Consider the following 57,671-nt stretch of genomic DNA (forward strand, 5'->3'; position numbering starts at 1 on the left):
GTTGGATTTCATTGCCATCTTCTCGAGCAATCTCGATCGATGGCTGCTGACGGTCTTCACGGAAAGGCATAGCTCGCGGGCGACATCGGTGACGCGTCGGCCCTGCGCGAGTCGCAACATGACCTGCAGTTCCCGATTGGACAGGCTCGCGTGTTTCCGGGGTTGTCCCGAGACGAGGTGCTCCGACAGCAGGGCGGCGATGTCGTTGCCCAGGTAGCGTTGCCCTCGGCATGTCGCCTCGATGGCCGAGCGCAGTTCGCCGATGTCGGCCGTGTGTCGGAGAAAGCTTGTCGCCCCCGCACGCAAGCCACGGACCACGTCGTCCGCATCGACGCTCGCGGCCAGGACCAGCAACGGCACTCGCGGGGCGTATTGCCTGATTTCGCCGATGCGCTCGGGCCCAGCCCCGAATTTGCCGTTCGCGATCTGGACGATCAATCGCGTGGCGGCCACGTCGAAGTCCCGGAACCTGAAGCCCGGCGCCACTTCACCGACGGTGGGGCCCTGCATGCCGCCGGTCAGCAGCGCACGGATGCCGAAGCGGACGATCGGATCACCGTCGACGACGATGAACTCGAATGAACTCATGAATTCCTGTCCACAAGATCGCGGTGGTGAACGAAGCAGGTTGGCAATTGGCACCTTCCGTTCAGACTATTTTCCACATTCATTCGCATCACTAATTCATGCATCGGGACCAGTCGCCGCAGGGGCGAGGTCATGAGCGAGCACCCAACGCACCCAACGCACCAAACGACCAAACGCAGTACGATAGCGAGCCGCCGTCGCTGCCGAGCCGAGCGCTCGCCTGCACCGCGCGAGGCCGGCAGGGCGGATCCCGCCTATCTCGGCGCGCCTGCGTTCGGCGGGTACCGGTGCTGTTTCGTCGGTGCGGGCTCGTGTGCAGCCGTTGCGGTGACGATACCCCAATACCGAATTGGGAAGTATCAAATTTGCCACTTTCTGAGCGGCAAACGTTTTCCTTTGGCCCGATTTTGACCGCGTGTTGCTAAATTTCGACGCAAGCGGCTACTATCCTTTCAAATTTCCCAATTTTGAGGTCGTGCATGAGCATGTCAGAGGAGGATCGTGTCCTGACGTCGAGGGATGTGGCCGATCGGCTCGGGGTGTCCATCAAGACCGCGCAGAGCTGGATCGAAGCCAACGTACCGCAGTCGTGGAAAACTCCCGGAGGTCATCGCCGTGCCCACGAACGTGACGTGCTTGCCGCGCAGGCGCGCGAGGCCGTGCCGCTGGACCTCGCGCTCGCCCCGGTCCCCGTCGCCTTCCTGACCACCGAGCCGACCTGGCATGGCTTTCGCGAACGATTGGCCGGGCTGGGCGCCAGGCTCGAGCATGTGGCCGATGCCCTCACCGCCCTGTCCACCTTCGGCCGCATCCAGCCGGCCGTGGTGGTGATCGAGATATCGGCGACGGACTGGGATCGCGCCCTGGTGGTCAATCACATCCTGTCGGACCCGCACCTGGCCCACGTCGCCGTGATCGCCTTGTGCGAGGAGCGCGGCCGCGGCCATCTGGCGGCGCCGGCCTCGGCACGTCTGACCGTGCTGGCGCGCGAGGACGAGATGGCCGCCGTCCAGGCCATCCGCGCCGCGTTGGCGCCTTTCCTCGACGGTGGGCCCGGCGACGCCGAGGCGGAGCCCGCCTTGCCCTACCCGGTGGCGCGCAACGAGGCCAGGCGCCTGCTCGCCTTGCAACGCTCAGGCTTGGTGGACAGTCCCTACGAAGCCATATTCGACGATACGGCGAGATTGGCGGCTCGCGTGTTTTCGGCGCCCATTGCGCTGGTCAGTCTCGTGACCAAGGATCGTCAATGGTTCAAGTCGCACCACGGGCTGGATGTGCGGGAGACGCCGCGGGTCTGGGCGTTTTGCAACTACACCATTCTCGGCGAGCCCTTCGTGGTGGAGGACTCCTTGCAGGATTCGCGCTTCAAGGACAACCCGCTGGTCACGGGGGCGCCGCAGATCAGGTTTTACGCAGGCGCGCCCTTGCGCGACAACGACGGCTACGCACTGGGATCGCTATGCGTCATCGACCGCGTTCCCCGCCAGGCCGGCGACACCGAGATGGGCTCGCTTCGGCTGCTGGCGGACCTGATCTCGGCTCGTGTCAATCTGGCGACCCAGACCCGCCGGGCTCACTGGCGCGCTGCCGACGCTTGAGGCCAACGGGCGCGGCGCCCGTTCACCCGATGAGCTTCAAGCCCGCCGGCAGCGCCTCGCCGAACACGCGCCCGGTATCGGCGCTATCCAGCGTCACCACGTCCCGCACCATCGCCACCCAGCTCGGCGAGGCATGCGCGGCCTCCAGCCGGCGCAGCACCGTCTCGCGCACGGCATCGGGCAGGTCGCGCGAGCGGTCGCCCGTCATGCGCGCGATCTGCGCGGCCGCGAACATGGCCGGCTCCACCTTCTTCCAGTCGAGCGCGAGGATCGCCGCCAGCCAGCGCGTGGCGACCTCGGCCGGCACCACCTCGTGCGCGCTGCCGTGGAACGGCAGCCGCGCGCCGAGCCGGCCGATCGCCCACCAGTCCTGGCGGTTGCCCGGCGCGCGCTCCAGCTTCGCCAGCAGCGCCTCGGCGATGGCGATCTTGCGCTCGGCGGGAATCTGCTCGAGCGAGGCATACAGGCGCGTCATGTCGGCCTGGCCGAGCTTCGAGGGATCGAAGGGCAGGCCGTGGTGCTTCTGCGAGGCGGCCTGCTCCAGCCAGCTCAGCGCCTCGAGCACCTGCTGCTGCGCCTCGGCCGGCAGGCCGCCCGCCGCGCGGCGCCACAGCGTCCACCATTCCGACCAGACCTGCGCGTCGTTGAGGTGCTGGATGCCGTCGTCGAACAGCGTCCAGAGCTGCTCGACGCGCCAGCCGTCGAGCGGATGACCGAAGCCGGGGCGGATGCACCAGCCGGCCAGGTTGAGCCAGAGCCGTTCGTGGTCGGCCGAGCGGCGGCGCTTGCCGGCGCGTTCCCACAGCGCGCCGAACAGCTCGCGCAGCAGGGCCAGGTCCCAGTCCTGGCGAGGCCCGAGCATCTGCTCCAGTTGCGCGCGCAGACGCTTCACGGCCTTCGGGTCGACGCGCGCTGACGGCGCGCCGAACACCGCCTCGATCGACTCGATCGCCTCGTCCAGGCGCGGATGACGCGTTTCGTCGAGCGCCTCGCCGCCGTCCTCGCGCGCGTCCTGCCTGAGCTTGAATTCGAGCTGCCAGCGCTGCGCCTCGTCGTCGGTGGCCACGCAGTGCATCTCCAGCGTGCCGAGCTCGGTCAGCGCCGTCGTCAGGCGCACCTTGCGCTCGCGCTGGCGTTCGCCGCCCTGCCGGCGCACCACGGTCGCCACCGGCGGCAGCCAGACGAAATCGGCGCCCGATAGCTCGGCGATCTCGCCGGGCCGCCAGGGCGTTTCGGCCACCGTCGAGACCAGGTGGAACTGCACGGGATGGCCGAGCCGCAGCGCGAAGGTGCGATTGTCGAGCCGCACGTCCTGCGCCTCGGGCGTGCCGCGCGGCAGCACGCAGACGCCGCGCGGCGCGGGGGCGGCAACAGTGGCAGCGGCCGCCGAGTTGCCTGCCTCGTCGGCTTGGGCCGTCTGGCCGCCCTTGCCGGCGCCGCGCGTATCGCCGTTCTCGTCGAGCACCAGGAAGTAGCTGCGCGGCGCGCCACCGCCGATCCTCGGCCCGCGGCCCGCGCGCGCCAGCCCATAGGCCACCGCGCCGCGCGCCACGGCGATATCGGGCTGGTCGTTGCTGAGCAGCTTGAGCGGCGCGCCGCGCCAGGCGCCGAGCGTGTCGGCGAGCCGCTTGGCCAGCGCCTGGGCACGGAACACGCCGCCGTTGAGCAGCAGCGTGTCGGGCATCGCGAGCGGCGCGGCCGACGCATTGCTTGCGGGCGCCGCGGTTTCGTCCGAGGACGCGGCGAAGCGTGCCAGGAAGGCCGCCACGTGGCGCGTGACGGCCGGATCGGCCGCGTAGGGCAGGCCGAACTCGACGATCGCCGCGCGCGAGCGGCGCGGCAGCTCGTCGGCGCGGCCGGCCGGGAAGAAGCCGTCCACCACGATCCGCTCGACCTCCTCGCGGCCGAGCTGGATGCTGCGCGCCCCGCCGATCAGCTTCGAGCCGGCGCCGAGCAGGGTGATCGGCACCGAATCGGGCGCGGCCTCGCCGAGCAGTTGCTCCTTGGCGACGCGGCAGCGCTCGACCAGTTGCGACAGGCTCGCCGCCGACAGGCGCGCGCTGCCGCCTTCCTTGCCCGCGAGCCGGCTCTCGGCCAGGTGCGCGAGCGCGAGATCCATGTTGTCGCCGCCGAGCATCAGGTGATTGCCGACGCCGATCCGGGTCAGGCGCGGAGCGTGGACTTCGCCTGCCTCGTCGGTCTCGACGCGGATCAGGGTGAGATCGGTGGTGCCGCCGCCGACGTCGCAGACCAGCGCCAGCCGCGAGCCGGCCAGCTCGGCGTCGAGCCCGTCGCGATGCTGGTAGAGCCAGTCGTAGAAGGCCGCCTGCGGCTCCTCCAGCAGGCGCGGCGTGGGCAGCCCGGCGGCGCGCGCGGCCTCCAGCGTGAGCGCGCGCGCGCCATCGTCGAACGAGGCGGGCACGGTCAGCACCAGGTCCTGGCGTTCCAGCGGCGCTTCGGGGAAACGATGGTTCCAGGCGGCGCGCACATGCGCGAGATAGGAGGCGCTGGCGGCCACCGGCGAGACCTTCTCCACCTCGTCGGGCGCGCCCCAGGGGAGGATCGGCGCGAGCCGGTCGACCGAGGCGTTCGACAGCCAGCTCTTGGCACTGCTGACCAGGCGCCCCGGCACCTGCGCGCCGAGCTGGCGAGCCAGGCGGCCGATTACAGGGGACGGCGCGGGGGACGGCGCGGCAGGCGGCGCGCTGCCGCCGGCGGCCTGCCCGGCGGCGCGAGCCGTTGCGCGATTCGCCGATTCCCCGGCGGGCCAGGGCAGCGCCAGCGCCTCGGCGGCCAGCTCGCCCGGCGCCGGGTGATAGCGCGAGGACGGCAGCAGCGGCGCCGCGCCGATCTCGCCGGGCCCCACCAACTGCTCGATCTCGAACACGCGGATCGCCGCCGCGTTCGCGCCACCCGCCTCGACATAGGCCACCACCGTGTTGCTGGTGCCGAGGTCGATCCCGACGTGGTATCGCGCCATCAGGCGTCCACGCCGCCGCGCACGTCGAATTCCACCTTCCAGCGCGCCTCGCTGCCGCGCGGCAGGGCCTCGAGTTCGAGCGTGCCGGCCTCGGTCACGCGCGCATGCAGGCGCACGGCCACCACCTCGCCCGGCGTGCGGCCGTCGGCGGGCAGGGTGGCCTGGATCGCCTCCAGCTCCTGCAGTTCCTCCGGCGACCAGTAGTCGAGCATGTCGCCCACCTGGTCCTGGCGCCGCACCGAGGAGCCGAAGAAGCGGAACTGCACCGGCTCGCCCACCACCAGCCCGAATTCCTGCTCGGGCAGGGCCGCGTCGCTGCCTTCCTCCATGCCGAAGGGCGCCACGCAGAGGGCGGAGATCGGCGGCTCCATGCCGGGGATCGCCGGCATCGCCGATTCGATCGCCACGTAGTAGGCGCGCGCCGTGCCGCCGCGGATCCGCACGCCGCGGCCGCGCTTGACGTAGCCGTAGTAGGCCGCGCCGCGCGCCACCGCGAGGTCGAGATCGGCGCCGCCGAGCAGGCGCGCGGGCGCCGCGCCGTCGGCGGCCAGCCAGCCGTTCAGGATCGCGAGGATGCGCTCGGTCAGCAGCTCGGACTTGAACACGCCGCCGTTGAACAGCACGGCGCTCGGGTGCAGGAAGCTCGCGCCGGGGTGGTGCGCGGCGGCCGGCAGCCCGTCGAGTTCGGCCAGCGCGCCCACCTGCTTGCCGAGGAAGGCGGCCAGGTGGCGCGTGATGCCGGCGTCCTGCGCATAGGGCAGGCCCAGCTGCGTGAGGCCGGCGCGCGTGCGCACGGCCGGGCGCGCGCTCGCCTCGACCTGCGGGAAGAAGCCTTCGAGCAGGATCTGCGTGAGTTCGGCGCGCGTCAGCTCGGTGCGGATCGAGCCGCCGATCAGCTTGGCGCCGCGGCTGGGCACCACCAGCGGCACGGTCTCGACGCTGCGATCGGACAGCAGCGCCTCCTTGGCGCCGCGGCAGGCGTAGGTCAGCGCGCGCAACTGCCACGGATCGGCCTGGGTCCCCTGCGCGGCCAGCTTGCGGGCCACCACGTGGGCCAAGGCCAGGTCCATGTTGTCGCCGCCGAGCAGGATGTGCTCGCCCACCGCCACGCGATGCAGCTCGAGATTGCCCTCGCGCTCCACCACCGCGATCAGCGAGAGATCGGTGGTGCCGCCGCCGACGTCCACCACCAGGATGATGTCGCCGACCTTGACGTCCTTGCGCCAGCCGCCGCCGCTCTTCTGGATCCAGCTGTAGAGCGCGGCCTGCGGCTCTTCCAGCAGGGTCATGCGGGTGTAGCCGGCGGCCTGCGCGGCCTCGGCCGTCAGCTCGCGCGCGGCCGGGTCGAACGAGGCGGGGATCGTCACCGTCACGTCCTGCGCGGCGAAGGGCGCATCGGGATGCGCGTGGTCCCAGGCCTCGCGCAGGTGGTTCAGGTAGCGCACCGAGGCTTCCAGCGGCGAGACGCGCGCCACCTCGGGCGGCGCGTCGTTGGGCAGGATCGCCGCGCGGCGGTCCACGCCGGGGTGGCAGAGCCAGCTCTTCGCGCTCGACACCAGCCGGATCGGCGTGCCGGCGCCGCGGCTGCGCGCCATCTCGCCGACCGCGTAGTCGCGGCTCGCGGTCCAGGGCAGGCTCAGGTCGCCCGCGGCCAGCTCGCCTTCGTGCGGCAGGTAGAGGAAGGAGGGCAGCAGCTCGGGCGAGGCCACCGCGCCCGGCGAGCTGAGCTGCGCGATCGGCAGCACCTGCTGCGCGGCCGCGTCGCCGTCGCTGGCGGCCAGGTCCACGTAGGACAGCGCGCAGTGGGTGGTGCCGAGGTCGATGCCGATCGAATAACGTGCCTCGCTCACAGCTCCACCTCCGCCGGCGCGATCACCGTGAGGTCGTGCGTGGCCACCAGCTTCGGCAGCTTCACCTCGTCGGCGCGCCAGCCGCGATGGCTCAGCGTGCCGGTGAAGGGCGCGGCGCCCACCACGTTGCCGGTCACGCGGTTGGCGGTGGCGTCGAAGCCGGCGGGCAGCGTCACGCGCGCGCCCTCGGCCTCGCCGCGCACCGGGCGGATCGTGAAGTGCTCGCGCAGCGTGGCGCGGCAGCCTTCGTGGACCAGCCGCGCGGCCGCGCCGATCTCGGCGTCGGCATAGGCGGCGATGTCTTCCTCGACGAAATCGACGAAGCGCGCGTTCTTCTGCAGCAGGCCGAGCAATTGCAGTGCCGCGTCGGGGCTCGCGGCGGCGATCACGGGCGCCGGTGCCGGCTGCGCCGCGACGGGGGCCGGGGCCTGCGGCTTGGCCGGGGCCGGTTGCGGCGCGGCAGGGGCCACGGGCGCTGCCGCGGGCGTGACGCCATTGCGCAGGTCGCGCACTTCGGCGGCCAGCTTGCCGTTGCCGAGGATGGCGAAGAACGAGCCGATAGCCACCGACAGGCGGCCCAGCAAGGACAGATTCGATTCAGGCATGTCAAACAACTCCGGTGGGCTCGCGGCGAGGCGCGAGCTGCCCTGCCGGCACGGCGGCGCGCGCTCGGGGCGCGCCGGCTCAGGGGCGCGGCAGGAAAGGAAGGAGCCCGGCACGGGCTCGAAAAACCCGTATTTTGCCCTGTTGTGGTCCGGCCCCGCTCAAAAATGCTCGGCGCGTCGCCGTCGCGCCGTCACGGTGGAACCGGCACAATGTCGGTCCGCCCGGTCGCCGGGCCCCTGGGAGAACGACGCATGAAACTCGCCCTGATCGGCGCTTCCGGCCTGCTGGGCCGCGCGGTGGCCGCCGCGCTGGTGCCGCGCCGCGACTGGCAGCTGCTGGCCACCGTGCGCGACCCCGGCAGCGCCCACGCGCTGGCCGCCGCGCGCATCGCCGGCCTCGACCCCGCCGCGCTGACGCCGCTCGACGTGCTCGATGCCGGCGCGCTCGATCGCTTCTTCGCCACGCAGCGCCCCGACGCGGTGATCGTCTGCGCGGCCGAGCGGCGCCCCGACGTCTGCGAGCGCGACCCCGCCGCGGCGCGCGCGCTCAACGTCGACGCGCCGGCCGCGATCGCCGCGCGCGCCGAGGCAATCGGCGCCTGGACGCTGGCCATGTCGACCGACTACGTGTTCGACGGCAGCGCGCCGCCCTATCGCGAAACCGATGCGCCGTCGCCGCTCAACGCCTATGGCCGCGGCAAGGCCGACGGCGAGGCCGCGCTGCTGGCCGCGTCCTCGCGCGCCTGCGCGCTGCGCCTGCCGCTGCTCTACGGGCCGGTGATCGACTGGGCCGATTCGGCCGTCACCAGCCTGGTGCCGGCCATCGTCGCCTCGTCGCGCGACGGCGCCGCGCCCGTCGAGATGGATGCCTGGGCCACCCGCTATCCCACCTGGACGCCCGACGTCGCCGAGGTGATCGTGCAGCTCGCCGAGCGCCATGCCGCGGGCGCCGCCGTGACGGGCCTCTGCCAATGGTCGGGCGACGAGCCGATGAACAAGCACGAGATCGCCACGCGCATCGCCGCCGCGCTCGGCATCGTGCCGCGCCTGATCGCCGTGGCCGAGCCGAAGGACGCCACGCCGCGCCCGCGCGACTGCCATCTCGACTCGTCGCGGCTGGAAGCGCTCGGCATCGGCCGGCGCACGCGTTTCGACGAGGCGATCCGCGCCGTGCTGCGCGACGGCCCCGCCCGCTGACGCCCCCGCGCCCCGGAGAACGCATGAAATCCGTCTATCGCGGCATGACGCGCGCCCAGCTCGACGTGGCCTACGACAACCCCGGCGCCGTCGACGACTTCCCCGCCGTCTACGCCACCATGCGCGCGCGCAGCGCGGCGCTCTACGCGCGGCTGGCCGGGCAGGGCGCCAGCGAGCGCGACCTGCATTACGGCCCCGCGCCGCGGCAGCGCTACGACTATCTCGCCTGCGGCCACCAGGGCGCGCCGCTGTTCGTGTTCATCCACGGCGGCTACTGGCAGAAATGCGACAAGGAGGATTTCGCCTATGTCGCGGCCGGCCCGCTCGCGCATGGCTTCGACGTGGTGCTGGCCGAGTACACGCTCGCGCCCGAGGCCGGCATGGCGCGCATCGTCGGCGAGATCGGCGCGCTGCTCGACCACCTCGCCGCCGAGCCGGCCACGCGCGAGCGCGCGCTGTGCCTGAGCGGGCATTCGGCCGGCGGCCACCTGACGGCGGTGCATCGCGCGCATCCCTCGGTGCAGCATGCGATGCCGATCAGCGCGCTGGTCGAGCTCGAGCCGATCCGCCTCGGCCGTCTCAACGAGCGGCTGCAGTTGAGCGAGGCCGAGGTCGACAGCTACAGCCCGTTGCGCCGGATCGGCGCGGGTGCGCCGCTGACGGTGGCGGTCGGCGCGGCCGAGCTGCCCGAGCTGGTCCGGCATTCGCGCGAATATGCCGAGGCCTGCCGCGCGGCGGGCCAGCCGGTGGCCTACCTGCCGGTGGCGGGGGCCACGCACTTCTCGGTGCTCGACGACCTGGCCGAGCCCGGCGGCGCGCAGATGACGGCCCTGATGGCGCGTTTCGACAGCGTGTAGCGCGAAGCGGCCACGGGTCCAGCCGCCGCGCCCGGCGGCGATGCCCGCCCGCGGCCCGCTCATGCGCCCGCGCTTCGCATTCCGGACACGGGATTCCGATCCGATACACGCGTCTGCCGGCGCGCGCGGACAATCGGCGGGCTGCATGGCGATGCCTTCGTGCGTCGCCGCGTCCTGTCCTGCTGCGTTCGTCCGCTTTCGATCCATGCCCAAGCCTCTCGCTGGTCCCGCCCAGCCGCCCAGCTTCGCCAATCCCTTTTCCGCCGCGCACGAGACGCTGCCGGCGCCGGGCCCGTCCGCCGGCCAGCCGACGCGCCAGAGCAGCCTCGGCGACGGCACGCTGAACGCGCGGCGACGCGCCTCCGCGCAGGGCGCGGGCGACAAGCGCGACTCGACCGGCTCGCTGCGGCGCGCGTCGCAGCCGCAGGTGGCCGCGCTGTCCGAGCCGATGAAGAAGCAGATCGAGCAGAGCGCCCGAATCGCGAGCGAGCAGCCGCTCACGTCGCTCGAGGCGGAGATCGCCGCCAGCTACGTGCGCCCCGAGCACCTGAAGGCGCTCGGCGTGGCGACGCGCCTGACCGGCACCGCCGTCAGCTTTCGTCCCGCTGGCGCCGAGACCCTGAAGCGGCTCGGGCAGGGCGCGCTGCCCAAGCCGCACGACCTGCTGCACAAGTCGATCAAGCCCGGCACCTTCGCGGCCATCGGGGGCGAGGACGTGGAGGCGCGCATGAGCGTGATGCGCGAGCACGACCTGGACGGTTTCGTCGGGCACTACACGAACGGCCGTCTCGATGGCGTCTACGTCGATCGCAACCATCCCGGCATGGCCGAGCTGCCGCTGGTGGCCGACGAGCAGGGCAAGCACCATTACTTGCCGATCAATGCCGACAATCCGGGCCCGGACCTGGTGGCCCTGCACCAGGTGCCCGATTACGTGAAAGGCATGTATACCGGCGACTACGACACGCTGCACACCATCAACCTGGCCGGCAATCGCGGGCCGCAGGCGCAGGGCGAGGAGCTGCGCACGGTGGCCGCGCTCAATTGCGCGGTCGGCGCCGTCGACGAGGGGCGGCCGTTCGGCGACGCGCGGCAGGCGGTGGTCCAGCACGGCTCGCAGTACAACTACGTCGCGCATATGCGCAACCACGAGCCGGACAAGCCGATCGACCCGCGCGTGGCGGCCGCGTCGCTGCCGGTGGCGGCCTGCGTGCGCGGCGAGTGGCGCCTGATCCGCACGCCGGCCGAGCTGAACGCCTTCAACAAGGAAATGGGCTACGCGGCCAAGCCGGGCTGGGAGGGCGAGGAAGGCACGCGGCGCCCGTCGATACCCGGTTCGGGCAGCGGCCCGTCCACGCCGATGGGTTCGCGGCGCGCCTCGGCGGTCGAGGGCCACGGCCTGCGGCCCGAGCAGATGGCGGGGCAACTCGGCGGGCGGCGGCACTCGCAGCCCCACGTGGCGCCCTTGCCGCCGCTGCCTGCGCCGCCGGGACGGCGCGGCGCGATCGGCGGCGCCGCCGCCTTGCCCGGCCTGGCGCCGGGCGGAACCCGGCCGGCGCCGGTAGCGCACGACGCGCCCGGCACCGATCTGCCGTTCGAGGCGCCGCCTCCGTCCTTCGGTAACTGGGGCGGTTTCTCGCCGGGCTCGGGCGCGCTGCCCGCGCCGGCCCGGCGGCCCTCGATGCAACGCGTGGAGGAAGAGGGCCCGCGCGGCGAGGCGCCTCGGCCGCTCGATGCCGACTCGCTGCATCCGCTGCTGGCGATGCCGCCGCGGCACTCGCCGCTGCCCGAGGGCGACGACGCGCCGTGAGTCATGGCGGCGGCCTCGCAGCGGGCGCATGAGGCGGCGGGAATAAATCGCGGGCCTCGGGTGTTGTGATCGACGAGCGGCCGTCTTCCGCCTGCCGGCCGCGCCCGGCTGTCCATGGCCCGCCCCTGCACTCGCGAGGAAACCCGCATGTCCGCCGTTCCCAGCCTGACCTTGTCCGTCCACGACGCCACCGGCTCGCGCCGCATCGTGGTGGACGGCGCCGGCGCCACCCTCGGCCGCGGCACCGACTGCAGCGTGGTGCTGGCCGATACGCGACGCGCCATCTCGCGCCTGCAGGCGCGCATCGACTGGCGCGACGGCCATTACCTGCTGACCGATTCGGGCAGCAACCCAACCCTCGTAAACGGCCGGATCCCGGGTGTCTCGCGCGAGGTGGTGCTGCATGACGGCGATACGCTGACGATCGACGTGTACCGGATCGTGATCGAGATCGAGGGCGCGAGCCACGGCGAGGACGCGACGGTGTTCGCGGCGCTGGCGGGACGCGAGGAGGAAGAGGTCGACGCGCCCACCATGGTGCGCGTGCCGGAGCGCGAGGCGGCGCGGCCCGAGGCGGCCGATCTCGTCGATGCGGTGACGCAGTTGCGCGCGGCGGACCAGGTGCAGGCGGCGCGGGGCGAAAGCGGCGCGGCGGATGCAGTCGACGAGTTGCCGGATACGCCGACCATGGTGCGGCCCCCGGTGATCGCGACCCCGCAAGCCCCGCAAGCCCCGCAAGCCCCGCAAGCCCCGCAAGCCCCGCAAGCCCCGCAAGCCCCGCAAGCCACGCAAGCCACGCAAGCCACGCAAGCCACGCAAGCCACGCAAGCCACGCAAGCCACGCAAGCCACGCAAGCCACGCAAGCCACGCAAGCCACGCAAGCCACGCAAGCCACGCAAGCCACGCAAGCCACGCAAGCCACGCAAGCCACGCAAGCCACGCAAGCCACGCAAGCCACGCAAGCCACGCAAGCCACGCAAGCCACGCAAGCCACGCAAGCCACGCAAGCCACGCAAGCGGCTCCGACCCTGCAACAAGCGTCTTCGATCACGCAGGTAGCCCCATCCATGCAGGCAGGACCGCTCGAATCAGCCGAGCTCGCCACCACCCGCCACGCTGAACCCATCCACCCCGCCGCGCACGACATACTGCTCGTCGCGCTCTGCGACGGCCTCGGCATCGACGCGGCATCGCTGGCGGGCCGGGACGCGGCCGACGTCGCGCGCCTGGCCGGCGCCTTGCTGCGCGATGCGGTGGGCGGCGCGATGGCGGCGCTGCGCACGGGCCACATGCCCGGCGCGGCGGCCGGGCCGGAACTCGATGGCGCCGATCCGCTGCGCGACTGCAGCGATGTCGAAACCGCCTTGCGCCTGTTGCTGTCGGCATCCGCCGCGAGCGCCTCGCGCGATCGGCTGCGCGACGCCTTCGGCGAGTTGCGCGATCGCCAGCTCGCGTTGCGCGGCGGCTTGCGCGAGGTCCTCGCCGGACTCGATCCCGCTCGCCTGGATCCGGAAGCGGGATGGCGCGACTGGCTGCCGGGCAGCGCGGCACGCCTGCGCGCGCAATATGCGCGCGACTGGACGCGCGTCTCGCAACAGGCCGCGGCCGCGCTCGACTTGCAGCCCGTCGCCGCCCCGGGCCAGCAAGCGCCGAACTGATCGACGTGCATCGAGCGGCACGACGCGCGGCGAACCGATCCGCGCGTCGACTGGCGAACCGGCAACGAACCGGCCAGGTACCCGCCCGACGCATCGACCAGCCCACCGAACCACCACGCCGCGCCGCCACCTCCCCCAGCTACGAACCCTCGTCGAGCCCGCGCAGGAACGCAGCCTTGTCCACCGAATCCGGCAGGGCCTCCAGCAGCCGCGCCTGGAAGGTGGCGAGATCGGCATCGACCGCCGCGCGCCGCGCCACGATCCGCGCGATCGGCCCGATATGGGTGGCGAGCCGCTGCACCGCCGTCTCGACCAGCGCTGTATCCACGGCCGGCGCCTGGCCGGCCCCGCTGCCCGCCTGCGTCGCCCCCGGCATCGTCATCACGCGCGTGACGGCCGTGCCCGAAGCCGCGTGACGCTGCAGCAGCGTATCGAAGTCTTGGCGCGCGGCCTCGTCGGGCAGGTGGCGCGCCAGCTCGGCGGCCAGCATGCGCGGATCGGTGGCCTGCGCCGCCGCGCGCCGCACCAGCCGCGAGGCCACCGGCCCGACATGGGTGACCAGCCGCTGCTCCAACTGCGCCAGGAACTCCGGCGACCAGTCGACCGGCAGCGTGCGCGCCTCGGCGGCCGGCGGCGGGGCCAGCGCCGCCTGCGCGAGCGGTGCGAGCACGATGGTCTGGTCCGGGTCGAGCCTGGCCGCGAGCGTCTCCAGCAGGGCCAGCACTTCGCCGCGCCAGTGCTGCGCCGAGGCGTGGCGCTGCCCCGGATCCTTGGCCAGCGCCTGCAGCACCATCGCGTCGAGCTCGGGCGGCAGCTCCGGCGCGAGGCTGGAGGGCGGCGAGGGCGTCTCGTCGAGCACCTGCCGCATCACCGCCGCCGACGAGCCTGCGAACGGGCAGCGGCCGGTCAGCATCTCGTAGAGCACCACGCCGGCCGAGAACAGGTCGCTGCGCGCGTCGATCGGCGCGCCCGAGACCTGCTCCGGCGACATGTAGCTGGGCGTGCCGATCAGCATGCCGACCTGGGTGAGCCGCCCGGTATCGAGCTGGGCGATGCCGAAGTCGGTGATCTTGCACTCGCCGCGCGGTGCGATCAGCAGGTTGGCCGGCTTGATGTCTCGATGGATCACGCCGAGCTCGTGCGCGTAGGCGAGCGCGTCCAGCAGTTGCGCGAACCACACCAGCACGTTGCGCGCCGGCATGCGCGTGCCCTGGCGCGCGTGCGCGGCGAGTCGCGCGGCCAGGGTCTCGCCGCGCACGTATTCGAAGGCGATATAGGCCGTGCCGTCGGCCTCGCCGTAGTCGAACACGCCGACGATATTCGGATGCACCAGCCGCCCGGCGGCGCGCGCCTCGTTGATGAAGCGCGCCGGCAGCGCGGCCTCGGCGGCGATGCCGGGCTCGCCGCCCGCCTCGGCCGCGTGCAGCAGCTCGCCGCGGATGGTCTTGAGCGCCACCGGCCGCTGGATATGCGGATCGGTGGCGAGATAGACCACGCCCATCGCGCCGCGGCCCAGCACGTTTTCGATGCGGTAGCGGCCGATGCTGGCCGGCAGCGGTTCCGGCAGGCGCGTCATGGCCGCGACCCGTTCGGCGCGGTGCTCGCGGCGCCGGTCTCGTCGAGGATCTCGAAGGCCGTCACCAGGCTGGTGCGCATGCGCCCGAAGGACACCGCCAGCGAGGCGATCTCGTCGCCGCCGCGGGTCGGCAGCTCGACGTCGTCGAGCTTGCCGAGGCTGACCGCGTCGGCCGCGCGCGACAGCGTCTGCAGGCGCCGCGTGACCAGGAAGTGCACCAGCACGTTGAGCACCACCAGCACCACCACGAACACCACCGTCAGCGCCTCCATGAAGCTGCGCCACAGCGCGCGCCCGCGCGCGATCGATTCCGACATCGGCACCGACACGAACTCCGCGCCGATCACCTGGTTCATCTGCCAGCCGAAGCCGTTGGCCGGGCCGTACTTGTCGAGCATGGTGCGCGGCGCGGCCGCGGGCGTGCTGTGGCACTGCATGCAGGTCGCGTCGGTGATGCTGGTCGGCCGCGCCAGGAACAGCAACTGCTCGCCGCCCGGCGTGCGCCGCTGGCCCGTCACCTCCTTCAGCGCGGGCTTGTCGTGCAGGTGCGCGATCACCTCGGACTCCCAATCGGTCGCGCGGTCGCGCGGATTGGTCGGGTTCAGCATGGTCGAGCGATAGGAGAAGTTCGGGAAGCTGCCCTGCAAGGTGTTCAGCATCTCGATGGCCGAGAAGGCCGGCACCGATTCGGGCACGAAGGAATACTGGATCTGCGTCGACAGCAGCGGCGTGATGTGCTTGGCGGTGTAGTCCTGCATCGCCTCGGCCGCGCTCATCAGCACGTCGGCGTCGTGGCGCGTCTCGTCGAGCGCCTGCTGTTGCAGCACGCGGTCGGCGACGATGCCGGCCGCGGTCAGCCCGATCGCGAAGATCGCGACGAACACGAGATTGAACTTGATGGCGAGCGACAGCTTCATGGGCGGACGTAGATCGAGGGATAGGCCGAGGGCGGGTCGGGAACGGGATTGCGCGCCGCGACGGCGGGCCGTCGCGGCGGCGGCGGGAATACCAGGTCGTGCCAGTCGGGCAGTTCGCGAATGTGCTGCTTCACGTCGCGGCGGAAGGCCGGATCGGCCAGCCGCGCGCGGAAGCGCTCGGCGAAGCGCGTATCGGGCGCGTTGCGGGCCGGCAGGGCGCTGACCAGCCAGTCGGCCAGCTCGGCGTAGGCGGCGGGATGCGCGGCGTTGGCGGGCGCGGCATGTGACGCGGGCGGCGCGGGCGCCGGCGGCAGCACGCGCAGCGCGTCGCGAAACGCCACCGGCATCGCGCCGACGAAGGCGGGCGCGGGGCTCGGCACGCTGGTGATGGCCGCCGCCGCGCGGGCATGCACGGCGAACTGATGCGTGGCCAGCTTCGCCTGGGCGGGCTTGCCGCGCGCGGCGGCGCCCAGCGCGAGCAGCCGCGCCGAGCCGCTTTCCACGAATACCGCATCGGCATCGTCGGCGCCGGGATAGCCGGCCGGCGCGGCCGCGATCACCAGCGCCGCATGGTCCAACGCCGTGAAGCGCGTGCCTTCGGTGTCGACCACCGGCGCTGCGCAATCGGCCGCCGCGCAGCCGTCGGCGAGCTTGAGCCAGCCGCGCAGCAGCGACAGGTGCGCGTCCCGGGCGAACAGCACGCGCGTATCGGGGCCGAGCGCGACCACCCGGCCGCTCTCGTCCTGCAACTGCGCGCCGCCCTGGGCGGGCGTCTCGACCATGTCGTTCACCGCCAGTCGCTGGCCCGGCTGCGCCTGATACAGCCCTGTCTGGTGTATCACCGTGACGGGCGCCGCCGCGCGCACCAGCGTCCAGGCCTGCGCCGCCGAGGCGAAGGCCAGCAGGCCGAGCGGCGCGAGGCGGGCAAGCCGGCCGAGCCGATGGAAAAAACCTGGATAACGTGTCATCGAGAGCGCCGCGACGCGTCGTGCGCGCCGCTTGAATGAAACCGGATATCTGCTGAACGGCCGGCCCCCGCCATTTATTCCGATTCGTCTTCACGAAGCCGGATCGGCGTGTCGCGCGCATGACGCCATGCACGAATTCCGTGCACGGAGACCGCCGCGCGGCGAATTCGTAACAAAACGTTTTCCTGCGGTATGCGCAAGGAATATTCGCGAAGCCTCATGCGTTAAGGCCAGCAACGACACCGACGGACGTGTCGCGGCAGCGGCGGGCAGCACACGCCGCGCTTCGCGAAAAACACGGCCCGCATGGAATAGATCGCGACGGCGCGCTGTTCTGTAGTCGTGGACGACGGCAGCCAGCGGCATCCCCGGCACCCGTCGGATTCCTGAACCCTTACGCACCTCAGAGGAACCAGCGCATGGCAACGAGGCAGAGCAGTCAGAAATTCATTGCGCGCAATCGGGCGCCGCGCGTCCAGATCGAGTACGACGTCGAGTTGTACGGCGCGCAGAAGAAAGTGCAGATCCCGTTCGTGATGGGCGTGATGTCGGACCTGTCCGGCGCCAATGCCGGCGAGCTGCCGCCGATCGAGGAGCGCAAGGCGCTCGAGATCGACGTCGACAACTTCGACAGCCGCATGCAGTCGATGAAGCCGCGCGTCAACTTCACGGTGCCGAACACGCTGACCGGCGAAGGCAACCTCGAGGTCGACATCAGCTTCGAGAGCATGGACGACTTCTCGCCGGCCGCGGTGGCGCGCAAGGTGGATTCGCTCGCCAGGCTGCTCGAGGCGCGCACCCAGCTGGCCAATCTCGGCACCTATCTCGACGGCAAGGTCGGCGCGGAGAAGCTGATCGCGCAGGCGCTGAAGGACCCGGCGCTGCTGCAGTCGCTGAGCTCGGCGCCCAAGGCCGCCGACACCGAACCCGGACAGGAGTGATGGCGATCATGGAAAGCCAGAAGCAATTCGAAGGCGCGCCGCAGGGCGCGGTGGCCGAGGCGAACGATTTCGCGGCGCTGCTGAACAAGGAGTTCAAGCCCAAGAACGAGCGCGCCAAGGAGGAAGTGGAAGCCGCGGTGCGCACGCTCGCCGAGCAGGTGCTGCGCGATTCGAACGTGGTCTCGGACGACGTCACGCAGACCATCAACGCCTACGTGGCCGAGATCGACCGCAAGCTCAGCGAGCAGTTGAACCACGTGCTGCACCACGCCGAATTCCAGAAGCTGGAAGGCGCCTGGCGCGGCCTGCATCACCTGGTCACCAATTCCGAAACGGATCCGATGCTGAAGATCCGCGTGATGAACATCTCGAAGAAGGAACTGGCCAAGAACCTCAAGCGCTTCAAGGGCGTGGCCTGGGACCAGAGCCCGGTGTTCAAGCGCGTCTACGAGGAAGAATACGGCCAGCTCGGCGGCGAGCCCTACGGCTGCCTGATCGGCGATTACTACTTCGACCACAGTCCTCAGGACGTCGAACTGCTGCGCGGCATCTCGCAGATCGCCGCGGCCTCGCACGCGCCCTTCATCTCGGCGGCCGATTCCAGCCTGCTCGGCATGGAGAACTGGAACGAGCTGGCGAACCCGCGCGACCTGTCGATGATCTTCACCACGCCCGACTACGCCGGCTGGCGCTCGCTGCGCGAGATGGACGACGCGCGCTACCTGGCGCTGACCATGCCGCGCACGCTGGCACGCCTGCCCTACGGCGCGAAGACGGACCCGGTGGAGGAATTCGATTTCGAGGAAGACACCGAAGGCGCCGACTCGGGCAAGTACACCTGGCAGAACGCGGCCTATTCGATGGCGGTCAACATCAACCGCTCGTTCAAGCTCTATGGCTGGTGCACGCGGATTCGCGGCGTGGAATCGGGCGGCGCGGTGGAGAACCTGCCGGTGCATACCTTCCCGAGCGACGACGGCGGGGTGGACATGAAGTGCCCGACCGAGATCGCGATCACCGACCGCCGCTCGGCCGAGCTCGACAAGATGGGCCTGATGCCGCTGGTGCATCGCAAGAACTCCGACGTGGCCGCCTTCATCGGCGCGCAGTCGGTGGCCAAGCCCGAGGAATACGACGATCCGGCCGCCACCGCCAACTCGAACCTGTCGGCGCGCCTGCCCTACATGTTCGCCTGCTGCCGCTTCGCGCACTACCTGAAGTGCATCGTGCGCGACAAGATCGGCTCGTTCAGCACGCGCGAGCAGATGGAGAACTGGCTGTCGAACTGGGTGATGAACTACGTCGACGGCGACCCGGTGAACTCCAGCGAGGAAACCAAGGCGCGCAAGCCGCTGGCGGCCGCTCAGGTGGTGGTGGAGGAAGTCGAGGACAACCCCGGCTACTACACCTCCAAGTTCTTCCTCAAGCCGCATTACCAGCTCGAAGGCCTGACGGTGTCGCTGCGCCTGGTCTCGCGCCTGCCCTCGGCACGCGCCGCATGAAACAGGGCCGCGCGCGCTCGACGCGCGCGGCCGATGCTACCCAGCCCTTACCGGGGCGAGGCGCTCCGGTTTACCCAGTTCGTCGGATCGGCGAGCACTTTACTAGCAAGCAGAGGTCATTATGGCATTCGACATGCACCTGAAATTCGGCTCCGGTTCGGTCACGATCCAGGGCGCGTCCAACCACTCGAAGCACAAGAACGAGGTGCCGATCATCGCCTGGTCGTGGGGCGTGAGCAACACCGGCAACCTGCACACCGGCGCCGGCTACGCCTCGGGCGGCAAGGCCAACATCCAGGACATCACGGTCACCAAGTACATCGACAGCTGCTCGAACGCGATCCTGAACGCCTGCTGTACCGGCGCGCGCGTCGACAACGCCTACCTGTACGTGACCAACGCCACCGGCCAGCAGACCGACTTCGTGACCATCGAGCTCAGCGAAGGCGTGCTGATCACCTCGGTGTCGACCGGCGGCACCGGCGGCGACGAGCGCCTGACCGAGAACATCACGCTGCACTTCGGCAAGTTCAAGTACTCGTTCCAGCCGCAGGACGACGAGGGCAAGGCCAACGGCGGCACCAAGGATTTCACCTACGACATCCAGCAGGTCGCCAAGCAGTAAGCGCCTCATGCGCAACGGGGCTGGCACCGCCGGCCCCGCCCAACCCGCTTTGCCCCGTCCAACGGAACACCGACGTGAACCCAACCCTTGCCGACACCAGCCCGGCCGACGCCGCGGCGCTGCTTGCCCATGGACGCCTGGACGAGGCCCTGAGCGCCCTGTCCGCCGAGGTCCGCGGCCGACCCGCCGATGCCTCGCTGCGCGTGTTCCTGTTCCAGTTGCTCGCGCTGGTGGGCGAATGGGATCGCGCGGCCAACCAGTTGAAGATGGCGGCCGAACTCGACGAGCGGAACACGCTGATGTCGACCGCCTATGAATTCGCGCTGCGCGGCGAGCACGAGCGCGCGGCCGTGCTGGCCGGCGGCAAGTGCCCCGGCATCGCCGGCGAGCCGGCCGCCTGGCACGCGCCGCTGATCCGCGCGCTGCACGCGCTGACCGAGAAGCGCATCGACGAGACGCTGGCGCAGCGCGCGCTCGCCTTCGACACGGCCGAGACCGTGGCCGGCAGCATCGACGGCGAGCCCTTCGAGTGGATCGCCGACGCCGATCCGCGCTTCGGCCCCTGCCTGGAGCTGATCCTGAAGAGCGGCTACGTGTGGGCGCCGTTCTCGCAGTTGCGCTCGCTCGAGTTCGAGGCACCCAGCGACCTGCGCGACAAGGTCTGGGCACCGGTCAAGCTGAGCTGGACGAGCGGCGCCGAATCGGTGGGCTTCGTACCCTGCCGCTACGCCGGCAGCGAGCGCTCCGGCATCGCCGACCTGGCGCTGGCCGCGGGCACCTCCTGGGTCGAGCACGGCGAGGACTGCTTCACCGGCCGCGGCCAGCGCATGCTGGTGACCGATCGCGCCGAGTATCCGCTGCTCGACGTGCGCTCGATCACCTTCGGCGCGCGCTGAGGGGCCCGCCGCGATGGCCGAACTGACCCCGCAGGAGCGCCTGCAGCCCTCGCTGCTCGACCGGCTGACCGACCTGGCGCCGCACGAGCCCGAGGAGAGCCGCGAGGCGCGCGTGATCACGGCCGCGAAGCTGCGCGAGTGCGTGACGCGCGATATCGCCGCGCTGCTGAACTGCACGCGCCAGTGGGAGGACGAGGACCTGCCCGGCCTCGAGCAGGTCGGCAACTCGGTGCTCAACTTCGGGATTCCCGACCTGGCCGGCAGCGCGCTGTCGGGCATCGACGCGGGCGAGCTGCAGAGCCGCATCCGCGCCGCGCTGCTCGACTTCGAGCCGCGCCTGATCGCCGATACCGTGCAGGTCAGCGTCAGCACCGACGCCTCGCGCATGGACAGCCGCTCGCTGTCGTTCCGCATCGATGCCGAGATGTGGGCCCAGCCGATGCCGCTCGGCCTCTACCTGCGCACCGACGTCGACCTCGAAACCGGCGAGTTCCGCGTCTCGCCCCTGTTCGGCTGAAGCCCCATGGATCCCCGCCTGCTTCGTTACTACAACCGCGAGCTCCAGCACGTGCGCGAGATGGGCGCCGAGTTCGCGAGCGCCTACCCGAAGATCGCCGGCCGCCTCGGCATGGAAGGCTTCGAGTGCGCCGACCCTTACGTCGAACGCCTGCTGGAGGGTTTCGCCTTCCTCGCCGCGCGCGTGCAGCTCAAGCTCGACGCGCAGTACCCGGTGTTCACCCAGCACCTGCTGGAGATGGTGTACCCGCATTACCTGTCGCCGATCCCGTCGATGGCGGTGGTGCAGCTGCATCCCGACACGGCCGAGGACCTGCCGCCGGCCGGCCACGCGGTGGCGCGGCACACGGTGCTGCGCAGCCTGACCGGCTTCGGCGAGCGCACCGCCTGCGAATACCGCACCGCGCACGAGGTCAGGCTCTGGCCGCTGGAGCTGGCCGAGGCGCGCTACTTCGACACGCCGGCCGCGCTGGCCGCGGCGGGCCTGGTACCGCCGCCGGGGCGCGCCGCCCGTGCCGGGCTGCGGCTGCGGTTTCGCACCCTGGCGGGTGCCGAGGCGAAGATGCTCGCGCTCGACACGCTGCCGGTCTACCTGGCCGGCGCCGACGAGCTGCCGGCCCTGCTCTACGAGCAACTGCTGGCCAACGGCCTGGGCTACACGGTGCGCACCGCCTCGGCCAGCGAGGGCGAATTCGTCGAGCTGCATCACGAGCGGGCCGCGCTACGCGCCAGCGGCTTCGACGAGGAGCAGGCGATGCTGCCCTACGGCAGCCGCTCGTTCAGCGGCTACCGGCTACTGCAGGAATACTTCGCCTGCCCCGAGCGCTTCCGCTTCGTCGAATTCACCGGCCTGCGCGCGCTGCTGGCTCGCGCGCGCGGCAAGGAGTTCGAGATCGTGGTGTGGCTCGACCGCAGCGTGGCGCGCCTGCACAACGCGATCGACGCCGGCAATTTCAGGCTGTTCTGCACGCCGGCGGCCAACCTGTTCGAGCGGCGCGCCGATCGCATCCACCTGCAGGGCGGGCGCACCGAATATCACATCCTCGGCGACCGCACGCGGCCGATGGACTTCGAGGTGCACAGCGTGCTGGAAGTGCAGGGCTACGGCGATCGCCAGGAACCCGAGCAGCGCTTCCTGCCGTTCTACGACAGCAATTCGCGCAACTGGCACGGCGGCCAGGCGGCCTTCTACACGCTGCGTCGCGAGCCGCGCCTGCTCTCCACGCGGCAGAAGCAGAACGGCGCGCGCTCCAGCTACGTGGGCAGCGAGACCTTCATCGCGCTGGTGGACGGCAAGGATGCGCCTTACGCCACCTCGCTGCGCCAGCTCGGCCTGCGCCTGCTCTGCACCAATCGCGACCTGCCGCTGCACATGCCGGTGGGCAAGTCCTATACCGACTTCACGCTCGACACCGACGCGCCGGTGGCCTCGATCCGCTGCGTGGCGGGCCCGACCCGGCCGCGCGCGCCGGTCGCCACCGGCGAGACCGCCTGGCGGCTGATCAGCCATCTGCAGCTGAACTACCTGTCGCTGCTGGAGGACGAGGGCGAGCAGGGCGCGGCCTCGCTGCGCGAGATGCTGGGCCTCTACCACGACGAATTCGACGCGGCCGCGCGCCGCCAGGTCGAGGGCATCCGCCAGGCCTCGGCGCGGCCGGTGACGCGCCGCGTGCCGGTGCCGGGCCCGATCACCTACGGGCGCGGCCTGGAGATCACCCTGACCTGCGCCGACTCGGCCTTCGAGGGCAGCAGCGCCTTCCTGCTGGGTTCGGTGCTGCAGCATTTCCTGGCGCGCTACGTCTCGCTGAACGCCTTCACCGAGACCGTGCTGCGCACCCAAGAACGCAACGAGGTGGCCCGATGGCCCGCAACGCCCGGCAAGCGCCCGATCCTGTAGCGCTGGAGGCGGCGCTGCGCGAGCGGCCGTTCGACTTCGAATTCTTCGAGGCGATGCGGCGGCTCGAATGCGCCTACCCGGCCCGCCCGCGCCTGGGCCACTCGACCAAGCCGGCCGAGGATCCGGTGCGGCTCGCGCACGCGGCCACGCTGGAATTCCCGGCGCGCAGCATCGAGCGTTTCGAGCCCGGCGCGGGCGGCGCGCCGGGGCGGCTCCACGGGCTGTTCCTGGGCCTGTTCGGGCCGCAGGGGCCGCTGCCGCTGCACCTCACCGAACACGCGGTGGACCGCGAGCGCAATGCCAAGGACCCCACGCTGACGGCCTTCGCCGACGTGTTCCATCACCGCATGCTGAGCCTGTTCTACCGCGCCTGGGCCGATGCGCAGCCCACCGTGCAGTACGACCGGCCCGAGAGCGACCGCTTTCGCACCTATGTCGGCGCGCTGATCGGCATCGCCACGCCGCGCTTGCAGGACCGCGACGCGCTGCCGGACCAGTTCAAGCGCTTCTTCGCCGGGCGGCTGGTGCCGCAGGCGCGCAATGCCGAGGGCCTGCGCGGCCTGCTGGAGCACTACTTCGGCGTGCCGGTGCAGGTGCTCGAATTCGTGGTCGGCTGGATGACCCTGCCCGAGGACGCGCATCTGCGCATGGGCGGCGCGATGGCCTCGATGGGCCGCAACGCCACGCTGGGCGCCCAGGTGCGCGGCGCGCAGCAGCGCTTCCGGCTGCGCATCGGCCCGCTCGGGTTGGCCGAGTTCAACCGCTTCCTGCCCGGCGGCGAGGCGCTGCGCGAGCTGACGGCCGCCGTCAAGCTCTACGCGGGCGAGGAAAAGGGCTGGGATGTGCAGCTCGTGCTGAAAAAGGAGGAGGTGCCCGCCAGCCACCTCGGGCAGGCGGGCCGGATGGGTTTCAACACCTGGATGGGGCGCTACGCCAAGCCGGCCGATGCCGACCAGGTGGTGCTGACGCCGGTGGCCTAGCGCGGCGCACGCAGCACGGCGCGACGCGCCTTTCATTTCGAACCGGTGGCCGCCGTTGGCCCGGCGCCGCCTCACTGACTACAGGATGGACATCATGGCCGAGATCAGTCGCGGCGCCTTGTTCGGCAAGCTCAACGCGATCGCCTACCGGGGCATCGAAAGCGCCACCGTGTTCTGCAAGCTGCGCGGCAACCCCAACGTGGAGCTGGTGCACTGGATCCACCAGATCCTGCAGGCGCAGGATTCCGACCTGCATCGCATCGTGCGCCACTTCGGGCTCAACCCCTCGAACCTGGCGCGCGACGTGACGGCCGCGCTGGAGCGCCTGCCGCGCGGCAGCACCACGATCTCCGACCTGTCCTCCGAGGTGGAGGAGGCGGTCGAGCGCGGCTGGGTGTTCGCCACCCTGATGTTCGGCGAGGCTCAGGTGCGCACCGGCTACCTGCTGGTCGGCATGCTGCGCACGCGCCATCTGCGCCACGCGCTGCAGGCGGTCTCGGCCGAGTTCGGCAAGCTCAGGCCCGAGACGCTGGCCGACGAGTTCGCCGCGATCGTGGCCGGCTCGCCCGAGGACAGCCTGGGCGCCACCGACGGCTTCCGCGCCGACGCAGTGGGCGCAACGGGCGCGGCGGGGGCCGCGCCGGGCGAGGCCAGCGGCGCGCTGGCGCCGGCCCAGATGGGCCGCCAGCAGGCCCTGCAGCAGTTCACCGTGGATCTCACCGCGCAGGCGCGCGAGGGCCGCATCGACCCGATCGTCGGCCGCGACGGCGAGATCCGCCAGGTGGTCGACATCCTGATGCGGCGCCGCCAGAACAACCCGATGCTGGTGGGCGAGGCCGGCGTGGGCAAGACCGCCGTGGTGGAGGGTTTCGCGCTGCGCATCGCGCGCGGCGACGTGCCGCCCGCGCTCAAGGAGGTGCAGGTGCGCACGCTCGACATCGGCCTGCTGCAGGCCGGCGCGAGCATGAAGGGCGAGTTCGAGAACCGCCTGCGCCAGGTGATCGACGAGGTGCAGGCCTCGCCGCGCCCGGTGATCCTATTCATCGACGAGGCGCACACGCTGGTGGGCGCGGGCGGCGCGGCCGGCACCGGCGACGCGGCCAACCTGCTCAAGCCGGCCCTGGCGCGCGGCAACCTGCGCACCATCGGTGCCACCACCTGGGCCGAGTACCGCAAGCACATCGAGAAGGACCCGGCGCTCACGCGGCGCTTCCAGACCGTGCCGGTGGACGAGCCCGACGAGGCCAAGGCGGTCCTGATGATGCGCGGCGTGGCCAGCGTGATGGAGCGCCACCACCGCGTGCAGGTGCTCGACGAGGCGCTGGAGGCCGCCGTCAAGCTCTCGCATCGCTACATCCCGGCACGCCAGTTGCCCGACAAGTCGGTCAGCCTGCTCGACACCGCCTGCGCGCGCGTGGCGATCAGCCAGCACGCGGTGCCGGCCGAGATCGACGACACCCTCAAGCGCATCGAGGCGCTCGAGACCGAGCAGGCCATCATCGCGCGCGAGCGGCAGATCGGCATCGAGGTCGACGCCCGCGAGACGCAGGCGGCCACCGCGCTGGCGGCGCAGCGCGCGCGGCTTGCCACGCTGGAGGCTGCCTGGGCCGCCGAGAAGGCGCTGGTGGAGCGGATCCTCTCGTTGCGCGCGCAACTGCGCGGCGAGCTGCAGCCGGTGGACGGCACCGGCAGCCTCGGCGCGCCCGAGGCCGGCGCCATCGATGTCGAGGCCGCGCCGCCGACGCAGGCGCCGGCGCTCGAGCCCGCCGTCGACGGCGCGGCGCCCGCCGTGCTCGACGAAGCCGCGCGCGCGGCCGTGCTGGCCGAGCTGCGTGCCTTGCAGGCCGAGCTTGCCGAGCTGCAGGGCGAGAGCCCGCTGATCCTGCCGAGCGTCGACTACCAGGCGGTCGCCTCGGTGGTGGCCGACTGGACCGGCATCCCGGTGGGCCGCATGCTGCGCAGCGAACTGCAGACCGTGATGAACCTCGCGAACCTGATGTGCGAGCGCGTGATCGGCCAGGACCATGCGATGGAGGCGATCGCCAAGCGGATCCAGACCTCGCGCGCCGGGCTCGACAATCCCGACCGGCCGATCGGCGTGTTCATGCTGGCCGGCACCTCGGGCGTGGGCAAGACCGAGACCGCGCTGGCGCTGGCCGAGGCCTTGTACGGCGGCGAGCACAACCTGATCACCATCAACATGAGCGAGTTCCAGGAGGCGCATACCGTCTCCACGCTCAAGGGCGCGCCGCCGGGCTACGTCGGTTACGGCGAGGGCGGCGTGCTGACCGAGGCGGTGCGCCGCAAGCCGTATTCGGTGGTGCTGCTCGACGAGGTCGAGAAAGCGCATCCGGACGTGCACGAACTGTTCTTCCAGGTGTTCGACAAGGGCGTGATGGAGGACGGCGAGGGCCGCGCGATCAACTTCCGCAACACGCTGATCCTGCTGACCACCAATATCGGCACCGAGCTGATCGCCGGCCTGTGCCGCGATCCGGAGCTGATGCCCGATGCCGAGGGCCTCGCCAAGGCGCTGCGCGAGCCGCTCCTGAAGGCCTTCCCGCCCGCGCTGCTGGGCCGCCTGGTGGCGATTCCGTATTTCCCGCTCAGCGCCGAGATGCTGGGGCGCATCGTGAGGCTGCAACTGGAGCGCATCCGCCGCCGGGTCGAGGCACGCTACCGCGTGCCCTTCGACTACGACGATGCCGTGGTGCAACTGGTGGTGGGCCGCTGCACCGAGAGCGAATCGGGCGGCCGCATGATCGACGCGATCCTGACCAACACCATGCTGCCCGCCGTCAGCCGCGAGTTCCTCACGCGCATGATCGACGGCGGCGAGGTGGCGCGCGTGAGCGTGGGCGTCGAGCACGGCGATTTCGCCTATCGCTTCGACATGCAGGCGCCGGTGCCGGGCGCGGTCGCCACGGAGGCGCTGGCCTTGCCCCAGGCTTGAACGCGGGGCTGCCGCCGCGCGCGGGACGGGCGGCGGAATAAACCGCCGGCCCCGCGCGTTTGGTTTCAGGGCGGGCTGGATTCGGTCCGCCGCCAGCCCGTACCAGGAGTTTCGACGTGAAGGCTATCCCCAAGCAGGTCCACATCATCTGGATCGGCGGCGACATCCCGGCGCGCAATCGCGCCTGCATCCAGACGTTCGTGCGCCAGAACCCCGACTGGACCGTCAATCTGTGGTTCGACGCCAACCAGCTGCTGACCGGCGAGCGCCGCAGCGTGGTCAAGGAGCAGCTCGGCGGCACCGCCACGCCCGACGACTGGAAGGCGATGGCCGGGAATCTCGGCGCCGGCGGCGATACCGCCACCATCCAGTACCTGGCGATGCACTTCAACCAGCGCGGCGAGGTGCTGCGCGGCAAGCGCCTGGCCCAGGTCAACGCGATCGCGAGTTTCTGCGCGACCAACGGCATCAAGCTGCGCGAGGTGCAGCGCGACCTGAAGATGGGCAAGAACGCGGCGATCTACCAGCGGGAACTGGTCGATCGCGGCGCGAACTTCGGCGCGGCGAGCGACGTGCTGCGTATCGAGATCCTGCTCCAGGAAGGCGGCCTCTATGTCGATACCGACGTCGACTGCGTGGCGCCGCTGGGCTCGCTGATCTGCCACCAGTCCTATCCGCGCTTCTCGGCCGTCAGCCATCTGTGGCGGAACGGCATCTCGGAGAGCGAATGGAAGGACGATAGCTGGTGGGCCCGCAATTTCTCCGGCCAGACGCCGCCGCCGGTCAGCAATTCGATCATCGCCAGCCATGCCGGCTGCAAGGGCCTGAAGTCCTATCGCCAGCTGATCAACGCGAATTTCACCTCGATGCGTACCAGCGAGCAGATGCAGGATTTGTATTTCAACGACGTGCGCACCAGCACGATCCGCATGACCGGTCCGAGCGTGGCCAGCAAGAGCAGCGGCTTCGAGGCGGCGCGCAGCGCGACGGTCACGCCGAAGTCGGGCGACGCGGTCACCCAGTTCAGCGACGAGCGCAAGCTGGAGATGCGCGATCACTGGTATTTCCCGATGTACTGCGTGCAGGACAAGTACTTCCACGACTGGCTGCAATAAGGCCAGGCACATCCAACCCGAACGGAAACCATCATGGCCAAGGGCAACCACGTCTTCAATGCGTTCGACAAGGTGATCGCCAGCGTCTACTACAGCGTGGTCGGCTACGACGAAGCAGCGCGCAAGGAGGATATGAACCTGATCGGCGGCGCGGGCGGCGATACCGATGCTGCCCGGCAGAAGGCCAGCGAGGCCGAGGCAATGATGCGCAAGCGCTTCGTCACCTCCTATCCGATCTATCGCGAGATCCTGGATCGCGACGAGATGAAATGGCTCCATGCCACGCAGGACGATCATCCCGTGATTCCGAACGATGCGAACTCGCGCAGCTTCGGCGAGGAATCGACGCGCTTCGGCGCCGAGGTGGTCGATTGGGCCACGGGCGTCAGCAACGCGGACGTGATGGTGCGCTGGCGGCAACTGGTCAACCTCGGCGTCGACCAGCAGGCTCAGGAAAACTACGTGAAGGAAGGGTCGAGCCAGCCCGGCACGCCGAACAGCGAGGATGCGCGCCGCGCGCGCTGCGGCAAGATCAACGAATTCGTGAAGGGCGATCTGACCGGCAAGGTGCGCCACCTGCTGCTGGCGATCCGCTTCGACCTGAAGACGCTGAAGAAGATCAAATACGACCCGAAGCTATCGACCGACTGGAAGGCGCTGCTGAGCGAGGGGCGGGCATGAAGGGCGCCGCGCGCCTCGCGCAGTCGTTGCAGCAGGCGATGACGGCGCACCGCGACGGCCAGCTCGACACCGCCGAGCCGCTCTACCGCCGCGTGCTGAAGCTGCAGCCCGCGCATCCCGACGCGCTGCACTACCTCGGCGTGCTGCTGCACCAGCGCGGCCGCGGCGACGAGGCCGTGATCCTGCTCGACCGCGCGCTCAGGCTCACGCCGCTGCATGCCGACGCGCATTGCAACCTCGGCAACATCCACAAGGAACACGCGCGCCACGTCGAGGCCGAGGCCTGCTATCGCCGCGCCCTCGCGCTGGCGCCGGACCATCCGCAGGCGCTCGGCAATCTCGCCATCGTGCTGGAGGCGCTGGAGCGCGTGGATGAGGCACGCGAAGCCTACCAGGCCTGGCTCGCGAGGATGCCGGCCGATGCGCGCGGGCATTACCAGTTCGGCCGCTTCCTGTGCAGCCATCCGCGCGAGCGCGCCGACGTCGAGCAGGCCGTCGAGCACTTTCGCGGCGCCTTCGCGCTCGATGCCGGCCAACTGCGCGTGCTCGAGGCGCTCGGCATGGCGCTTTACGGCCTGGAGCGGATCGAGGAAGCGGCGGCCGTCTATCGCGACTGGGCCGCGCGCGAGCAGGACAATCCGATCCCGCGCCACATGCTGGCCGCCTGCGGCGCGGCCGAGGCGCCCGCGCGCGCCGGCGACGACTACGTGCGCGAGCTGTTCGACGGCTTCGCGGCCAGCTTCGACGAGCAACTGGTGAAGAACCTCGGTTATCGCGCGCCGCAGGCGTTGATCGACGTGCTCGCGCCGGTGCTGGCGACGAAGCATGAAGGCGAGGGCGCCGGGCTCGACATCCTCGACGCCGGCTGCGGCACCGGCCTGTGCGCGCCGCTATTGCGCGCTCATGCCAGACAACTGAGCGGCGTCGACCTCTCGGAAGGCATGCTCGACCAGGCGCGCCGGCGCGGCGGCTACGACAGGCTCGTCAACGCCGAGCTGACGGCCTTCCTGCACGCGCATCCGCAAAGCTGGGACCTGATCGTCTCGGCCGACACGCTGGTGTATTTCGGCGCGCTGGAAGCGCTGCTCGCGGCCGCGCACGCGGCCCTGCGCCCCGGCGGCCATTTCGCGTTCAGCGTCGAGACCCTGCCCGGCGAGGCGGCCGGCCATGCGCTGTCGCCGAGCGGCCGTTATCGGCACGGCCGCGCCTACCTCGATGCCGTGCTCGCCGGGGCCGGCTTCGTCGAGGTGCATTTCGAGGCCAAGGCCCTGCGCCGCGAAGCCGGCCGCTGGGTCGACGGCGGCGTGGTTCGCGCGCGCCGCGCGCACTGAGCCGGCCGCCGCGCGTCACGTCCTCGTCATCGCGCGCACCAAAAACGTGCGCCATGGCGTACCGCCCTGTCTGTCGTCGCGAATTTTTTCCCTGGCCGATGAAGGAATAGATCGCGGTGGCCGGGCGTTCTGCTTGTCGAAGGGCGTGCAAATCGCGCCTGCGAATCATGCAAGCAGCAGGAACGGGAGGGCGAACGATGCAGGCAGACGAATTTGACAAGGGATGCAGGACGCTGGACGCGTCGAGCCGCGCGCGTGCCGCGCATCGGCAACGGCGCGAGGCCGCCAGCGATGCCGTGCACGCGAGCCCGGATGCGGGCCCGGCCCATCCCGAGCGTGCCGCGGCGGCCAGCCGCCTGCCGTCGTGCCGCCCGCCGTGCCTCGCGCACGCGCTCGAACGCGTCGAACCCGATGCCTAGCCGACCCGCCCCCTAACGAGGAAACGCAGATCACGTCATGGCTCACGCAATCACGCTCAGCTCCAATCTCGGCAGCAGCCTGCTGTTCTCGAACCTCAGCGCCGAGGAAGCGCTCGGCCGCCTGTTCACCTACCGGCTCGAGGCGATCAGCAAGAACGCCTCGGCCGACCTGCGCGCGCTGCTCGGCACGCCGATGACGGTCAAGCTGGTGAGCCCGCAGGGCTACACGCGCTATTTCAACGGCATCGTGCGCGATGCGGAGCAGGGCGGCTTCGTCAATATCGACGGCGTGCGCTACGCGGTCTATGGCTTCACCCTGGTGCCCAAGCCCTGGCTCTCGACGCGCCGTCGCGACTGCCGCATCTATCGCGGCATGACGGTGCCGCAGATCGTGCAGTCGGTGCTCAACGACGTGGGCTACAGCGACGTCAAGCCGAGCCTGAGCGGCAGCTACCCGGCGCGCGAATACTGCGTGCAGTACCGCGAGAGCGATTTCGACTTCATCAGCCGGCTGATGGAACAGGAAGGCATCTACTACTTCTTCACGCATGCCGAGGGCAGCCACACCATGGTGCTGGCCGACGCGCTCGGCGCGCACACCACGGTGCCGAGCTTCGAGCAGATCCCCTATGCGCCGCCCACCGAGCGCGGCAAGCGCATGAAGGCCTCGATCAGCGACTGGCAAACCTCGCGCGAGGTCAACACCACGCGCGTGCAGCTCGACGACTACGACTACCTGAAGCCGAAGGCCTCGCTGCTGGCCTCCGAGGAACTCACCGACCAGGCCGACGCGACCAGCGTCGGCGGCCTGGAGGTGTACGACTGGTCCTACGAATACGTCGGCTACGACCAGAAGCAGTCGGACGGCCAGCGTTACGCGCAGGTGCGCGCCGATGCGCTGAACGTGCCGCTGCTGCTCAGCCGGGGCAGCACCGATGCCTGCGGCCTGGCCACCGGCGTGCTGTTCCGCCTCAAGGATTTCCCGCTGGCCGACGCGAACCAGGAATACCTCGTCACCGAGACCGAGATCCGGCTGGTCGAGCCCGACTACGTGAGCGGCGGCGGCATCGACGACGAGGAGGAGCCGTTTCGTTGCAGCTTCAAGGCGATCCGCGGCCGCCAGCCGTTCCGTACCGCGCAGACCACCCCGCGGCCGCGCATCGCCGGGCTGCAGACGGCGGTGGTGTATGGCGACACGCCCGAGGACATCGCGGTCGACAAATACGGCCGCGTGCAGGTGACGTTTTTCTGGAGCCGCCCCGGCAAGCCGCATGCCGACAATTCCTGCCCGGTGCGGGTGGCCCAGCTGTGGGCCGGCAAGCGCTGGGGCGCGCAGTTCATTCCGCGCGTCGGGCAGGAGGTGGTGGTCAGCTTCCTGGACGGCAATCCGGACCGGCCGCTGATCATCGGCAGCGTCTACAACGCCGACAACATGCCGCCCTACAGCCTGCCCGACAACAAGACCCAGAGCGGCGTGAAGAGCCGCAGCCACCAGGGCGGCGGCAGCGAGGACTACAACGAGATCCGCTTCGAGGACCGCAAGGGCGCCGAGCAGGTGCTGGTGCATGCGCAGAAGGACCTGCGCGAGGAATCCGAGCACGACCACGACGTGCAGGTGGGCCACAACTACACGCTGACGGCCGGCAACCAGATCCGCCTGGTCACCGGGCTGGCCAGCATCACCATGAAGAGCTCGGGCGAGATCGATATCCAGGGCACCAACCTGACCATCAACGGCGAGATGAACGTGACCCTGATGTCGGGCATCGCGATGGAGATCAACTCCAAGGCGAACCTGAACATGAGTTCGATCGCGGCGATGGAGATCCTCTCCGAGGCCGATTGCCTGATCCAGTCGACCAACCTGCAGTTGATCGGCACGGCCACGGCCGTCCTGGGCGGCGGCGCGCCGATGATCCTGTGAGCGCGATCCTCGACGCCGCCCGCCAGATGCGCCTGCCCGCGCCCGCGATGGCGCGCCTGGACGCGGCGATGAGCCCGCACGCGGCGGTGCGCGCGCTGCTCGACGCGGGCCTCGCGGCCGATGCGCTGAGCCTGCTCGCGCGCCTGCTGCCGCATCGCTACGCGGTGGCCTGGGTGTGCCAGTGCGGGCGCGGCGAGACGCTCGCGGCGCCGGACCAGGCCGGCCTCGCGCTGGCCGAGGCCTGGGTGCGCGACCCGGCCGAGGCGCGTCGTGCCGACGCCGCGGCCTTCGCCGCCGAGCATCGCTACCGCGGCATCGGCGCCTGGGCCGCGGCCGCCGCCGGCTGGACCGGCGGCAACCTGAACCCGCGTGCCGAGCAGCCCACGCCGCCGCCCGCGCATCTGTGCGCGATCGCGGCGATGGCCGCCCTCAACTACCTCGCCGCGCTGGTGCCGGCGCGATTCGACGCGCGACGCCTGACGTACGTGCGCGACGCGCTGGGCCTGCTCGGCACGCCCAACGGATCCGATGGAGGACTTCGATGAGCACCGAACCGAGCCTGACCCTGGCGGTGCAGGGTGAACGCGCCGAGCGCCTCGCGCAGCGCGAGCAACGCTTCGACCGCCGCGACGGCAGCATCGGCCGCGCCGACGATTGCGACTGGGTGCTCGGCGCCGAGGGCGTGTCGCGGCTGCATGCGCTGATCCGCTACCTGAACGGGCTCTACTTCGTCGAGGACCGCAGCACCAACGGCATGCTGCTGAACGGCGCGCCGCTGCGCAAGGGCGACCCGGCCGCGCTGCGCGACGGCGACCGCCTGCAGATCGACACCTTCGAGATCGCGGTGCGGCTCGGCGGGGAGACTGGCGGCAACTGGCAGGCGCGGACCGATCGCGCGCCGACGGCACCGGTTTCGACATCGACGCCGCGGGTTCCGCCGGCGCCGGCCGTGCCGGCAGCCGGCGCGGCCGCGCTGTCGTCATCGTCGTCATCGTCATCGTCGTCGGCCGAGAACCGCGAGCCGCTCGATCTCGGCGCGCTGCTTTCGCCGCGTCAGCTCGATGCGCAGGGCGATGCGGGCCGTCCCGACGGCCTGATCCCCGGCGCGCGCGATGCGGCCGTGCCGGGTTCGAGTCTCGATCCGCTCGCGCTGTTCGATGCTCCCTCGTCCTATTACGACGAGGCGCCGGGCGCGGTGCCGGCCGACCAGGGCTGGAACCACACGCCGTCGCCCTCGGATCGGTTCCGCCCGCCCCAGGTGGCGGGCGCACGCCTGGCCGGCGCCTTGCTGCCCGACGATTGGGACGCCACCGGCAGCCGCTTCACGCCGCCGGCCGCGCCGCCCGCTCGCCAGTGGGACGATTCGCTGCTCGCGCCCGCGTCGAATGCCGCGCCGGCGATTCCGCCCGCCGCTTCGGGCGAGGACGATTCCTTGCTGGCGCCCGCGCCGCTGCGTGCCGCCGAGGCCGCGCCTGAGATGCAGTCGAGCGCCTCGCACCAGGGCGACGCGCTGCCGGGTTCGATTCCGGCGCGTGTGGCTGGTGCCGCGCCGGTGATTCCGCCGTCGGCCTTGCACCGGGACGATTCGCTGCTGGGTTCGATTTTGCCCCGTGCGGCTGGTGCTGCTGCGGTGTCGCCGTCGTCGGTCCGGCATCAGGACGATTCGTCGTCGGACGCGATTCCGGCGCGCGCGACGGGTGCCGCGCCGGTGCCGTCGCCGTCGCATCCGGACGACTCGCTGCCGCGCTCGGCGACTGTCGCGCCGGCCGCCCCGCAGCATGACGATGCGCTGCTGGACCTGATCCCGGCGCGCGCGGCCGATGCCGCGCCGGCGCTTCCCTCGTCTGCGCCGCAGCACGGCGATTCGCTGCTGGCGCCGATCCCGGCACATGCCGCCGAGGCGCCGCCGCTCGCGCCGGGCAACCCGGCCGCGCGCGATCAGGCCGCCCCGTCCGCCCCGTCCGCCGCGCGAGCCCCGGCTGCCGACGCCGCGCCGTCCGCGCGTGCCCCGGTCACCGCCGTGGAATCGGCGGCGCCGGTGGCGCGGCCGGTGGCCTTCGGCGCGGCCGAAGCCCCGGCCCGCTCGCCGGCCGCCTCGCCCGCCGAACCCGCCAGCGCCGAACTCACGGCGATGTTCGAGATCGCCGTCGACGCGATGATGGACGTGCTGCGCGCGCGCGCCGAGCTGAAGAACAGCTTCCGCCTGCCGGCCACGCTGATCCAGCGCTCCGAGAACAACCCGCTGAAGTTCGCGCCCACCGCGCGCGAGGCCGTGCGTCGCCTGCTCGCGCCGCCCGACAGCGGCTTCCTGGCCGGCAGCGCGGCGCTGGCCGACGCGGCCGACGACATCCGCAACCACCAGATGGCGATGCTGGCCGGCGTGCGCTCGGCCTTCGAGTCCCTGCTCGCGCAGTTCGATCCGGCGCGCATCGAGCAGGAGTCCGAAGGCGGCGGGCGGCGGCTCTCGCTGGGCGGCAACCGCCCGCGCCACTGGGAGCGCTACAAGGAGCAGTTCGAGGCGCTCACGCGCAATCCCGACGAATGCTTCCGGCGCCTGTTCGGCGACGAATTCGCGCGCGCCTACGAGGAACAACTGGCGCGCCTGAAGCAGCGCCGCCCCTGAGACGAACCGGCTTGCCGCCGCGCTACGCGACGCGCCCGACATGAAGAACTCTTGATCGACGATCCGATATGACCCAGAGCAATAAAGTGGTATGGAGCGAGGGCCTGTTCCTGCGGCCCCAGCACATGCAGCAGCAGGAGCGCTACCTGGAGCGCTACGTGGAGCTGCGCGCCGGCGCGCTGCGTCCGCACGCGTGGGGCTTCCAGGAGCTCGAGCTGGAGAGCGACCTGCTCGCGATCGGCAAGCTCGGCATCAAGCGCGCGCGCGGCGTGTTCCCCGACGGCACGCCGTTCGCGATGCCCGGCGACGATCCGCTGCCGCCGCCGCTGGACATCGAATCGAACTGGCGCGACCAGGTGGTGCACCTGACCTTGCCGCTGCGCTCGGCCACCCAGCCCGACAGCGCCTGGCCCGGCGCCGATGGCGACCAGTTGTATCGCTACCGGGTGCGCGAGGCCGAGGTGCGCGACGCCTCGGGCAGCATGGAAGGGCTGACCGCGCTGGAGGTGGCCGGCATGAGCGCGCGCCTGGTGCCCGAGGCGCAGCCCACCGAGGGCCTGATGCGGATTCCGGTGGCGCGCGTGGTGGAGTGCCGTGCCGATCGCCGCGTGGTGCTCGACGAGGGCTTCATGCCCAGCGCGCTGAACACCGAGGCGGCCGCGCGGCTGGTGACCTTCCTCTCCGAGCTGCTGGGCCTGCTGCACCAGCGCGGCGAGGCGCTGGCCGGGCGCGTGGCCGAGACCGATCGCGGCGGCGCGGCCGAGATCGCCGACTTCCTGATGCTGCAGGTGATCAACCGCTACCAGCCGCTGGTGGCGCACCTGGCCGCCGCGCCGCTGCTGCATCCCGAGGCGCTCTACCAGTTGCTGATCGAGCTGGCCGGCGAGCTGGCCACCTTCACGGCGCCGGGCAAGCGCGCGCAGGCCTTCCCACCGTACCGCCACGAGATGCTGCGCGAGAGCTTCGAGCCGGTGATCGTGGCGCTGCGCATCGCGCTGAGCGCGGTGCTCGAGCAGAGCGCCGTGCCGATCCCGCTGCAGCAGCGCAAGTACGGCGTGTGGGTGGGCGTGGTGCCCGACCTCACGCTGCTCGACACCGCCACCTTCGTGCTGGCCGCCAAGGCCGACATGAAGGCAGAGGACATGCGCCGGCAATTGCCGACGCAGTCGAAGATCGGCCCGGTCGAGAAGATCCGCGACCTGGTCAACCTGCAACTGCCCGGCATCGGCGTCTCGCCGATGGCCGTCGCCCCGCGCCAACTGCCTTACACCTCCGGCTTCCTCTACTTCGAATGCGACCGCAATTCGTCGATGTGGCGGATGCTGAAGACCTCGGGCGGCATCGCCATGCACTTCGGCAGCGGCTTCGCGGGCCTCGACCTGCAATTCTGGGCGGTGCGCACATGAGCGAAGACAATCGCAGGGACGATCGCGCGTCGCGCGTCGACGCCACCGTGCTGCGCCCGCAAGGCAGCAGCGGCTCGGGTTCCGGCGCCGACGACGCGACCCGCATCATGGCGCCGCGCGCGACCGGCGCCGATGCCGGCGCGACGGTGATCTCCGGCGGCGCTTATGCGGCGGCGGCCGGGCCGGGCGGCGCGCGTTCCGCCCCGCGCCCCGCGCTGCGCGCCGAGCTCGGCGACTTCATGAGCGGCGTGGCCAATCCGCTGGTGCGCGCGGCCAATCCGCTGCTGCTGCTGACCGTGCAGCTTCGCCACAGCGTCGCGCCGCCGGCCGACGTGGCGCGCCTGCGCGAGCAGGCGGTGGCCCAGGTGCACAGCTTCGAGAGCTACGCGCAGGGCGCCGGCATCAACACCCAGACCATCATGGCCGCGCGCTACGTGCTCTGCACCATGCTCGACGAGTCCGTCAACAACGCGCCCTGGGGCGAGCTGAGCGGCTGGGCGCAGAAGACCCTGCTGGTCACCTTCCACGGCGAGACCTACGGCGGCGCGAAGTTCTTCCAGATCCTCGATCGCCTGAGCGTCGACTTCTCGCGTCATCTCGACCTGATCGAGCTGATGTACATCTGCCTGGCGCTCGGCTTCGGCGGGCGCTACCTGGTCGAGCCGGGCGGCCTGGGGCGCCTGGCCGACATCCAGGACGACCTGTATCGCCGCATCCGCGGCCTGCGCGAGGCGCCGGCCGCCGAGCTCGCGCCGCACTGGCGCGGCGTGGAGGATCGCCGCAATCCGGTGATGCGCCACGTGCCGCTGTGGGTGGCGATGGCCGCCGCGGCGGTGATCCTGCTGGCCAGCTTCCTCTACTTCTTCACGCGCCTGAACGGCCTGGTGGAACCGGTCAGCGCGCAGCTTGCCGCGATCGGCCTGCAGAACGTGCCGCCGCCGCAGGCCAACGCCGCGCCCAAGCCGGCCGGCAAGAGCCTGAAGTCGCTGCTCGCGCCGCTCGAGCAGGCCGGCGCGCTGGCCGTCGACGAGCAGCCCGACGGCCGCGCCACGGTGCGCCTGGCCGCGGGCCTGCTGTTCCCCTCGGGCGGCGCCGACATCGCGCCGGCCGAGATACCGCTGCTGCGCCAGGTGGCGGCCGCGCTGAACCAGGTGAAGGGCCGCGTGATCGTGGTCGGCCATACCGACGACCAGCCGATCCGCTCGCTGAAGTTCAAGGACAACTTCGCGCTGTCCACGGCGCGCGCCCAGAACACGCTGGCGATCCTGGCCCAGGGCCTGGACGATCCGCGCCGCCTGGAAGCGAACGGCGCCGGCTCCTCGCAGCCGATCGCCACGCCGCCGAGCCTGCCGGAGAACCGGGCACGCAATCGCCGCGTGGAAATCCTCTACATCCCGGAGAACTGAACCCATGAACCTGCTGAAAACCTGGGTGCGGTCCCGGTGGTTCGCCTCGGCGGTCGGCCTCGCGCTGATCGCCGTGCTGATCTGGCTCGGCGGCCCCTATCTCGGCCTCGGCGATCGCCAGCCGCTGGCCAGCCCCGCCGCGCGCCTGGCGCTGATCCTCGCGCTGCTGCTGGCCTGGCTGGTGGTGCTGCTGGTGCTGCAGTGGCGCGCCCAGCGCAAGACCGCGCGCCTGTCCGGCGAGCTGGCCGGGCAGGAGGCCAAGCTGGCCGCCGAGGAGCCGGGCAGCGCCGAGCGCGCCGCCTTGCAGCAGCGCTTTCGCGAGGCGATCGACACGCTGCGCCGCACGCGCCGCAACGGCCGCAATCTCTACGCGCTGCCCTGGTACGTGGTGATCGGGCCGCCGGGCTCGGGCAAGAGCACCCTGCTGCAGAATTCCGGGCTCGATTTCCCGCTGTCCGAGCGCTTCGGCAACAAGGCACTGCGCGGCATCGGCGGCACGCGCGACTGCGACTGGTGGTTCACCGACGAGGCCGTGTTCCTCGACACCGCCGGCCGCTACACCACGCAGGATTCCGACGCGGCCGCCGACGCCTCGGCCTGGCAGGCCTTCCTGACCCTGCTGCGCCGCTATCGCCGCCGCCGGCCGCTGAACGGCGTGATCGTGACGATGAGCGTGTCGGACCTGCTGAGCTTCGACGAGACCGCGCGCCAGCAGCACATGCGCGCCGTGCGCCGGCGCCTGGACGAACTCACGCAATACCTGAAGGTGCCGGTGCCGGTCTACCTGGTGTTCACCAAGAGCGACCTGGTGGCGGGCTTCGGCGAGTTCTTCGACGACCTCGGCCCCGAGCTGCGCGCCCAGGTCTGGGGCATGACCTTCCCGCTCGAGGCCAGCCTCGACGGCAGCGCCTGCAGCCGCTTCGCGGGCGAATACGACCTGCTGCTGGAGCGCCTCAACACGCGCCTGATCGAGCGCCTGCACGCCGAGCGCGATCGCGGCCGGCGCGCCGCCGTGCTGAGCTTCCCGCAGCAACTCGGCGCGTTCCGCGAGATCGCGCGGCAGTTCGTGGAAGGCACCTTCGGGCGCAACGAATACGGCACGCCGCCGCTGCTGCGCGGCGCCTACCTCAGCTCGGGCACGCAGGAAGGCGCGCCGATCGATCGCATGCTCGGCGCGGTGGCGCGCACCTTCGGCGTCGATGCCGCGCGCGTGCAGCCCGGCACCAGCCAGCGCCGCACCTTCTTCGTCGAGCGCCTGCTCAAGGAGGTGCTGTTCCGCGAATCGGGCCTGGCCGGCACCAACCCGCGCCTGGAGCGCCAGAAGCTGCTGGTCCAGATCGCCGCCTATGCCGGCATCACCCTGTTCACGGTGCTGATGGTGGCCGGCTTCGCCACCAGCTACGCGCGCAACCGCGCCTACGTGGCCGAGGTGCAGGACAGCCTGAAGGACCTGCCCGGCGCCGATACGCTGGCCGGGCAGCCCGACTTGCGCAGCTATTTCGCGCGCGCGCTGGCGCGGCTGGAGGTGATCTCGGACACGCAGGATTCGGCGGGCCGCTATCGCGATCATGTGCCGCTGCTGATGCGCTTCGGGCTGTTCCAGGGCCGGGCGCTCTATGCGCAGGCGCATGGCGCCTACCTGCGCGAGCTCGACGGCACCCTGCTGCCCGGCGTCGGCCTGCGTTTCCGCGAGGGGCTGACCGACAGCGCCAACGATCCGCAGACGCTGTACGGCTACCTGAAGGGCTACCTGATGCTCGGCGAGCCGCAGCACCTGGTGCCCGACGAGCTGGCCGCGCTGGCGCGCCAGGAATGGCAGCGCCTGTTCCCCGACGATCCGGCGATCCGCAAGGCGCTCGACAAGCACTTCACGGCGCGCGTCGAGGATCCGCAGAAGCCGCGCGCGCTGTCGCTCGACAGCGGCCTGGTGGACCAGGCCCGCGCCACGCTGAAGACGGCCGACCTCGCCACGCTGATCTACGGCAGCGTCAAGCTCGACGCCGATCGCTCCGGCGTCTCGCCGGTGCGGCTCGACGAATCGCTGGGCCTGCTCGGCAACGTGTTCCGTCGCAAGAGCGGCACGCAGCTCGCGCAGCCGCTGCCGGTGCTGTTCACGCGGCCGTATTTCGCCTACGAGGTGAACGGCGGGCTCGATCGCTCGGTGGACGGCTTCGTCAAGGACTACTGGGTGTTCGACACGGGACGCGTCGATCCGCTGGCGCGCTCGCGTTACGCGCAACAGGTGCTCACGCTCTACGAGCAGGACTACATCCGCAACTGGGACGGCCTGCTCGGCGATCTGCAGCTGCAGCCGGTGGTCAGCATCCAGGATGCCAGCGCGCTGGCCGCGAAGCTGTCGGGGCCGAGCTCGCCGCTCAAGGCGCTGCTGAACCTGGTGCGCGACAACACCAGCGACCTGCTGCGCAGCGGGCCGGCCGGCGCCAACGGGGCGAGCGGCGTGGCGGGCGTATCGGGCACCGAGGTGGGCGACCAGGCCAAGACCATCGGCGAGAACATCGCCGCGCGCCGCGCGCTGAACACCAGGCTGGCCGGCGAGCTGCGCACGGCCGGCGCGCCGCTGCCCTATGGCGTGACGCTGGCCTCGCGCAACAACGGCGGCGGCCAGGACGCCGGCAGCCAGCCGGGCGCGGCGATCGAGGCGCATTTCGCGCAGATCGACCAGCTGAGCCTGGGTTCGCCCGGCGCCACGCCGCTCGATCACACGATCGGCGTGCTCGACCAGCTCGGCAAGACCCTGCTGACCATGAACGACCTCAGCGACCCGAGCGCGCAGAACAACCCGGCCCTGCTGTCGGCGCGCCAGGAAGCGCAGCAACTGCCGCCGCAGGTGGCGGGGCTGATCTCGGGCCTGACCGGCAAGAGCGCCGACCTGGTGGCCAGCGGCGGCAGCGCCGCGCTGGCCGACCAGTTCCGCGCGGCGGCCGGCAACGACTGCGCGAGCTTCGTCGACGGCCGCTACCCGTTCGCCTCGGGCGGCGCCACCGACATCCCCCTGCAGAACTTCACCGAGCTGTTCGGCGGCGGCGGTCGCTTCGACGCCTTCTTCAAGTCGGCGCTGGCCGCGCGCGTCGACACCGGCGGCAGCGCCTGGCGCTGGAAGCCGAACATGCCGCCGGGCCCGAACGGCGTGCTGGCCGGCGCGCAACTGGCCGACGAGATCCGCCAGCTCTACTTCGGCGGCGGCGCCCAGGTGCATGTGGGCTTCACCCTGCTCGCGCCGCAGTTCGACACCGCGATCGCGCGCGTGGTGGTGGAGGTGGACGGCCAGAAGTACGACTTCACCGCCAATGCCGCCAGCGTGGCCTCCAGCTCGATGAGCTGGCCCGGCCCGCAGCCCGGCCATGTGGTGATCAGCGCCTTCGACGGCTCGAACCACCCGGTCGGCACGCCCTACAAGTTCGACGGCGACTGGTCGCTGTTCCATGCGCTCGACGCGGGGCGCCTGCAGAAGGAGGGCGAGCTGCGCTTCACGGCCAGCTACGACTTCGCCGGCCATCCCGTGAAGCTGACGATCCAGCCCGCCAGCCTGCGCAATCCCTTCCTCAATGACGCGGTGCGTCGCTTCAGGTGCCCGCGATGAGCGGCGGCGTGGGGTTCTACGGCAAGCTGCCGGGCGCCGGCGATTTCGTGAAGCGGCGCCTGCCGGTCGATTTCATCGAGGCCTGGGATCGGCATTTCCAGCGCGCGGTCGAGACCGGCCGGCGCGAGCTCGGCGAACGCTGGGACCAGGTCTGGCGCAACGGCCCGGCCTGGCGCTTCGTGCTGCCGCCGCAGGTGTGCGGCAGCGGCGCCTGGTGCGGCCTGACCGGGCCCGCGGTCGACCGGCTCGGCCGCGCCTTCCCGATGGTGCTGGCCGCGCCCTGCACGGGCGACGTGGCGCGCATCCTCGGCAACAGCGACTGGTTCGACGCGCTCGAACGCGTCTGGCGCCAGGCGCAGCGCGAGGCCGCCAGCGTCGAGACCTTCGACGCGCGGGTGGCCGTGCTGCCGCGGCCGCTGGCCGAGGCGGGCGACCTCTCGGCGCTGTGGCGCGGGCTGCCCTGGGACAGCGGGCAATGGCGGCTCGACATGTCGGGCGCGGCCGCCGCCGGCGTGATGCTGACCGAGGCCTGGCGCCAGCTGTGCCTGCGCCCCGGGCCCTGGTGCCTGTGGTGGACCGGCAACGCCACGCGCCTGTTCGCGACGCGCGGCCTGCCGCGCAGTTACGCGGCGCTGCTCGACGCGGCGGCGCCGGGCGAGGCCGCAAGCGTGGCGCGCACGGGCGGGATCGCCGACGACATCGTCGATGCGTTCGATGCGTTCGGTGCTGTGCCGGGGCTGGCGAATGCCGTCGCCGCCGAAGCCTGGGCGCCGACGGCACCCGCGGCGCCGGCTGCCGTTGCGCCCGCGACGATCCACGAGGACTGGCTCGACGATGACGACGCCACCGTCGAGAGGGTCCGGCCGGGTGCCTTGAGGCAGCTTGGCTTGCCGCGCGCGCACGCCGAAGCGCCGGCCGATGGTGCGATCGGCGCGCAGGCGATCGAGGCGCCGTTCGCCGCGGATGCGGTACCAGGCAAGGCGGCCCCGCTCGATGCGGATCATGGCGCCGAGCATGGATCCGACAGCGCCGCGATCTGGCTCGACGACGGCCGAACCCTGGTGCTCAGCGCCGACGACATGCCGCCCGACGGCACGCGCCGCCTGGCGGCGCGTGCGATCCGCGAAGCGGCGGCCGCCGGTGCCGCCGCCCCCGAGGCGATCCGCGCCGCGCTGCTGGGCGTGCACGCGCGCCTGCGCGAGGGCGGCGCGACGCGGGAGAACGGCGCCGCGCTGGTGGCCCGCTTCGACGGTGCCACGGCCCTGGTGCAGCGCTTCGGCGCCGCCGCCGTCTGGCATTGGCGGCAAGGCGTGCTGAGTGCGCCCTTCGTCGAGCGCGCGGCCGGCGCCGGCGGCGAATTCGACGACCTGCTGTTCGGCGACGCCTGGCTCGACATGCCCGGCATCGGCGCGGCCGGCGAACCCGACTGCGAATCGGTCGCGATCCGTCTCGCGCCGGGCGACCGGCTGCTGCTGCTGGTCACGCGCGCCATGACGCAATTGCCGCGCGAGGCGCTGGCCGCCGCGCTGGCGCTGCCGGGCTGCGAGGCGGCGCGCGAGGCGCTGGCCGCGCACGCCGGCCTCGCCAGCGCCTCGGCCGGCTGGCCGCTCGCGGTAGTGGAGGTGCAGGCATGACCCATTCCTATGTTTCCGCCGGCCATACCGAGACCGGCAAGGTGCGCCGTCGCAACGAGGACGCGATCCTGGTGCGCGACGACCTCGGCCTGTGGGTGGTGGCTGACGGCCTGGGCGGCCACGCGGCGGGCGACTACGCCAGCGCGCTGATCGTCGAGCGGCTCGGCGCGCTCACCCGCGACGGCGACATCCATGAATTCGCGATCGCGGTCGAGGAGGCGCTGCAGCAGGTCAATCTCGAGCTGCGCGCCGAGGCGCTCGCGCGGCAGGTCGACGTGATCGGCTCGACCGTCGCGCTGCTGATCCACGATCCGGCCTTCGTGCTGTGCGGCTGGGTCGGCGACAGCCGCGTCTACGTCGGCGAGCAAGGCGGCTTCGCCCAGCTCACGCGCGACCATGTGCACGGCCAGCCGGTCGACATCACCCATGTACGCGGCCTGCCGGCGCCGCCCTCGGCCGGCGCCGGCGTGCTCACGCGCGCGGTCGGCGTGGAGGACGTGCTGTTCCTCGACTGGGCCGTGGCCGGCAGCCGAGCCGGCACCGAATTCCTGCTCTGCTCGGACGGCGTCAACAAGGAACTCGGCGACGAGGAACTCGCCGTGCTGTTCGGCGAGCCGGCCACGCCCCGGCAGCGCGTCGATCGCCTGTTCGAACTGTCGATGTCGCGCCGCGCGCGCGACAACATCTCCGCCGTGATCGTGCGGCTCGAAGCTCCGTGAAAGATTCCCGATGAACGATCCTCACGCCCTCCTGAACGCCGGCCGCCTGCAATGGCAGCGGCTGGTCGATTTCGTCGAACGCGCCATGCGCCGCGGCAAGCCGGCGCTGCCCTCGGCCGCGCCGCGCGGCGGCCCCGCGCGCGCGGTCACCACCACCGCCGGGCGCGCGGTGCCCGCCGACGGCGACCTGACCGTGGTGCTGTCCTCGCGCCCCGCCAATGACGAGACCGCCCATCCCGGGCGCGGCGAGCGAACCGTGCGCACGCTGCGCACCGTGGGCGCCCCCAGCGCCATCAGTGCCACCAGCACCGGCGCCACCAGCAGCGGCGCCACCGGCGGCTTCGACGCCGACGCGACGGTGGTGATGCGCCCCGCGCCGGCCGCCGGCAGCACCCAGTCCGACAGCCTGAGCCGCGAGAGCTGGCAGCGCGTGGCGAACGCCCAGGGCGGCGATCACGCGAGCGTCGGCACCCTGCTCAAGGGCCGCTTCCTGCTCGAGCGCGAGCTCGGCCGCGGCGGCATGGGCGTGGTCTACCTGGCGCGCGACGAGCGCAAGGTCGAGGCACGCGACCGCGATCCCTTCGTGGCCGTGAAGGTGCTCAACGACGAGTTCCGGCGCCATCCCGATTCGCTGATCGCGCTGCAGCGCGAGGCCCGCCGCGCGCAGCGCCTGGCCGACGATCACATCGTCCATGTCTACGATTTCGACAAGGACGGCACCATCGTCTTCATGACCATGGAGTACATCGACGGCACCGACCTGCGCACGCTGATCCGCGAGCGGCCCTCGGGCATGCCGTTTCGCGAGGCCTGGCCGCTGATCGAGGGCATGGCGCGCGCGCTGCAGCGTGCCCACGCGAGCGGCATCGTGCATTCCGATTTCAAGCCGGGCAACGTGATGGTCACGCGCGACGGCGTGCCCAAGGTGTTCGACTTCGGCATCGCCCGCGCCGGCAACGCGCGCGCGGGCGCGGCCGGCGACCAGACGGTGTTCGACGCCGGCACGCTGGGCGCGCTGACGCCGGCCTACGCGAGCCTGGAGATGATCCGCGGCGCCGATCCGGCGGTGCGCGACGACGTCTATGCGCTCGGCTGCGTGATCTACGAGCTGCTGACCGGCCGCCATCCCTTCGAGCGCCGCAGCGCCGAGCTGGCGATGAACGAAAACGCCGCGCCGCCCGCGGTGCCGGGGCTGTCGCGGCGCCAGGCGCGCGCGTTGGCCGAGGCGGTGGCCTTCGAGGGCGGCGCGCGGCTGCAGACGGTGGGCGCGCTGGTCGAGAGCCTGCGTCCGCGCCGGCCGCGCGAGCGCGTCGCGCCCTACCTGGTCGCGCTGCTCGCGTTGGCGGCGGTGGGGGCCGGCGCGGTGGTCCTGCACGGCCATTACCGGCAGCGCCAGCTCGATACCACCATCGAGCGCTTCGCCGACGGCAACCCGCAGCACTACGCCAGCGAGGACCAGGCGATGGCCGCGCTCGACGCGCTCGGCACCGATGCGCGCCAGCAACTGGTGCTGACCCGCAGCGACGTGATCCTGCACTACCTCGCCGAGCGGCTCGACGCCTACTGGAGCCCGCCGCTCGGCCGCTTCGACTACGCCGCCGTGCAGCACGTGTTCCAGTTGCGCGACCAGCTCAAGCTGTTCTCGCCGGCCTTCGACGCGCGCCGCAAGGAGATCGACGACGAGCGCACCGGCATGCTGGCCCGGCTCGGCGGCAGCCTCGACGAGGCGGTCGATCGCGATGCGCTGTTCGAGGACCAGCCCGGCAGCGCCGCCGACATCCTGCAGCGCATCCGCCTGCTCGATCCGGGCAGCGCGCTGCTGCGCGGCAACCGCCTGGAGCTGAAGTACGACGCCGCGATCGGCCAGTCGATCGACCTGGGCAAGTACGACGAGGCGCGCGCGCGGATCGCGCTGGGCCTGCAACTGTTCCCCGATTCGTCGCGCCTGCAGCGGCGCCGCGACCAGCTGGCCGCCGAGCTGGCCTCGGCCGCCGCGCATCCGGGCCCGCAGGCCGCCGCGATGAACGTGGCCGATGCGCGGCATGCGCTGGCCGAGCTGGCCGCCAATCCGTCGACCAACAAGGCCTGGCTGGACGGCGTGGCCAATGCGATGGCCTCGCTGCAGGGCGACGACGCGCCCGAGACCGGCAAGGCGATCGATGCGCTGGCCGACGGCATCGTCACCGCGGCGGCCCAGGTCAGCGATCCGGGGCTGGCGCACCAGACGCTCGACCTGGTCGAGGTGGGGCTGCGCTACGCGCCGCATTCGCCGGGGCTGGCCGAGCAGCGCGACCGCATGCTGATGCTGCTGCAACAGCAGCGCATCGACCAGCAGATCGCCAGCAGCGATCCGGCCGCGCAGGTGGATGCGCTGCGCCTGGCCGCCTCGGCCAACGACGGCCCGCGCGCGCTGGCGGCGCTGAACCGGCTGCGCAGCCTGCAGCCGGGCAGCGCGGTGCTGGCCAGCGCCGCGCCGCAACTGGTGGCCAGCGCCTATCTCGGCAATGCGCGCGTGCTGGCGCGGCGCGGCCGGCTGGCCGACGCGGCCGCGCTGGTCTCGCAAGGCGCCGACGCGGTGCCGGGCGACGCGCGGCTCGGCGCGGCCGCGCAGCGCTACCTGGTGGCGGCGGCGATCCTCGATGCGCGCGGCAAGCCGCTCGCCGAACCCGATTACCAGGACCTGCATGCGCGCTACCAGGCGGCCTTGTCGGCCGATGCGGCCGGCATGCAGCAGCTCGAACGCGATCTCGGCGCGGGTGCCGCGCTGCCGCAGGGCGGCCTGGGTGCGGTGCTGGAGCAGATCCGCGCCCAGGGCGGCGCGGCCTCCGATGCCGAGCCGCAGGTGGTGGGCGGTAGTAGCGGCAGCGGCGGCTGAGCGGGCGCGATGGCGGGCAAATCGGTAGCCGAGTCGATGGCCGGATCGATGGACAAATCGGCGGATGACTCCGCCGGAGAAGCAACAGGCCGCGGCGCGGCGCGAGCGAGGCTGGCTCGCGTCGCGACGAAGCGCGGCCGGCGATGAGGGAAGGGACGATGGGCGTACGCGAGCAGCAGGCGAACCAGGCATTGCGTGTGCTTGACGACATGCACCGGCACGGCGAGATCGATCGACAGGCTTACCGGCAGCGCCGGCGCGCCGTGCTGGAGGCGCTCGGCGATACCTCGGGCGCGGGGGAGGCGGTAGTGGCGGCCGGCGAGGACGTGGCCGCGATCGAGCGGGAGCCGGGACGCGATACGGTGCGCCGCACCGTGCCGGCGCAGGAATTCGACGGCGCCGGCGAGGCGCGCCTGGTGTCGGCGCCGGCCGCGGCGACGACCCTGCCGCGCAAGCGGCGCGCGCGGGCCGCGAATGCCGGGCGCGCGACCACCTGGCTGGTGGTGCTGCTCGGCATGGCCTGCGGGGTGGCCGCGGTCTACTGGTTCATGATGATGAGTTGAGCGTGACCGAGGCGAAGCGGGCCCGGGCCGGGCCTCGGCCGGCCCGGCTGGCGCGCCGGCTCAATCGGCCTCGGGCCCCGACAGCGTCTGCAGCTCCGACAGCCCGCCCGGCGCGATATCCCGCAGGACCTCGACGAAGCTCTTGCCGACCAGGCGCCGCGCGCGCTTGAGCAGGATCGGCAGCGGGCTGGACGGCTCGATTCGTTCGTAATACTCACAGATCTCGTCGAGGCGGCGGATCACGTCGTCGTGGCCCGAGATCTTGCCGGGCGGCGGTGCCACGGCCGCGGCTGCCGCTGCCATATCGGCCGGTATCTCGCCGTCGGCGCCGTCCGCCGGCGCGGCGGCGGCCAGCTCGGCCGCGCGCTCGGGAAAGCGCCGCAACAACTGGGCATCGACGAATTTCCTCAGCTCGGCGATATCGGCGGCCAGCAGCCCGAAATCGGGGCTCGCGGTGCCGAGCCGCTCGCGCAGCAGGGCGATCAGCGCGTCGGCGTGATCCTGCGCGGCGGCCAGCAGCGCGGCCGATTCCGGCAACTGCTCCTCGGGGCAGTCGAGGCAGCAGGCTTCCAGGTCGACCAGGGTCGGCGGCGGCGAGCCGTCGGCCGAGGGCGCGGCGGTGATCGCGCCGGTCGCCACGCGCAGGTCGCGCAGCGAGAAGCGGCCGAGCCGCGGCGACTGCACGAAGGGCACCACCCGGAAATAGGCCAGCGTGCCTTGCGGGTCGCCCAGCGGCATCAAAGCATTGACGCGCGCGGTCGGGTCGTTGTCGTCCTCGGCGTCGAGCCGGGGATGCACGTCGTCCCAGTAGCGCTCCAGCAGCTCGCGCACCAGGGCCAGGCCCGAGGCCCAGCCCGCCAGGCCCTGGCGGCGCGTGCGCGCGGCGGTCAGGTGCACGGCCACGCGCAGGTCCTTGGTGCGCGCGAACAGCGCCTCGGCCGCTTGCGCGACCTTGTCCCAGTCGGGCTCCTGGGCGGCCTTCAGGCTGTCGCCCATGGCGCGCTCGGGGGTGGGCATGGCGATCCGCTCGAGATCGGTGAAGGCGGGGTCGTATTCGAGATCGGGGCCGGTGGGCGCCGCGTCGTCGATCGCGGCGAGCAGCGGGTTCGGGTCGGTCGAGTCGGAATAGGTCATGGTGGCTTCGCTCCGGTCCTGCGTGACGGTGCCCCGGAAACAGGGCGCTCCATGCAGAACGATCGATGGCGATGGAATATTCCGGCGCATCGCGTGTTCTGTCATCGAGTCGAAAGCCAAACGGCATTCCATGCCGCGTTGAGCCGAATTCATGTATCTACAACCGAATCGCCGCGCCAGCCTGGTGCGCGGCGGCCCGGATCGTTTAGCGTCGTGCAATCGAATTGTTTAGTCGGCCGTAGGCTGGCGTGGCGGATGTCGCGCCCGGCGCGGCTTTGGGACGATGGATGCCGCTTGCGAATGTCACGGAAACTGCCTATGTTGTCAGTTCGTTCTTTTTGTTTTGCAACAGCAAACGTTAATCGGACGTTGTACAATCCGCGAGCCAGTCAACCAGCCGGAAACGGCCAGTTTTCGCCCGGTGTGCCAGCCGGCAATCCTGTCTTCAGCCAGTCAACCATGTCAACAGCAGATGTCGAGAGTCTGCCCAGTCTGCTGCCGGGCATGTTGCCGCGGCTCTGGGCGTTCTCCCTGCGCCTTTGCGGGAATCAGCACGACGCGGAGGATGTGCTCCAGCGCGCCTGCGTGCGGGGTCTCGAACGCGCCCACCAGTTGCAGCCCGGTACTTCCCCGCTGAGCTGGATGTTCTCCATCGTGCATTCCACCTGGATCAACGAGCTGCGCTCGCGCAACGTGCGCAGCCGCTCGAGCATGGAATGGGACGACAACTTCCTCGAGACCGTGCCCGATCCGGGCGCGCGCAATCCCGAGGAAACCTTGATGAACGGCGAGATCATCGCAGCGGTCGAGCGGCTGCCCGAGGCGCAGCGCATCGTGATGCTGCTGGTGGCCGTCGAAGGCCTCAGCTATGCCGAGGCGGCCGAGGTGCTCGGCGTGCCGATCGGCACCATCATGAGCCGCCTGTCGCGCGCCCGCCAGACCATCGGCGCGCAGTTCGGCCAGCGCGAGGCGAGCCCCCGTTCCACCGCCAACCAGCGAGCTGCGCGATGAAGATCGACGACGCCAGCCTGTTGGCCTATGTGGACGGCGAACTGACGCCGCAGGAAAACGCCCGCATCGAGGAGGCGATCGCCGCCTCGGAGGAACTGGCCTCGCGCGTGGCCATGCTGCGCGCCTCGCAACTGCCTTATGGCGAGGCCTTCGACCAGCAGTCGCTGCCGCCGGTGCCGGAATCGCTCACGCGCAGCGTCGACGAACTGATTCGCCGCCACCTGGCCGGCGAGGGCGCGTCGGTCGCGGCACCGCAGGCGACGGCCCCCGCCGCGAACGCCGATGACGAGGATTCCGAAGCATCGCTGGGGCCGAACGTGCATCGCCTCAAGCCGCGCACGCGCAGCCTGCCGAGCTTCTCCTGGCCGAAGCTGGCGGTGGCCTTCGTGGCCGGCGCCTTCTGCTGCGGCTTGGCCCTGCAGTTCGCGCCGCGCCTGTCGGGCGGCGGCTTGCTCACCGCCTCGAACGATTCAGGCATGACGCCCTGGATCAAGGCAGCGGCCGGTTACCAGCAGCTCTATTCGCGCGACACCGTCGCGGCGCTGCAGCCCGACATGGGCGCCACCGCCACCACCGTCGCCGATATCCATGATGCCGACAAGCTGGCCTTGCAGATTCCCGATCTGCGCAGGCAGGGTCTGACCTTCAAGCGCGTGCAGCGGCTGCGTTTCCACGACAAGCCGCTGGTGCAGATCGTCTACCTGCCCGAGCGGGGCAAGCCGGTCGCATTGTGCGTGCTGAAGGAGGCCAAGGCCGATGCCGCGCCTTCGAGCGCGCAGGTGGAAGGCATGTCGGTGGTGTCGTGGCGGCGCGGTCAGCTCGGTTATGCGCTGATCGCCGCGCCCGGCGACGTCGATCTCGATGCGCTCGGCAAGCAGCTCTACAACGGCCAGGTGTCGACCACCATCAGCGCCGCCGATACCGGGGTGCATGAGCGCACCGCGTCCTGAGCAAGCTGTCCTCGACGGGAGGGAGCCGGCCGTGGCGCTAGCCGCCGCGCCGGCCGCTTCTTTCGTTCTTCCGCGCGCGGCTGCGCGCGCCGATCGGGTCGCGCTCGCGGCCGGCGATCGATGATGCCCCCTCGTTCCGATTCGCGCGCCGCGCCGCCGCGCGGCTTCTCGCTGGTGTGGCGCTGGGCGCTCGTGCTCGGCGCGCCGGCCCTGCTGGTCGGCTTGTTCGCCTGGTGCGGCGGCTGGCTCAGCGGACGTTTGACGGCCGCGCGCATCGTCGACGCCTTCGAGGCCACCAGCACCCCGCATCCGGGCTTTCGCCGCAATCACGCGAAAGGCATCTGCGTGACGGGCCATTTCGACAGCAACGGACGCGGCGAGCTGCTATCGCGCGCCAGCGTGTTCGCGCCGGGCCGTTATCCGGTGGTGGGGCGCCTGTCGATGCCGGGTAGCGATCCGGGGCAGGACGACAGCGCCGGCATGGTGCGCAGCTTCGCGCTGCGCGTGAGCCTGCCGCATGGTGCCGACTGGCGCCTGGCGATGAACTCGGCGCCGATCTTCGCGGTGCGCACGCCGCAGGCGCTCTACGAGCAGTTGCGTGCCGACGCGCGGGACCCGCGCACGGGCCGCGCCGATCCGGCCAGGATGCAGGCCTTCCTCGCCAGCCATCCCGAGGCGCGTGCGTTTCGCGCCTACGTGGAGCGCCATCCGCCGTCCTCGCGTTTCGACAACGCCACCTATTACGGCATCAGCAGCTTCGTGACCAGCGACGCGCACCGGATCCGCCGCCATGTGCGCTGGGAGGTGGTGCCCGAGGCGCCGTACCGGCCGGTCGACCTGCGCGAGCAGCGCGACCCGGATTTCCTCGCCTACGACCTGGCGATGCGGCTCGCGAACGGCCCGCTGCGCTGGCACCTGGTGCTGAACGTGGCGATGCCGGGCGACCCGCTCGACGATTCGACCCAGGCCTGGGCGCCTTCGCCGCGCCGGCTGCGCATCGATGCCGGCAGCTTCGTGATCGAGCATGCGCAGGCGCAGCTCGACGGCCCCTGCCGCGATATCGTGTTCGATCCGACCATCCTGCCGGACGGGCTCGCGCCCTCGCGCGATCCCTTGCTGGCCGCGCGCTCCTCGACTTATCGCGAATCCTACGACCGGCGCACGCGCGAGGAGGCACGCGCGCATTGAGGCCGGGCCAGGCGCGTGATGCAGCGTTCGCGAGCGTGCAGCGACGCGCGCAAACGGGCATCATGCAAATTGTTTGGCGATGCTGAAGATCGTCCTACGAATACCGGCCCGGCAGGCAGGGTCGGAAAGCTGTTCCGCTTCCCTGTCGATATGCTCATAAAGCGGAACTATGGTTATCATAGAGGTTTGCTAACAAGACCGGCCGGTCGGTGATGTTACCGATACAAATGGTCTATCTGGGCCCACCTGAGTTTCCTCTTCGTCCATGAAACCCGACGACAGCACATTGATCGCGTATGCCGACGGCGAGCTCGATGCGGCCGGCGCGGCATCGGTCGAGCAGGCGCTGGCCGAATCGTCCGAGCTGCGGGAGAGCGTGGCGCGCCTGCGTGCGTCGCGCCTGCCGTATCAGGACGCGTTCGCCGCGCAGAAGCTGCCGCCCTTGCCCGATGCGCTGCGCTTGCGCATCGAGGCGATGGCGAGCGCCGCGCAGGCGCAGTCGGCGGCGGCGGCAGCCCAGGCTCAGCCGCGCGAACAGGGACAAGAACAGGAACCGGTGCCGGCCTCGGCCAAGGTGGTGCCCCTGCCGGCGCGGCGCAATCGCCCGATGCTGTGGCTGGCGGCGGCCTTCGTGGCCGGCGCGTTCTGCGCGGGGCTGGTGCAGCAGTTCGCGGCCGGCGGTTTCGGCGGCGGCAGCGGCCCGAGCTTGGCGGCCGGCGCCGCGAAGAAACCGTGGATCAGCGTCGCGGCCGACTACCAGCAGCTCTACACGCGCGATACCGTCGCGAACCTCACGCCCGATCCGGCCGTCTCCGCGAAGATCGTCGGCGAGATCCGCAGCGACGACGGCATCCGCCTGCGCGTGCCCGACCTCAGCATGGCCGGCATGCGCTTCAAGGCCGTCGACCGCCTGCGCTACGACGGCAAGCCGCTGGTCCAGATCGTCTACCTGCCCGAGCACGGCGTGCCCGTCGCCTTGTGCGTGATGAAGGATGCGCGGCCCGACCAGGGCATCGCCAAGCACGAGATGCACGGCATGACCGTGGTGGCCTGGCGCCAGAACGAGCTGTCCTACGCGCTGATCGGCAAGCCCGATTCAGGCGATCTCGAGGCCATCGCGCGGCAGATCTCCGGCAGCCATGTCGATGCGATGTTCGCGGTGCGCGAGGCGCGCGTCGATTTTCTCGGCTGATGTTCCGTTCCGGCCGCGTGTCCTGCGCGGCCGATGCAGCACCTTCCCGTTGGTTTTCCTTCCCTTTCCGATGCGCGTGTCGCCGATACGGCGACAGGGTCTTTCTCGTTCGCTCGCCCGGGACGCCGCTGCCGCGCGGCTGCCGGCCTTGTGAGAATTTCTCGTGAGCCGCGTGCTTGCCGTGGCTGCGCGCGCGAATCGATACTGGCGGCCGGGCCAGTCCGGTGACGGCGATGGCGAGGCAAGCACCCGTCGTCGTCATCGCCTCGCGAGGAGAGAACAATCACATGGCAATCCTGATGGGGCTGATTTCGGCCCTGTGCTGGGGCAGTACCGACTTCATGGCGGGGCAGGCGGCGCGCCGGGTGGGCGTGACGCGCTCGCTGTTCTACAGCCAGTCGATCGGCTTGCTGCTGCTGAGCGTCGTGCTCGCCTTCCATCCCGCCTGGCTGCGCATCGGCGCGCTCGACGCGGGGCTGCTGGTGGCGATCGTCGCGGCGATCTGCAACCTGGCCGCGATGGCCTCGCTGCTCAAGGCCTTGTCGATCGGCAAGGCCTCGGTGGTGGCGCCGATCGTGTCGCTCTATGGCGCCGTCACCACCTTGCTGGCGATCCTCGGCGGCCAGTCGATCACCGGCCTCACGGTGATCGGGCTGGCGCTGTGCGTGGCGGGCGCCAGCCTCGCGGGCATGGCGAAGTCCGCCGGCGGCCAGGCCGAGGCGCCGGCCTCGATCGGCTTCGCCCTGCTGTCCGCGCTGATGTTCGGCCTCGGCTTCTGGCTGCAGGGTGCCTTCGCGGTCCAGCGGCTGGGCGTGGCCAGCGCGCTGTGGGTCTATTACCTCACCGCGGTGGCGATCCTGTCGCTGCTGCTGGCGCGGCGGCGCGCTCTCTCGGCGCCGCCCGCCTCGCTGGTGGCGCTGCTGCTGTCGATCAGCCTGTTCAGCCTGCTTGGTTTTCTCTCGCTGGCCTTGGGCGCCGCCACCGGGCAGGTGGCGATCGTCACCGTGCTCAGTTCGCTGGCCAGCGCGGTGACGGTGCTGCTCGGCTTCGTGATCCGGCACGAGCGGCCGAGCGCGGCGCAGTGGCTGGGGATCGCGGCGATTCTGGTTGGGGTGGTGCTGCTGAAAGTGACGCCGGCGGCGTTTGCCTGAGCGGGCCCGATGCGCGGCGCGCGGGCCACGCGCCCACTTCCCGCCTGGGCGTGCAATTCATCCCCATTTTCAGGAGAAAGCGGGCCGAATCCGGCGAGACGTCGCCTGGCTTGGCGGCTGCGGCGCCCTGTCGCAGCCAATCTGTTGCAAAAAGGGTATTGCCTGTTGCAGTGCAGCGAGCGATCCGTATAATACGGGTTTTCCCCTAGGCACTAACCCTGAGGTCATCATGAAAGCTGCGACTGCATCGACTCCTGCTCTGGTCCAATGGTTTACCCAACTGCGCAGCGGCCTGGCCCGCGCGTGGGAAATCCACGTCCGTACCTGCGAACTGATCGCCGAAGCACACCGCCGCATGTAATGGCGGGCGGCTCGGCCGCCGGCGGGGCGATACGGAGCGGCGCGGCGTTTGGCTGCGACGGCGTATCGAATCCTCGTGGTACCGAAGCCGCGTATCGAGTCCGGGGCTGAATTCGGGTTCCGGGTTCCGGGCAGTCCAGGCCTTGCTCGCCATGGCCTGCGCCAGCCGGTAGCGCGAAGCTTGCGCGCTGCCGATCGTCCCCGCCGGGGCAGCATCCTCTCGATGGATGCGGCGCGAACCGGCAACCGCTCGACGATCGGCCGCGACGGCAGCGGGCAGGGCAGCCAGCCTTGCCTGCTTCGCGCAGCGGCGTTTTCCCGCATTGCCCTGTTCCTTCGTCGAAGGAACGCATCCCATCGCCGCGATCACACGTGGCATCCCCGCTTTCCCTTCACAGCACCCCGAGCCATCGCCACCACAGCGCGTTGAACGGGATCACGCACAGCACGCCCAATCCCGCCGTCACCACGCAATAGCGCAGCGCCGCGCGCCGCTCCAGCCTGGCCAGCGCGATGCCGAACACGATCGGCGGCGACTGGTAAGGCAGCACCGTGGTCGCGTAGCCCATCACCTGCGCCAGCAAGCCGGCCTTCAGGTAGACACTTTGCGCGAGCGCCTGCGAGGCGATCGGTATATAGAGCGCCGGCTCCGCATTCGAGGTGACCGCGAAGCACAGCAGGATCGACAAGGCGCTGAGCGCGGCATAAGCGAGCATCGGGCTGTCGCGCAGCGCGTCGAGCGCGGCCATGCCCGGCAGGCGCGCGCCTAGCTGGTTGACCAGGGCCGTCAAGCCGATGATGGCCGCGATGAACCACAGCAACTCCATCTTCAGCGAGGCCGTGAAGCGCTCCAGGGCGTCGGCGGGCGAACTCGCGAAATAGACCAGCGCGAAACCGAGCCCGATCCAGCCCGGCGCGACGTGGTGCCAGGCATCGCTGAACCAGCCCGCCAGCGTGATCGCGAGCAGCGTCATGGCATGCCATTCGCGGCGCGACAGCGCGGCCGGCAGCGTGGCGGCCGCGCCCGCCGTGTCGATCCGATCGGGAAACAGCCGCCAGGCCGCGAGCACCAGCACGGCGCCGCGCAGGATCGCGCCGGCCGGGAAGAACCAGGCGAGATAGTCGGAGAAACGCAGCCGCAGCCCATGCGACTGCTCCAGGATGCCGGCCATGATCACGTTCGGCAGGTTGGCCGGCAGCACCGCGGCGGCCAGCTCATAGGCGCCGACGATCACCAGCAGCAGGATGCCGCGCCGGCCGTTCGACTCGGGGCCGAGCCCGACCGCCTCGCAGTAGCCGAGCGCGATCGGCACCAGGATCGCGATGCGCCCGAAGGTCGAGGGCATCACCAGCGAGAGCGCGAAGCCGAGCACGGCGAAAGCCAGCAGCGCGCGCGGATAGGAGGCGCCGATGCGTCGCGCCAGCGCGCCGCCGAGCCGCGCGCTCAGGCCGCTGTCCTTCAGCGCGAAGCCGATCGCCGCGCCGCTGAACACCAGCCAGAACGCGCTGGACCCGAAGCCCGAGAAGATCGCGGCGGCCGGCACGCGGGTGCAGGTGGCCGCGAGGAAGAAGAACAGCAGCGAGACCCACAGGCTGGCGATCGCGTTGGTGGCCCACAGCACGATGCAGGCGAACACGATCGCGACGATGCGGGCGTCGTGCGGGGCCAGCGTGCCGCGTGCGGCCAGCATCGCGATCGCGCCCAGGCCGGCCGCGAGCAGGGCGAGGGCGATGTTTGTGCCGGTGTTCAGGGTGGCGAGTCTGGCCTGCATGACACTCCTGCGGGAAAGGAGGGTTGTCTATTTTTATAGACAATTGAGACAAAAATCGGCGCGCGAGAGATTGGCGGCGAAGCGGTTCAGGGCCTCGAAAAGGGCCGCGTCCGAGCGCTCGCTCGCCTCGTTCAGCTGTTGCGCCTCGGCATGCAGGCGAGTCAGGAACGCGTGCATCGTGGGCGCCTGCACGGCCACGCCGTCCTGCCGCTCGGCGAAGGCCGCCGTGGCCCGCGCGATCAACAGCAGCGCCGCGGCCTCGCGTCCCGCGCAGCCGGCCGCGTCGCGGCAGCAGGCCTCGAAGGCCTCCAGCTCGGCGAAACCGGCGATCGCGCGCGCCAGCCATTGCACCCCTTCGGAAAGCTTCATGGTTTGCCCTTGCTTGTGTCTGCCGTCTAAATATTTAGACTAACTGCGTCGTGTCGCGAATGCAAGCGCCGTTTTTCGGGGCACGAGGAAGCCGGGCCGGCGCGTTTCGCGTGGCGCTTTCGCGTAATATCGTGCCGTTTTCCTTTCCGAGCCCCCAAGGTCCCGCATGCCCGCAGCCGGTCCCCGCAAGAAGCGTCTTCGAGGCGCGCGCTTCGATTTCGACAGCATCGGCGAGCGCCTGCGCGCCTACCGGATGGCGGCCGAGCTGCGCAGCGAGGACCTGGCCGAGCGGCTCGACATCTCGCGCGCGGCCGTCTACAAGCTCGAGCGCGGCGAGATCGTCAAGATCGACACGCTGGAGCGGCTGGCCACGCTGTTCGGCGTGTCGCTGGCGAACCTGCTGGGCGTGGAGGTCGAGTATCACGACTCGGCGATCAGCTATTTCGAGCGGATGCGGCAGATCGAGCGGCGCTCACGGCGCATCGTCGCGCACTTCGATCCCTTCTCGTTCCTGCTGACCTCGGACGATTACGCCGGCTGGCTGCGGCGCATGCTGGAGGAAAGCGTGCCGCCGGCGCTGGCCGACGCGGCCTGGACGCAGACGCTGTCGAAGGTGATGGCGATCCTCGACGAGCGCAAGGCCGCCTACCGCGCGACGCCGCTGGACGTGACCAGCCTGATCGGGCTGCGCCAGATCGAGCAGTTCCTCCATCATGGGCTGGTGGGCCGGCTCGGGTTGCCGCCGGGCGTGCAGCTCGAACGCAAGCTCGCGGCGCGGCGCGAGGTGATGCGCATCGTCGGGATGCTGGAGGACGAGACGGCGGGCGTGAGGATCGGCATCGTCGCCGACGCGCTGCCGAACGAGACCTTCCAGATCTTCGAGGGCGAGCACGAGGCGCAGGTCGCGGTCTCGCCGTTCCGGCTCGGCGAGCTGCCGAACATCCGCACCGGCATCGCCACCATCACCACCTCGGCCGATGCCGTGGCGATGTACCGGCGCATGATCGACCGGCTGTGGGCCGACGCGGCAAAGGGCAAGGCCGGGGCCAAGCTGCTGCGGGACTTGCTGGAGCGCGTGTAGGCGGGGCGGCGCCGGCGTGCCTTCGCTCAGCCCACCGCCTTGAGCGCCGCCACGAAGCGCTTGTCCGCCAGGTAGGCCACGTTGAAGCGGCAATAGGCCGAGAGCCGGTCCGCGCCGGGCGCGAACACGGCACCGGGCGCGAGGATCACGCCGCGCTCCAGCAGCGCCTGGGCGAGCTGCATCGAATCGGGCCAGCCCGGCAGCGAGGCCCACAGATACAGGCTCTGCTCGCTCTCGCGGAAGATCTCGGC

Annotated in this window: 45 protein-coding genes (2 of these 45 running past the window's edge); 33 read left to right on the forward strand and 12 right to left on the reverse strand. The window is 71.1% G+C overall.

The genetic code is table 11. The annotated features are described in order from the left end of the window. Window positions 1-588: the 5' portion of a LuxR C-terminal-related transcriptional regulator gene (locus BM43_RS16030; RefSeq protein ID WP_036054711.1), read on the reverse strand. It extends 192 nt beyond the left edge of the window; the window shows 588 of its 780 coding nt (coding positions 1-588); the start codon lies at window positions 586-588; its stop codon lies off the left edge, out of view. Window positions 589-1,067: 479 nt separating this feature from the next. Between BM43_RS16030 and BM43_RS16035 the strand changes: the two genes are divergently transcribed. Next, complete coding sequence (locus BM43_RS16035) at window positions 1,068-2,186, forward strand: GAF domain-containing protein (RefSeq protein ID WP_036054709.1); 1,119 nt, start codon at window positions 1,068-1,070, stop codon at window positions 2,184-2,186. A gap of 22 nt (window positions 2,187-2,208) precedes the next feature. Here the strand turns inward: BM43_RS16035 and BM43_RS16040 are convergent, their stop codons facing one another. Genes BM43_RS16040 through BM43_RS16050 form a run of 3 tightly spaced genes read right to left on the reverse strand, consistent with a single transcriptional unit; the run spans window position 2,209 to window position 7,621 of the window. After that, window positions 2,209-5,166 (reverse strand): Hsp70 family protein, encoded by a 2,958-nt coding sequence (locus BM43_RS16040; protein WP_036054707.1) that lies wholly within the window; start codon window positions 5,164-5,166, stop codon window positions 2,209-2,211. Next, window positions 5,166-7,016: an Hsp70 family protein gene (locus tag BM43_RS16045; RefSeq protein WP_036054705.1), complete on the reverse strand. Its 1,851-nt coding sequence runs from the start codon at window positions 7,014-7,016 to the stop codon at window positions 5,166-5,168. The genes BM43_RS16040 and BM43_RS16045 overlap by 1 nt, the downstream gene beginning before the upstream one ends. Further along, the gene (locus BM43_RS16050; RefSeq protein ID WP_042284737.1) at window positions 7,013-7,621 is read right to left on the reverse strand and encodes a DUF2760 domain-containing protein; all 609 of its coding nucleotides are present in this window, start codon (window positions 7,619-7,621) and stop codon (window positions 7,013-7,015) included. Before BM43_RS16050 ends, BM43_RS16045 begins: the two co-directional genes overlap by 4 nt. A 252-nt stretch (window positions 7,622-7,873) precedes the next feature. Here BM43_RS16050 and BM43_RS16055 point away from each other — a divergent pair, with 252 nt between their 5' ends. The 4 genes from BM43_RS16055 to BM43_RS16070 all read left to right on the forward strand — a co-directional run bounded on the left by BM43_RS16055 (window position 7,874) and on the right by BM43_RS16070 (window position 13,144). Continuing rightward, window positions 7,874-8,818: a dTDP-4-dehydrorhamnose reductase family protein gene (locus BM43_RS16055; protein WP_036054703.1), complete on the forward strand. Its 945-nt coding sequence runs from the start codon at window positions 7,874-7,876 to the stop codon at window positions 8,816-8,818. A gap of 23 nt (window positions 8,819-8,841) precedes the next feature. Beyond that, the gene (locus tag BM43_RS16060) at window positions 8,842-9,675 is read left to right on the forward strand and encodes an alpha/beta hydrolase (RefSeq protein WP_036054700.1); all 834 of its coding nucleotides are present in this window, start codon (window positions 8,842-8,844) and stop codon (window positions 9,673-9,675) included. 205 nt (window positions 9,676-9,880) lie between these two features. After that, a complete protein-coding gene (locus BM43_RS37550) occupies window positions 9,881-11,485 on the forward strand; it encodes a hypothetical protein (protein ID WP_052409140.1) in 1,605 nt (534 codons plus the stop codon). Between the two features lie 147 nt (window positions 11,486-11,632). Further along, entirely contained in the window at window positions 11,633-13,144 is a 1,512-nt protein-coding gene (locus BM43_RS16070; RefSeq protein WP_045577455.1) for an FHA domain-containing protein, read from the forward strand. A 139-nt stretch (window positions 13,145-13,283) separates the two neighbouring features. On the opposite strand, the gene BM43_RS16075 is transcribed toward BM43_RS16070, so the two are convergent. Genes BM43_RS16075 through BM43_RS16085 form a run of 3 tightly spaced genes read right to left on the reverse strand, consistent with a single transcriptional unit; the run spans window position 13,284 to window position 16,605 of the window. Next, window positions 13,284-14,720 (reverse strand): serine/threonine-protein kinase, encoded by a 1,437-nt coding sequence (locus tag BM43_RS16075; RefSeq protein WP_036054697.1) that lies wholly within the window; start codon window positions 14,718-14,720, stop codon window positions 13,284-13,286. Then, complete coding sequence (locus BM43_RS16080; protein ID WP_013689194.1) at window positions 14,717-15,637, reverse strand: c-type heme family protein; 921 nt, start codon at window positions 15,635-15,637, stop codon at window positions 14,717-14,719. Before BM43_RS16080 ends, BM43_RS16075 begins: the two co-directional genes overlap by 4 nt. Beyond that, window positions 15,634-16,605, reverse strand: a complete 972-nt coding sequence (locus BM43_RS16085; RefSeq protein WP_052409141.1) for a FecR family protein — start codon at window positions 16,603-16,605, stop codon at window positions 15,634-15,636. The genes BM43_RS16080 and BM43_RS16085 overlap by 4 nt, the downstream gene beginning before the upstream one ends. Before the next feature lie 419 nt (window positions 16,606-17,024). Here BM43_RS16085 and tssB point away from each other — a divergent pair, with 419 nt between their 5' ends. The 22 genes from tssB (at window position 17,025) to BM43_RS16200 (ending at window position 47,212) form a co-directional block, all read left to right on the forward strand. Continuing rightward, window positions 17,025-17,546, forward strand: a complete 522-nt coding sequence (gene tssB, locus BM43_RS16090) for a type VI secretion system contractile sheath small subunit (RefSeq protein WP_013689196.1) — start codon at window positions 17,025-17,027, stop codon at window positions 17,544-17,546. A gap of 8 nt (window positions 17,547-17,554) precedes the next feature. Continuing rightward, window positions 17,555-19,048 carry a type VI secretion system contractile sheath large subunit gene (gene tssC, locus BM43_RS16095; RefSeq protein WP_025098239.1) on the forward strand — a complete coding sequence of 498 codons (1,494 nt, stop codon included), beginning with the start codon at window positions 17,555-17,557 and terminating at the stop codon, window positions 19,046-19,048. Between the two features lie 133 nt (window positions 19,049-19,181). Continuing rightward, a complete protein-coding gene (locus tag BM43_RS16100) occupies window positions 19,182-19,673 on the forward strand; it encodes an Hcp family type VI secretion system effector (protein ID WP_226285078.1) in 492 nt (163 codons plus the stop codon). A gap of 74 nt (window positions 19,674-19,747) precedes the next feature. Continuing rightward, window positions 19,748-20,569: a type VI secretion system accessory protein TagJ gene (locus BM43_RS16105; RefSeq protein WP_036054694.1), complete on the forward strand. Its 822-nt coding sequence runs from the start codon at window positions 19,748-19,750 to the stop codon at window positions 20,567-20,569. Window positions 20,570-20,582: 13 nt separating this feature from the next. Then, on the forward strand, window positions 20,583-21,086 hold the full coding sequence (tssE, locus tag BM43_RS16110) for a type VI secretion system baseplate subunit TssE (protein WP_036033063.1): 504 nt from the start codon (window positions 20,583-20,585) through the stop codon (window positions 21,084-21,086). Between the two features lie 6 nt (window positions 21,087-21,092). Continuing rightward, complete coding sequence (tssF, locus tag BM43_RS16115) at window positions 21,093-22,982, forward strand: type VI secretion system baseplate subunit TssF (RefSeq protein WP_036054692.1); 1,890 nt, start codon at window positions 21,093-21,095, stop codon at window positions 22,980-22,982. Beyond that, the gene (gene tssG, locus BM43_RS16120) at window positions 22,946-23,962 is read left to right on the forward strand and encodes a type VI secretion system baseplate subunit TssG (protein ID WP_036054690.1); all 1,017 of its coding nucleotides are present in this window, start codon (window positions 22,946-22,948) and stop codon (window positions 23,960-23,962) included. The genes tssF and tssG overlap by 37 nt, the downstream gene beginning before the upstream one ends. A gap of 94 nt (window positions 23,963-24,056) precedes the next feature. Beyond that, a complete protein-coding gene (gene tssH / locus BM43_RS16125; protein WP_036054688.1) occupies window positions 24,057-26,915 on the forward strand; it encodes a type VI secretion system ATPase TssH in 2,859 nt (952 codons plus the stop codon). 116 nt (window positions 26,916-27,031) lie between these two features. Next, on the forward strand, window positions 27,032-28,030 hold the full coding sequence (locus BM43_RS16130) for a TcdA/TcdB catalytic glycosyltransferase domain-containing protein (RefSeq protein ID WP_036054687.1): 999 nt from the start codon (window positions 27,032-27,034) through the stop codon (window positions 28,028-28,030). Between the two features lie 33 nt (window positions 28,031-28,063). Continuing rightward, window positions 28,064-28,711 carry a hypothetical protein gene (locus BM43_RS16135; protein WP_036054686.1) on the forward strand — a complete coding sequence of 216 codons (648 nt, stop codon included), beginning with the start codon at window positions 28,064-28,066 and terminating at the stop codon, window positions 28,709-28,711. After that, on the forward strand, window positions 28,708-30,042 hold the full coding sequence (locus BM43_RS16140; protein ID WP_036054684.1) for a tetratricopeptide repeat protein: 1,335 nt from the start codon (window positions 28,708-28,710) through the stop codon (window positions 30,040-30,042). The genes BM43_RS16135 and BM43_RS16140 overlap by 4 nt, the downstream gene beginning before the upstream one ends. 197 nt (window positions 30,043-30,239) lie before the next feature. Then, window positions 30,240-30,461, forward strand: coding sequence for a hypothetical protein (locus BM43_RS16145; RefSeq protein ID WP_036054682.1), 222 nt, complete (start codon window positions 30,240-30,242; stop codon window positions 30,459-30,461). 37 nt (window positions 30,462-30,498) lie between these two features. Next, the gene (gene tssI, locus BM43_RS16150; protein ID WP_036054681.1) at window positions 30,499-32,385 is read left to right on the forward strand and encodes a type VI secretion system tip protein TssI/VgrG; all 1,887 of its coding nucleotides are present in this window, start codon (window positions 30,499-30,501) and stop codon (window positions 32,383-32,385) included. Next, window positions 32,382-32,930 carry a DUF6931 family protein gene (locus tag BM43_RS16155; RefSeq protein ID WP_036054680.1) on the forward strand — a complete coding sequence of 183 codons (549 nt, stop codon included), beginning with the start codon at window positions 32,382-32,384 and terminating at the stop codon, window positions 32,928-32,930. Before tssI ends, BM43_RS16155 begins: the two co-directional genes overlap by 4 nt. Further along, the gene (gene tagH, locus BM43_RS37555) at window positions 32,927-35,008 is read left to right on the forward strand and encodes a type VI secretion system-associated FHA domain protein TagH (protein WP_052409142.1); all 2,082 of its coding nucleotides are present in this window, start codon (window positions 32,927-32,929) and stop codon (window positions 35,006-35,008) included. The genes BM43_RS16155 and tagH overlap by 4 nt, the downstream gene beginning before the upstream one ends. A gap of 68 nt (window positions 35,009-35,076) precedes the next feature. Further along, window positions 35,077-36,414 (forward strand): type VI secretion system baseplate subunit TssK, encoded by a 1,338-nt coding sequence (gene tssK, locus BM43_RS16170; protein WP_036033054.1) that lies wholly within the window; start codon window positions 35,077-35,079, stop codon window positions 36,412-36,414. Beyond that, window positions 36,411-37,820 (forward strand): type IVB secretion system protein IcmH/DotU, encoded by a 1,410-nt coding sequence (gene icmH, locus BM43_RS16175; protein WP_036054678.1) that lies wholly within the window; start codon window positions 36,411-36,413, stop codon window positions 37,818-37,820. The genes tssK and icmH overlap by 4 nt, the downstream gene beginning before the upstream one ends. A gap of 4 nt (window positions 37,821-37,824) precedes the next feature. Beyond that, window positions 37,825-41,421, forward strand: coding sequence for a type VI secretion system membrane subunit TssM (gene tssM, locus BM43_RS16180; RefSeq protein ID WP_042284747.1), 3,597 nt, complete (start codon window positions 37,825-37,827; stop codon window positions 41,419-41,421). Then, the gene (gene tagF, locus BM43_RS16185) at window positions 41,418-43,055 is read left to right on the forward strand and encodes a type VI secretion system-associated protein TagF (RefSeq protein WP_036054677.1); all 1,638 of its coding nucleotides are present in this window, start codon (window positions 41,418-41,420) and stop codon (window positions 43,053-43,055) included. Before tssM ends, tagF begins: the two co-directional genes overlap by 4 nt. Further along, window positions 43,052-43,774, forward strand: coding sequence for a PP2C family protein-serine/threonine phosphatase (locus BM43_RS16190; RefSeq protein ID WP_036054676.1), 723 nt, complete (start codon window positions 43,052-43,054; stop codon window positions 43,772-43,774). Before tagF ends, BM43_RS16190 begins: the two co-directional genes overlap by 4 nt. 10 nt (window positions 43,775-43,784) lie before the next feature. Continuing rightward, a complete protein-coding gene (locus BM43_RS16195; RefSeq protein ID WP_042284749.1) occupies window positions 43,785-46,649 on the forward strand; it encodes a serine/threonine-protein kinase in 2,865 nt (954 codons plus the stop codon). Window positions 46,650-46,807: 158 nt separating this feature from the next. Next, a complete protein-coding gene (locus BM43_RS16200; protein WP_036054675.1) occupies window positions 46,808-47,212 on the forward strand; it encodes a hypothetical protein in 405 nt (134 codons plus the stop codon). Window positions 47,213-47,272: 60 nt separating this feature from the next. On the opposite strand, the gene tssA is transcribed toward BM43_RS16200, so the two are convergent. Then, window positions 47,273-48,346 (reverse strand): type VI secretion system protein TssA, encoded by a 1,074-nt coding sequence (gene tssA / locus BM43_RS16205; RefSeq protein ID WP_036054674.1) that lies wholly within the window; start codon window positions 48,344-48,346, stop codon window positions 47,273-47,275. A 459-nt stretch (window positions 48,347-48,805) separates the two neighbouring features. Between tssA and BM43_RS16210 the strand changes: the two genes are divergently transcribed. The 5 genes from BM43_RS16210 (at window position 48,806) to BM43_RS16230 (ending at window position 53,838) form a co-directional block, all read left to right on the forward strand. After that, a complete protein-coding gene (locus tag BM43_RS16210; RefSeq protein ID WP_013689217.1) occupies window positions 48,806-49,357 on the forward strand; it encodes an RNA polymerase sigma factor in 552 nt (183 codons plus the stop codon). After that, window positions 49,354-50,307 (forward strand): anti-sigma factor family protein, encoded by a 954-nt coding sequence (locus BM43_RS16215; protein ID WP_036054672.1) that lies wholly within the window; start codon window positions 49,354-49,356, stop codon window positions 50,305-50,307. Before BM43_RS16210 ends, BM43_RS16215 begins: the two co-directional genes overlap by 4 nt. Before the next feature lie 120 nt (window positions 50,308-50,427). Then, complete coding sequence (locus tag BM43_RS16220) at window positions 50,428-51,495, forward strand: catalase family peroxidase (protein WP_036054671.1); 1,068 nt, start codon at window positions 50,428-50,430, stop codon at window positions 51,493-51,495. Window positions 51,496-51,760: 265 nt separating this feature from the next. Next, window positions 51,761-52,687 (forward strand): anti-sigma factor family protein, encoded by a 927-nt coding sequence (locus tag BM43_RS16225; protein WP_036054669.1) that lies wholly within the window; start codon window positions 51,761-51,763, stop codon window positions 52,685-52,687. Window positions 52,688-52,974: 287 nt separating this feature from the next. After that, window positions 52,975-53,838, forward strand: a complete 864-nt coding sequence (locus BM43_RS16230) for a DMT family transporter (RefSeq protein ID WP_036054668.1) — start codon at window positions 52,975-52,977, stop codon at window positions 53,836-53,838. Window positions 53,839-54,043: 205 nt separating this feature from the next. Here the strand turns inward: BM43_RS16230 and BM43_RS40495 are convergent, their stop codons facing one another. From BM43_RS40495 to BM43_RS16240, 3 genes are read right to left on the reverse strand one after another with little or no spacing between them, the layout of a single operon-like run. Continuing rightward, window positions 54,044-54,577, reverse strand: coding sequence for a hypothetical protein (locus BM43_RS40495; RefSeq protein WP_144417672.1), 534 nt, complete (start codon window positions 54,575-54,577; stop codon window positions 54,044-54,046). Between the two features lie 13 nt (window positions 54,578-54,590). Beyond that, entirely contained in the window at window positions 54,591-55,970 is a 1,380-nt protein-coding gene (locus BM43_RS16235; RefSeq protein WP_052409143.1) for an SLC13 family permease, read from the reverse strand. A 33-nt stretch (window positions 55,971-56,003) separates the two neighbouring features. Next, window positions 56,004-56,339, reverse strand: a complete 336-nt coding sequence (locus tag BM43_RS16240; RefSeq protein WP_036054665.1) for a hypothetical protein — start codon at window positions 56,337-56,339, stop codon at window positions 56,004-56,006. Window positions 56,340-56,505: 166 nt separating this feature from the next. On the opposite strand from BM43_RS16240, the gene BM43_RS16245 reads away from it, so the two are divergent. Next, the gene (locus BM43_RS16245) at window positions 56,506-57,420 is read left to right on the forward strand and encodes a helix-turn-helix domain-containing protein (RefSeq protein WP_036054662.1); all 915 of its coding nucleotides are present in this window, start codon (window positions 56,506-56,508) and stop codon (window positions 57,418-57,420) included. Window positions 57,421-57,446: 26 nt separating this feature from the next. Here the strand turns inward: BM43_RS16245 and BM43_RS16250 are convergent, their stop codons facing one another. After that, on the reverse strand, window positions 57,447-57,671 hold the 3' portion of the coding sequence (locus BM43_RS16250) for an aminotransferase-like domain-containing protein (RefSeq protein WP_017919684.1). Its footprint extends 1,188 nt past the window's final position; only the last 225 of its 1,413 coding nucleotides appear in the window; its start codon lies off the right edge, out of view; it ends in the stop codon at window positions 57,447-57,449.

Source organism: Burkholderia gladioli, assembly GCF_000959725.1.
GTDB lineage: Bacteria > Pseudomonadota > Gammaproteobacteria > Burkholderiales > Burkholderiaceae > Burkholderia > Burkholderia gladioli.

Excerpts from the sequence above, each read along its gene's own strand:
- BM43_RS16225 (WP_036054669.1), top strand. The coding sequence starts at position 51,761 with ATGAAACCCGACGACAGCACATTGATCGCGTATGCCGACGGCGAGCTC.
- tssH (WP_036054688.1), top strand. The coding sequence starts at position 24,057 with ATGGCCGAGATCAGTCGCGGCGCCTTGTTCGGCAAGCTCAACGCGATC.
- tssE (WP_036033063.1), top strand. The coding sequence starts at position 20,583 with ATGGCCGAACTGACCCCGCAGGAGCGCCTGCAGCCCTCGCTGCTCGAC.
- BM43_RS16140 (WP_036054684.1), top strand. The coding sequence starts at position 28,708 with ATGAAGGGCGCCGCGCGCCTCGCGCAGTCGTTGCAGCAGGCGATGACG.
- BM43_RS16085 (WP_052409141.1), bottom strand. The coding sequence starts at position 16,605 with ATGACACGTTATCCAGGTTTTTTCCATCGGCTCGGCCGGCTTGCCCGC.
- BM43_RS37550 (WP_052409140.1), top strand. The coding sequence starts at position 9,881 with ATGCCCAAGCCTCTCGCTGGTCCCGCCCAGCCGCCCAGCTTCGCCAAT.
- tagH (WP_052409142.1), top strand. The coding sequence starts at position 32,927 with ATGAGCACCGAACCGAGCCTGACCCTGGCGGTGCAGGGTGAACGCGCC.
- tssC (WP_025098239.1), top strand. The coding sequence starts at position 17,555 with ATGGAAAGCCAGAAGCAATTCGAAGGCGCGCCGCAGGGCGCGGTGGCC.
- BM43_RS16190 (WP_036054676.1), top strand. The coding sequence starts at position 43,052 with ATGACCCATTCCTATGTTTCCGCCGGCCATACCGAGACCGGCAAGGTG.
- BM43_RS16215 (WP_036054672.1), top strand. The coding sequence starts at position 49,354 with ATGAAGATCGACGACGCCAGCCTGTTGGCCTATGTGGACGGCGAACTG.
- tssK (WP_036033054.1), top strand. The coding sequence starts at position 35,077 with ATGACCCAGAGCAATAAAGTGGTATGGAGCGAGGGCCTGTTCCTGCGG.
- BM43_RS16055 (WP_036054703.1), top strand. The coding sequence starts at position 7,874 with ATGAAACTCGCCCTGATCGGCGCTTCCGGCCTGCTGGGCCGCGCGGTG.
- tagF (WP_036054677.1), top strand. The coding sequence starts at position 41,418 with ATGAGCGGCGGCGTGGGGTTCTACGGCAAGCTGCCGGGCGCCGGCGAT.
- BM43_RS16060 (WP_036054700.1), top strand. The coding sequence starts at position 8,842 with ATGAAATCCGTCTATCGCGGCATGACGCGCGCCCAGCTCGACGTGGCC.
- BM43_RS40495 (WP_144417672.1), bottom strand. The coding sequence starts at position 54,577 with ATGCCACGTGTGATCGCGGCGATGGGATGCGTTCCTTCGACGAAGGAA.
- icmH (WP_036054678.1), top strand. The coding sequence starts at position 36,411 with ATGAGCGAAGACAATCGCAGGGACGATCGCGCGTCGCGCGTCGACGCC.
- BM43_RS16145 (WP_036054682.1), top strand. The coding sequence starts at position 30,240 with ATGCAGGCAGACGAATTTGACAAGGGATGCAGGACGCTGGACGCGTCG.
- BM43_RS16080 (WP_013689194.1), bottom strand. The coding sequence starts at position 15,637 with ATGAAGCTGTCGCTCGCCATCAAGTTCAATCTCGTGTTCGTCGCGATC.
- tssF (WP_036054692.1), top strand. The coding sequence starts at position 21,093 with ATGGATCCCCGCCTGCTTCGTTACTACAACCGCGAGCTCCAGCACGTG.
- tssA (WP_036054674.1), bottom strand. The coding sequence starts at position 48,346 with ATGACCTATTCCGACTCGACCGACCCGAACCCGCTGCTCGCCGCGATC.
- tssI (WP_036054681.1), top strand. The coding sequence starts at position 30,499 with ATGGCTCACGCAATCACGCTCAGCTCCAATCTCGGCAGCAGCCTGCTG.
- BM43_RS16070 (WP_045577455.1), top strand. The coding sequence starts at position 11,633 with ATGTCCGCCGTTCCCAGCCTGACCTTGTCCGTCCACGACGCCACCGGC.
- BM43_RS16050 (WP_042284737.1), bottom strand. The coding sequence starts at position 7,621 with ATGCCTGAATCGAATCTGTCCTTGCTGGGCCGCCTGTCGGTGGCTATC.
- BM43_RS16230 (WP_036054668.1), top strand. The coding sequence starts at position 52,975 with ATGGCAATCCTGATGGGGCTGATTTCGGCCCTGTGCTGGGGCAGTACC.
- BM43_RS16235 (WP_052409143.1), bottom strand. The coding sequence starts at position 55,970 with ATGCAGGCCAGACTCGCCACCCTGAACACCGGCACAAACATCGCCCTC.
- BM43_RS16195 (WP_042284749.1), top strand. The coding sequence starts at position 43,785 with ATGAACGATCCTCACGCCCTCCTGAACGCCGGCCGCCTGCAATGGCAG.
- BM43_RS16035 (WP_036054709.1), top strand. The coding sequence starts at position 1,068 with ATGAGCATGTCAGAGGAGGATCGTGTCCTGACGTCGAGGGATGTGGCC.
- tssM (WP_042284747.1), top strand. The coding sequence starts at position 37,825 with ATGAACCTGCTGAAAACCTGGGTGCGGTCCCGGTGGTTCGCCTCGGCG.
- BM43_RS16135 (WP_036054686.1), top strand. The coding sequence starts at position 28,064 with ATGGCCAAGGGCAACCACGTCTTCAATGCGTTCGACAAGGTGATCGCC.
- BM43_RS16075 (WP_036054697.1), bottom strand. The coding sequence starts at position 14,720 with ATGACGCGCCTGCCGGAACCGCTGCCGGCCAGCATCGGCCGCTACCGC.
- BM43_RS16040 (WP_036054707.1), bottom strand. The coding sequence starts at position 5,166 with ATGGCGCGATACCACGTCGGGATCGACCTCGGCACCAGCAACACGGTG.
- tssB (WP_013689196.1), top strand. The coding sequence starts at position 17,025 with ATGGCAACGAGGCAGAGCAGTCAGAAATTCATTGCGCGCAATCGGGCG.
- BM43_RS16245 (WP_036054662.1), top strand. The coding sequence starts at position 56,506 with ATGCCCGCAGCCGGTCCCCGCAAGAAGCGTCTTCGAGGCGCGCGCTTC.
- BM43_RS16200 (WP_036054675.1), top strand. The coding sequence starts at position 46,808 with ATGGGCGTACGCGAGCAGCAGGCGAACCAGGCATTGCGTGTGCTTGAC.
- tssG (WP_036054690.1), top strand. The coding sequence starts at position 22,946 with ATGGCCCGCAACGCCCGGCAAGCGCCCGATCCTGTAGCGCTGGAGGCG.
- BM43_RS16100 (WP_226285078.1), top strand. The coding sequence starts at position 19,182 with ATGCACCTGAAATTCGGCTCCGGTTCGGTCACGATCCAGGGCGCGTCC.
- BM43_RS16240 (WP_036054665.1), bottom strand. The coding sequence starts at position 56,339 with ATGAAGCTTTCCGAAGGGGTGCAATGGCTGGCGCGCGCGATCGCCGGT.
- BM43_RS16220 (WP_036054671.1), top strand. The coding sequence starts at position 50,428 with ATGATGCCCCCTCGTTCCGATTCGCGCGCCGCGCCGCCGCGCGGCTTC.
- BM43_RS16210 (WP_013689217.1), top strand. The coding sequence starts at position 48,806 with ATGTCAACAGCAGATGTCGAGAGTCTGCCCAGTCTGCTGCCGGGCATG.